Origin of the sequence: Janibacter limosus NBRC 16128 (assembly GCF_001570985.1) — a bacterium.
Classification (GTDB): Bacteria; Actinomycetota; Actinomycetes; order Actinomycetales; family Dermatophilaceae; genus Janibacter; species Janibacter limosus.
In genome coordinates, this window is sequence record NZ_BCSS01000004.1 from 1 (window position 1) to 56,563 (window position 56,563).

The 56,563-nt window shown below is 69.5% G+C and carries 54 protein-coding genes and 2 tRNA genes (1 of these 56 cut by a window edge); 25 read left to right on the forward strand and 31 right to left on the reverse strand.

Features of this window, described 5'->3' with window-relative positions:
* Positions 1-88: 88 nt before the first annotated feature.
* From dnaJ to JLI01S_RS02145, 9 genes are all read left to right on the forward strand, one after another.
* Positions 89-1,213: a molecular chaperone DnaJ gene (dnaJ, locus tag JLI01S_RS02105; RefSeq protein WP_068259197.1), complete on the forward strand. Its 1,125-nt coding sequence runs from the start codon at positions 89-91 to the stop codon at positions 1,211-1,213.
* A gap of 14 nt (positions 1,214-1,227) precedes the next feature.
* Positions 1,228-1,971, forward strand: coding sequence for a 16S rRNA (uracil(1498)-N(3))-methyltransferase (locus tag JLI01S_RS02110; protein ID WP_068259200.1), 744 nt, complete (start codon positions 1,228-1,230; stop codon positions 1,969-1,971).
* Complete coding sequence (locus tag JLI01S_RS02115; protein ID WP_068259202.1) at positions 1,968-2,165, forward strand: hypothetical protein; 198 nt, start codon at positions 1,968-1,970, stop codon at positions 2,163-2,165. Before JLI01S_RS02110 ends, JLI01S_RS02115 begins: the two co-directional genes overlap by 4 nt.
* 60 nt (positions 2,166-2,225) lie before the next feature.
* Positions 2,226-3,278 (forward strand): PhoH family protein, encoded by a 1,053-nt coding sequence (locus tag JLI01S_RS02120; RefSeq protein WP_068259204.1) that lies wholly within the window; start codon positions 2,226-2,228, stop codon positions 3,276-3,278.
* Positions 3,275-3,745, forward strand: coding sequence for an rRNA maturation RNase YbeY (gene ybeY, locus JLI01S_RS02125; protein ID WP_068259206.1), 471 nt, complete (start codon positions 3,275-3,277; stop codon positions 3,743-3,745). Before JLI01S_RS02120 ends, ybeY begins: the two co-directional genes overlap by 4 nt.
* Complete coding sequence (locus JLI01S_RS02130; protein ID WP_068259209.1) at positions 3,742-5,037, forward strand: hemolysin family protein; 1,296 nt, start codon at positions 3,742-3,744, stop codon at positions 5,035-5,037. Before ybeY ends, JLI01S_RS02130 begins: the two co-directional genes overlap by 4 nt.
* Complete coding sequence (era, locus tag JLI01S_RS02135) at positions 5,034-5,969, forward strand: GTPase Era (RefSeq protein ID WP_068259216.1); 936 nt, start codon at positions 5,034-5,036, stop codon at positions 5,967-5,969. The genes JLI01S_RS02130 and era overlap by 4 nt, the downstream gene beginning before the upstream one ends.
* 216 nt (positions 5,970-6,185) lie before the next feature.
* On the forward strand, positions 6,186-7,961 hold the full coding sequence (locus JLI01S_RS02140; RefSeq protein WP_174521300.1) for a BCCT family transporter: 1,776 nt from the start codon (positions 6,186-6,188) through the stop codon (positions 7,959-7,961).
* A gap of 72 nt (positions 7,962-8,033) precedes the next feature.
* Complete coding sequence (locus JLI01S_RS02145) at positions 8,034-9,071, forward strand: aspartate-semialdehyde dehydrogenase (RefSeq protein WP_068259219.1); 1,038 nt, start codon at positions 8,034-8,036, stop codon at positions 9,069-9,071.
* Positions 9,072-9,190: 119 nt separating this feature from the next.
* On the opposite strand, the gene JLI01S_RS02150 is transcribed toward JLI01S_RS02145, so the two are convergent.
* The 5 genes from JLI01S_RS02150 to JLI01S_RS02170 all read right to left on the reverse strand — a co-directional run bounded on the left by JLI01S_RS02150 (position 9,191) and on the right by JLI01S_RS02170 (position 13,299).
* Entirely contained in the window at positions 9,191-9,766 is a 576-nt protein-coding gene (locus JLI01S_RS02150; RefSeq protein ID WP_068259225.1) for a DoxX family protein, read from the reverse strand.
* A 113-nt stretch (positions 9,767-9,879) separates the two neighbouring features.
* Positions 9,880-10,272 (reverse strand): universal stress protein, encoded by a 393-nt coding sequence (locus tag JLI01S_RS02155; RefSeq protein WP_068259228.1) that lies wholly within the window; start codon positions 10,270-10,272, stop codon positions 9,880-9,882.
* Positions 10,269-11,780 (reverse strand): tripartite tricarboxylate transporter permease, encoded by a 1,512-nt coding sequence (locus JLI01S_RS02160; protein ID WP_068259232.1) that lies wholly within the window; start codon positions 11,778-11,780, stop codon positions 10,269-10,271. Before JLI01S_RS02160 ends, JLI01S_RS02155 begins: the two co-directional genes overlap by 4 nt.
* On the reverse strand, positions 11,780-12,313 hold the full coding sequence (locus JLI01S_RS02165; RefSeq protein WP_245634495.1) for a tripartite tricarboxylate transporter TctB family protein: 534 nt from the start codon (positions 12,311-12,313) through the stop codon (positions 11,780-11,782). Before JLI01S_RS02165 ends, JLI01S_RS02160 begins: the two co-directional genes overlap by 1 nt.
* Positions 12,310-13,299, reverse strand: a complete 990-nt coding sequence (locus JLI01S_RS02170) for a Bug family tripartite tricarboxylate transporter substrate binding protein (RefSeq protein WP_068259523.1) — start codon at positions 13,297-13,299, stop codon at positions 12,310-12,312. Before JLI01S_RS02170 ends, JLI01S_RS02165 begins: the two co-directional genes overlap by 4 nt.
* A gap of 113 nt (positions 13,300-13,412) precedes the next feature.
* Here JLI01S_RS02170 and JLI01S_RS02175 point away from each other — a divergent pair, with 113 nt between their 5' ends.
* The 3 genes from JLI01S_RS02175 (at position 13,413) to leuA (ending at position 17,622) form a co-directional block, all read left to right on the forward strand.
* Positions 13,413-15,020: a sensor histidine kinase gene (locus JLI01S_RS02175; protein ID WP_068259235.1), complete on the forward strand. Its 1,608-nt coding sequence runs from the start codon at positions 13,413-13,415 to the stop codon at positions 15,018-15,020.
* Positions 15,021-15,033: 13 nt separating this feature from the next.
* Positions 15,034-15,732, forward strand: a complete 699-nt coding sequence (locus JLI01S_RS02180; protein ID WP_245634496.1) for a response regulator — start codon at positions 15,034-15,036, stop codon at positions 15,730-15,732.
* 153 nt (positions 15,733-15,885) lie between these two features.
* Entirely contained in the window at positions 15,886-17,622 is a 1,737-nt protein-coding gene (gene leuA / locus JLI01S_RS02185) for a 2-isopropylmalate synthase (RefSeq protein WP_068259237.1), read from the forward strand.
* Between the two features lie 124 nt (positions 17,623-17,746).
* Here the strand turns inward: leuA and JLI01S_RS02190 are convergent, their stop codons facing one another.
* Complete coding sequence (locus JLI01S_RS02190) at positions 17,747-18,751, reverse strand: DUF2157 domain-containing protein (RefSeq protein ID WP_068259239.1); 1,005 nt, start codon at positions 18,749-18,751, stop codon at positions 17,747-17,749.
* Between the two features lie 95 nt (positions 18,752-18,846).
* Positions 18,847-19,470 (reverse strand): alpha-ketoglutarate-dependent dioxygenase AlkB, encoded by a 624-nt coding sequence (locus JLI01S_RS02195; RefSeq protein ID WP_068259241.1) that lies wholly within the window; start codon positions 19,468-19,470, stop codon positions 18,847-18,849.
* Positions 19,471-19,565: 95 nt separating this feature from the next.
* Here JLI01S_RS02195 and recO point away from each other — a divergent pair, with 95 nt between their 5' ends.
* From recO to JLI01S_RS02210, 3 genes are all read left to right on the forward strand, one after another.
* Positions 19,566-20,342, forward strand: coding sequence for a DNA repair protein RecO (gene recO, locus JLI01S_RS02200; RefSeq protein WP_068259244.1), 777 nt, complete (start codon positions 19,566-19,568; stop codon positions 20,340-20,342).
* Complete coding sequence (locus tag JLI01S_RS02205; RefSeq protein WP_068259247.1) at positions 20,339-21,121, forward strand: isoprenyl transferase; 783 nt, start codon at positions 20,339-20,341, stop codon at positions 21,119-21,121. Before recO ends, JLI01S_RS02205 begins: the two co-directional genes overlap by 4 nt.
* Positions 21,122-21,206: 85 nt before the next feature.
* Positions 21,207-22,157, forward strand: a complete 951-nt coding sequence (locus JLI01S_RS02210) for a class II glutamine amidotransferase (protein ID WP_068259250.1) — start codon at positions 21,207-21,209, stop codon at positions 22,155-22,157.
* Here the strand turns inward: JLI01S_RS02210 and JLI01S_RS02215 are convergent.
* Genes JLI01S_RS02215 through JLI01S_RS02235 form a run of 5 tightly spaced genes read right to left on the reverse strand, consistent with a single transcriptional unit; the run spans position 22,154 to position 25,640 of the window.
* A complete protein-coding gene (locus JLI01S_RS02215) occupies positions 22,154-22,561 on the reverse strand; it encodes a Fur family transcriptional regulator (protein WP_068259253.1) in 408 nt (135 codons plus the stop codon). The genes JLI01S_RS02210 and JLI01S_RS02215 overlap by 4 nt on opposite strands.
* A complete protein-coding gene (locus tag JLI01S_RS02220; RefSeq protein ID WP_068259256.1) occupies positions 22,558-23,565 on the reverse strand; it encodes a metal ABC transporter permease in 1,008 nt (335 codons plus the stop codon). The genes JLI01S_RS02215 and JLI01S_RS02220 overlap by 4 nt, the downstream gene beginning before the upstream one ends.
* A complete protein-coding gene (locus tag JLI01S_RS02225) occupies positions 23,562-24,362 on the reverse strand; it encodes a metal ABC transporter ATP-binding protein (protein ID WP_068259259.1) in 801 nt (266 codons plus the stop codon). The genes JLI01S_RS02220 and JLI01S_RS02225 overlap by 4 nt, the downstream gene beginning before the upstream one ends.
* Entirely contained in the window at positions 24,353-25,288 is a 936-nt protein-coding gene (locus JLI01S_RS02230; protein ID WP_068259262.1) for a metal ABC transporter substrate-binding protein, read from the reverse strand. The genes JLI01S_RS02225 and JLI01S_RS02230 overlap by 10 nt, the downstream gene beginning before the upstream one ends.
* 43 nt (positions 25,289-25,331) lie before the next feature.
* Positions 25,332-25,640, reverse strand: a complete 309-nt coding sequence (locus tag JLI01S_RS02235) for a DUF6703 family protein (protein WP_068259265.1) — start codon at positions 25,638-25,640, stop codon at positions 25,332-25,334.
* Between the two features lie 60 nt (positions 25,641-25,700).
* Here JLI01S_RS02235 and JLI01S_RS02240 point away from each other — a divergent pair, with 60 nt between their 5' ends.
* Positions 25,701-27,107 (forward strand): glycine--tRNA ligase, encoded by a 1,407-nt coding sequence (locus JLI01S_RS02240; RefSeq protein WP_068259268.1) that lies wholly within the window; start codon positions 25,701-25,703, stop codon positions 27,105-27,107.
* A 4-nt stretch (positions 27,108-27,111) separates the two neighbouring features.
* On the forward strand, positions 27,112-27,858 hold the full coding sequence (locus JLI01S_RS02245; RefSeq protein WP_068259270.1) for an alpha/beta fold hydrolase: 747 nt from the start codon (positions 27,112-27,114) through the stop codon (positions 27,856-27,858).
* A gap of 38 nt (positions 27,859-27,896) precedes the next feature.
* Here the strand turns inward: JLI01S_RS02245 and JLI01S_RS02250 are convergent, their stop codons facing one another.
* The 4 genes from JLI01S_RS02250 to JLI01S_RS02265 are packed head-to-tail and all read right to left on the reverse strand — an operon-like array spanning position 27,897 to position 31,019.
* Positions 27,897-28,580, reverse strand: coding sequence for a dienelactone hydrolase family protein (locus JLI01S_RS02250; protein ID WP_157074785.1), 684 nt, complete (start codon positions 28,578-28,580; stop codon positions 27,897-27,899).
* 23 nt (positions 28,581-28,603) lie between these two features.
* Positions 28,604-29,428 (reverse strand): sulfurtransferase, encoded by an 825-nt coding sequence (locus tag JLI01S_RS02255; RefSeq protein ID WP_068259279.1) that lies wholly within the window; start codon positions 29,426-29,428, stop codon positions 28,604-28,606.
* A complete protein-coding gene (locus JLI01S_RS02260) occupies positions 29,425-30,375 on the reverse strand; it encodes a cation diffusion facilitator family transporter (RefSeq protein ID WP_068259283.1) in 951 nt (316 codons plus the stop codon). Before JLI01S_RS02260 ends, JLI01S_RS02255 begins: the two co-directional genes overlap by 4 nt.
* The gene (locus JLI01S_RS02265) at positions 30,372-31,019 is read right to left on the reverse strand and encodes a DUF1648 domain-containing protein (protein WP_068259286.1); all 648 of its coding nucleotides are present in this window, start codon (positions 31,017-31,019) and stop codon (positions 30,372-30,374) included. Before JLI01S_RS02265 ends, JLI01S_RS02260 begins: the two co-directional genes overlap by 4 nt.
* A gap of 49 nt (positions 31,020-31,068) precedes the next feature.
* On the opposite strand from JLI01S_RS02265, the gene dusB reads away from it, so the two are divergent.
* Complete coding sequence (gene dusB, locus JLI01S_RS02270) at positions 31,069-32,304, forward strand: tRNA dihydrouridine synthase DusB (protein WP_068259290.1); 1,236 nt, start codon at positions 31,069-31,071, stop codon at positions 32,302-32,304.
* Positions 32,305-32,307: 3 nt separating this feature from the next.
* Here dusB and JLI01S_RS02275 read toward each other — a convergent pair whose 3' ends face one another.
* Positions 32,308-35,682 (reverse strand): pyruvate carboxylase, encoded by a 3,375-nt coding sequence (locus JLI01S_RS02275; protein ID WP_068259293.1) that lies wholly within the window; start codon positions 35,680-35,682, stop codon positions 32,308-32,310.
* Between the two features lie 104 nt (positions 35,683-35,786).
* On the opposite strand from JLI01S_RS02275, the gene JLI01S_RS02280 reads away from it, so the two are divergent.
* The 6 genes from JLI01S_RS02280 (at position 35,787) to JLI01S_RS02305 (ending at position 42,580) form a co-directional block, all read left to right on the forward strand.
* Entirely contained in the window at positions 35,787-37,019 is a 1,233-nt protein-coding gene (locus tag JLI01S_RS02280) for a deoxyguanosinetriphosphate triphosphohydrolase (protein WP_068259296.1), read from the forward strand.
* A gap of 83 nt (positions 37,020-37,102) precedes the next feature.
* Entirely contained in the window at positions 37,103-38,887 is a 1,785-nt protein-coding gene (locus JLI01S_RS02285; protein WP_157074787.1) for a hypothetical protein, read from the forward strand.
* Between the two features lie 63 nt (positions 38,888-38,950).
* Positions 38,951-40,873 carry a DNA primase gene (gene dnaG / locus JLI01S_RS02290; protein WP_068259303.1) on the forward strand — a complete coding sequence of 641 codons (1,923 nt, stop codon included), beginning with the start codon at positions 38,951-38,953 and terminating at the stop codon, positions 40,871-40,873.
* Positions 40,870-41,385: a hypothetical protein gene (locus JLI01S_RS02295; protein ID WP_157074788.1), complete on the forward strand. Its 516-nt coding sequence runs from the start codon at positions 40,870-40,872 to the stop codon at positions 41,383-41,385. Before dnaG ends, JLI01S_RS02295 begins: the two co-directional genes overlap by 4 nt.
* A gap of 56 nt (positions 41,386-41,441) precedes the next feature.
* Positions 41,442-42,440: an isopenicillin N synthase family dioxygenase gene (locus JLI01S_RS02300; RefSeq protein ID WP_068259309.1), complete on the forward strand. Its 999-nt coding sequence runs from the start codon at positions 41,442-41,444 to the stop codon at positions 42,438-42,440.
* A gap of 64 nt (positions 42,441-42,504) precedes the next feature.
* A tRNA-Asn gene (locus JLI01S_RS02305) sits at positions 42,505-42,580 on the forward strand.
* 67 nt (positions 42,581-42,647) lie between these two features.
* Here the strand turns inward: JLI01S_RS02305 and JLI01S_RS02310 are convergent.
* From JLI01S_RS02310 to JLI01S_RS02320, 3 genes are all read right to left on the reverse strand, one after another.
* Positions 42,648-43,622, reverse strand: a complete 975-nt coding sequence (locus tag JLI01S_RS02310; protein WP_157074789.1) for a glutamate ABC transporter substrate-binding protein — start codon at positions 43,620-43,622, stop codon at positions 42,648-42,650.
* A 75-nt stretch (positions 43,623-43,697) separates the two neighbouring features.
* Complete coding sequence (locus JLI01S_RS02315) at positions 43,698-44,366, reverse strand: hypothetical protein (RefSeq protein ID WP_068259315.1); 669 nt, start codon at positions 44,364-44,366, stop codon at positions 43,698-43,700.
* A gap of 422 nt (positions 44,367-44,788) precedes the next feature.
* A tRNA-Ile gene (locus tag JLI01S_RS02320) sits at positions 44,789-44,865 on the reverse strand.
* Positions 44,866-45,090: 225 nt separating this feature from the next.
* Between JLI01S_RS02320 and JLI01S_RS02325 the strand changes: the two genes are divergently transcribed.
* Complete coding sequence (locus JLI01S_RS02325) at positions 45,091-45,603, forward strand: DUF3145 domain-containing protein (protein WP_068259318.1); 513 nt, start codon at positions 45,091-45,093, stop codon at positions 45,601-45,603.
* Positions 45,604-45,691: 88 nt separating this feature from the next.
* Here JLI01S_RS02325 and JLI01S_RS02330 read toward each other — a convergent pair whose 3' ends face one another.
* The 11 genes from JLI01S_RS02330 to argG form a co-directional block, all read right to left on the reverse strand.
* A complete protein-coding gene (locus tag JLI01S_RS02330) occupies positions 45,692-46,558 on the reverse strand; it encodes an amino acid ABC transporter permease (RefSeq protein WP_068259321.1) in 867 nt (288 codons plus the stop codon).
* Positions 46,555-47,235 carry an amino acid ABC transporter permease gene (locus tag JLI01S_RS02335; RefSeq protein WP_068259326.1) on the reverse strand — a complete coding sequence of 227 codons (681 nt, stop codon included), beginning with the start codon at positions 47,233-47,235 and terminating at the stop codon, positions 46,555-46,557. The genes JLI01S_RS02330 and JLI01S_RS02335 overlap by 4 nt, the downstream gene beginning before the upstream one ends.
* Positions 47,236-47,322: 87 nt before the next feature.
* Positions 47,323-48,153 (reverse strand): glutamate ABC transporter substrate-binding protein, encoded by an 831-nt coding sequence (locus tag JLI01S_RS02340; RefSeq protein WP_068259329.1) that lies wholly within the window; start codon positions 48,151-48,153, stop codon positions 47,323-47,325.
* A gap of 80 nt (positions 48,154-48,233) precedes the next feature.
* Positions 48,234-48,992 (reverse strand): amino acid ABC transporter ATP-binding protein, encoded by a 759-nt coding sequence (locus tag JLI01S_RS02345; protein WP_068259332.1) that lies wholly within the window; start codon positions 48,990-48,992, stop codon positions 48,234-48,236.
* 103 nt (positions 48,993-49,095) lie between these two features.
* Positions 49,096-50,535 carry an acyl-CoA carboxylase subunit beta gene (locus JLI01S_RS02350; protein WP_068259335.1) on the reverse strand — a complete coding sequence of 480 codons (1,440 nt, stop codon included), beginning with the start codon at positions 50,533-50,535 and terminating at the stop codon, positions 49,096-49,098.
* Positions 50,532-51,782, reverse strand: coding sequence for a beta-ketoacyl-ACP synthase II (gene fabF, locus JLI01S_RS02355; RefSeq protein WP_068259338.1), 1,251 nt, complete (start codon positions 51,780-51,782; stop codon positions 50,532-50,534). Before fabF ends, JLI01S_RS02350 begins: the two co-directional genes overlap by 4 nt.
* Positions 51,783-51,863: 81 nt before the next feature.
* On the reverse strand, positions 51,864-52,115 hold the full coding sequence (locus JLI01S_RS02360; protein WP_068259341.1) for an acyl carrier protein: 252 nt from the start codon (positions 52,113-52,115) through the stop codon (positions 51,864-51,866).
* Between the two features lie 58 nt (positions 52,116-52,173).
* On the reverse strand, positions 52,174-53,169 hold the full coding sequence (locus JLI01S_RS02365; RefSeq protein ID WP_068259344.1) for a beta-ketoacyl-ACP synthase III: 996 nt from the start codon (positions 53,167-53,169) through the stop codon (positions 52,174-52,176).
* The gene (locus JLI01S_RS02370) at positions 53,166-54,347 is read right to left on the reverse strand and encodes an acyltransferase domain-containing protein (protein ID WP_068259347.1); all 1,182 of its coding nucleotides are present in this window, start codon (positions 54,345-54,347) and stop codon (positions 53,166-53,168) included. The genes JLI01S_RS02365 and JLI01S_RS02370 overlap by 4 nt, the downstream gene beginning before the upstream one ends.
* Before the next feature lie 55 nt (positions 54,348-54,402).
* Positions 54,403-55,584 (reverse strand): PucR family transcriptional regulator, encoded by a 1,182-nt coding sequence (locus JLI01S_RS02375; protein WP_068259350.1) that lies wholly within the window; start codon positions 55,582-55,584, stop codon positions 54,403-54,405.
* A gap of 117 nt (positions 55,585-55,701) precedes the next feature.
* Positions 55,702-56,563: the 3' portion of an argininosuccinate synthase gene (gene argG, locus JLI01S_RS02380; protein ID WP_068259356.1), read on the reverse strand. 566 nt of this gene lie beyond the right edge of the window; only the last 862 of its 1,428 coding nucleotides appear in the window; its start codon lies beyond the right edge, outside the window; its stop codon occupies positions 55,702-55,704.

Here is a 56,563-nt window from a genome sequence, read left to right on the forward strand (position 1 = left end):
CCGCCTATCTCTCGCGGATCGTGGACGCCTGACCGGCGTCCGCACCGCACACCAGCAATCCGAACCACGACCTACGAGGACGTCACGCGTGAACGACTACTACGAGGACCTCGGCGTCAGCCGCGAGGCCACGCCCGAGGAGATCAAGCGGGCCTACCGCAAGCTCGCCCGCACCCTGCACCCGGACGTCAACCCGGGCGCGGAGGCCGAGGAGAAGTTCAAGAAGGTCTCGCAGGCCTATGACGTGCTCTCCGACGAGACCAAGCGGCGCCAGTACGACATGGGCGGGGACCCCTACGGCGGCTCCCACGACGGCTTCGGCGCCGGCTTCACCTTCAGCGACATCATGGAGCAGTTCTTCGGCCAGGGCGCCGGCGGTGGGGGCCGCGGCCCGCGCTCGCGCTCCTCGCGTGGTCAGGACGGGCTCGTCGGGCTCGAGATCGACCTCGCGACAGCGGTCTTCGGGGGCCAGGAGGACCTGACGATCGACACTGCGGTGGTCTGCACCGGCTGCTCCGGTGACGGTGCCCAGCCCGGTACCGGCCGTCGACGGTGTGACACCTGTGGTGGTCGCGGTGAGGTGCAGCAGGTCCAGCGCTCCTTCCTCGGCCAGGTCATGACGAGTCGTCCGTGCCCGACCTGCCAGGGCTTCGGCGAGGTCATCCCCAACCCCTGCCACGAGTGCTCCGGGCAGGGACGCGTGCGCAGCCGCCGGACGATGAAGGTGCGCATCCCCGCCGGGGTCGACTCCGGCACCCGGATCCACCTCGCCGGCGAAGGGGAGGTCGGTCCCGGTGGCGGTGGCGCCGGCGACCTCTACGTCGAGCTGCGTGTGGCCGAGCACGAGACCTTCACCCGCCGCGGTGACGACCTCCACGCGTCCGTCGCGGTGCCGATGACGGCGGCGGCGCTCGGCGTGACGATGAGCTTTGCCACCCTCGACGGTGAGCAGGAGATCACCATCAAGCGCGGCACCCAGCCCGGTGACACGATCGTCCTGGACGGGCTCGGCGTCACGCACCTGCGTCACGAGGGCCGTGGTGACCTGGTCATCCACGTCGACGTGCGTACCCCCACCAAGCTCGACGCCGAGCAGGAGCAGCTGCTGCGCGACCTCGCGCGGGTCCGTGACGAGGAGCAGCCCGACGGCGAGCTCGACGACGTCGACTCCGGCTTCGTCGGCCGTCTGCGGCACGCCTTCAAGGGCCGCTGACCGGGCCACGTGCGATGACCGCACCGCTCTTCCTCGTCGACCCCGGCACCCTGGACGGCCTCGGGGTCGACGATGTCGTCGACCTGACCGGACCCGAGGCGCATCATGCGGCGACGGTCGTGCGCCTCGCCGTGGGGGAGGAGGTGCTCGTCGCAGACCGTGAGGGCTCTCGCGTGCTCACCACGGCCCAAGCAGTCTCCGGCGACCTCGTGCGGCTGCAGGTCGCAGCCCGGGTCGATGAGCCGGCCCCCGCCCTTCGCCTCACGCTGGTGCAGGCCCTGGCCAAGGACGGCCGTGACGAGGATGCCGTCGAGGCCGCGACCGAGCTCGGTGTGGACGGCATCGTGCCGTGGCAGGCGGACCGCTCGATCGTGCGGTGGAAGGGACCCAAGGCCGACAAGGGCCTGCGCAAGTGGACCAATGTCATCGAGCGGGCGGCCAAGCAGTCGCGGCGCGGCCGGTGGCCGCGACTCGGTGAGCTCGTCACCACATCGGGTCTGGTGGACCTGTGCGCGCCGGGGGTCACCCCCTTCGTCCTGCACGAGGACGCGACCATCCCGCTGGCCACCGTCGACCTGCCCACGGACGGAGAGGTCCTCCTGGTCGTCGGTCCCGAAGGGGGGATCTCGCCACAGGAGATCGAGCGCCTCGTCGCGGCTGGGGCAACCCCCGTGCGGCTGGGCTCGCAGGTCCTGCGGGCCTCCACCGCGGGGCCGGCAGCGATCGCCGTGATCAGCGCGAGGGGCCGCTGGCGGTGAGCCGAGCGTTCTACCGGTGGGGCGGAGGCACCGAGCAGGATCACGCCGCCCTGGCGTGGTTCTCCGGATCCGGGCCCGCTCGGATGGGAGCGCTGCGGGTCTCCGTGCGTGGCGGGATCGCGCCGATCGCGTGGGCCAAGGCGCTGGTGCTGATGGTCGCGGTCTGCGTGCTCATCGGGCTGCCGACCCGGTGACCCACAGGGGGGTCAAAGGGGTCGTCGAGTGGCGCACGCCCCCCGTAGACTGGGAGCACGATGCCTCAATCAGACCAACCTGACCTGCGCGCCCTCGACGCGATCTCCGACGACCCGCGTGCCGCCTCGCCCGGCAGTCCGGCCAGCATCCAGCAGACCATCGTCCTCCCGGACAATGTGGCGATGGTCAGCGTGCTCGGCCCGACCGACGAGCTGCTGCGCACGATGGAGCGGGCCTTCCCCAAGACCGAGATCCTCGTGCGGGGCAACGAGTTCCGCCTCGTCGGTCCGAGCGGTGACCTCGAGGTCATCGACCGTCTCCTCGACGAGCTGATGGAGATCGTCGAAGCGGGACAACCCCTCAACAAGGACGCGGTCGAGCGCTCGATCACCATGTTGCGCGGGCAGACGCGCGAGCGCCCGGCCGATGTGCTGACGACCAACATCGTCTCCAACCGTGGGCGCACCATCCGGCCCAAGACGCTGGGGCAGAAGCACTACGTCGACGCGATCGGCGACAACACGGTGATCTTCGGCATCGGACCCGCGGGCACGGGCAAGACCTACCTCGCGATGGCCAAGGCGGTTGCCGCGCTGCAGGCCAAGCAGGTCAACCGGATCATCCTCACCCGCCCGGCCGTCGAGGCCGGCGAAAAGCTGGGCTTCCTGCCGGGCACGCTCAACGACAAGATCGACCCGTACCTGCGCCCGCTCTACGACGCGCTGCACGACATGATCGACCCGGAGACGATCCCGCGACTCATGGCGGCCGGGACGATCGAGGTCGCGCCGCTGGCCTTCATGCGTGGCCGCACGCTCAACGACTCCTTCATCATCCTCGACGAGGCACAGAACACCTCGCCCGAGCAGATGAAGATGTTCCTCACCCGCCTCGGCTTCGGCTCCAAGATGGTGATCACCGGCGACACCAGCCAGGTCGACCTGCCCGGGGGGATGGAGTCCGGCCTCAAGGTCGTCCAGCGGATCCTCACCGATGTCGACGACGTGCACTTCGCCCATCTCGATGCGTCCGATGTCGTGCGGCACCGCCTGGTGGCGCAGATCGTCGGCGCCTACGACCGATACGACGCGACCAAGGGAGAGCGCCGATGAGCATCGACGTGCTCAACGAGACCGACCACGACGTCGACGAGGTCGAGTTCGTCGATCTGAGCCGCTACGTGCTCGAGCAGATGCGGGTCCACCCGCAGGCCGAGCTGTGCATCCGCTTCGTCGACGAGCCCACGATGACCGTCCTGCACGAGCAGTGGATGGACCTGGCCGGGCCGACCGATGTCATGAGCTTCCCCATGGACGAGCTGCGCCCCGGGCGGGAGGGCGAGACCTCCCTCGAAGGCGTCCTCGGCGACATCGTCGTCTGCCCCTCCGTCGCCGAGCAGCAGGCCGTGACCGCGGGCCACGCCGCCATCGAGGAGATGCTCTTGCTCACGACCCACGGGATCCTCCACCTGCTCGGCTATGACCACGCGGAGCCGGAGGAGGAGAAGGAGATGTTCGAGCTGCAGCGCCAGCTCCTGCTCACCTTCCTCGCCCGCCGCGGCCGGGAGGCCGACGGGTGACGACCCTGATCATCGGCGCGATCGCCTCGATCGTCGTCGCCTTCGTCCTCACCCTCGTCGATGCCGCCATCGGGTCGGCATCGCGAGTGGCCGCCGAGCAGGCGGACAGCGAGGGACGAAGGGGGGCCCCCGCCCTGCGCGAGATCCTCGCCGACAGCGCCGGTCCGATCTCCGTCATCGCCTTCCTGCGGGCCATCGCCGAGGCGAGCGCGGCGGTGCTCATCACCCTCGTCGTCGTCGAGGAGGTCGAGCGCACCTGGCTGGCGCTGCTCGTCTCCGCCGCGATCATGGTCGTCGTGACCTTCGTGCTCGTCGGGGTCTCGCCGCGGACCTTGGGCCAGCAGCACAGCACCGCGATCGCGCTGGCCGGAGCCCCCTTCGTCATCGTGGTGCGCCGGGTGCTCGGCCCGGTCGCCCGCCTGCTCGTGACCTTCGGCAATGCCGTGACGCCGGGTGGGGGCTATCGCGACGGGCCCTTCCGCTCGGAGGCGGAGCTGCGCGACCTGCTCGACCTGGCCGGGGAGTCCTCGCTCATCGAGGACGAGGAGCGGGACATGCTCCACTCCGTCTTCGAGCTCGGCGACACGATGGCCAGCGAGGTCATGGTCCCGCGGACCGACATGATCACCATCGAGTCGGACAAGCCGGCGCGCAAGGGCCTCAACCTCTTCATCCGCTCGGGGTTCTCCCGGGTCCCGGTCGTGGGGGAGTCCAGCGACGACATCGTCGGGCTGCTCTACCTCAAGGATGTCGTGCGCCGGATCCTCGCCGACGAGGAGGCCCGGGACATGCCCGTCGAGCAGTTCATGCGGCCGGCCCCCTTCGTGCCGGAGAGCAAGCCGGTCGACGCCCTGCTGCGGGAGATGCAGCGCGACCAGATCCACGCCGCGATCGTCGTCGACGAGTACGGCGGTACGGCGGGCCTGGTGACCATCGAGGACATCCTCGAGGAGATCGTCGGCGAGATCACCGACGAGTACGACCGTGAGGGGCCGGGGGTGCAGGACCTCGGGGACGGTCGCTACCGCGTGCCCGCCGGACTGCACATCGATGACCTCGGTGAGCTGTACGGCGTGGAGCTCGACGACGAGGAGGTCGACACCGTCGGCGGACTCATCGGCAAGATCACCGGACGCGTGCCCATCGTCGGCGCCCAGTGCGTGGTGGGCGACCTGACCCTCACGGCTGAGAAGATGTCCGGACGACAACACCGCATCGCCACCGTCATCGTCGAGCAGCTCGCGACGCAGGCCGCTCAGGACGGGCGCGAGCACGAGGAGATCGGGGCATGACCGTGGACCAGCCGGACGAGACCCAGTGGCACGCAGGTTTTGCCTGCCTCGTCGGACGTCCCAACGCGGGCAAGTCGACACTGACCAATGCCCTCGTCGGTGACAAGGTGGCGATCACCTCGAGCAAGCCGCAGACGACACGGCACGCGATCCGAGGCATCGTGACCCGGGAGCACCAGCAGCTGATCCTCGTCGACACCCCCGGGTTGCACCGGCCGCGCACGCTGCTCGGTGAGCGTCTCAACGACCTGGTGCGCGAGACCCTGCTCGAGGTCGACGTCATCGGCTTCTGCCTGCCTGCGGACCAAAAGGTCGGCCCCGGCGATGCCTACATCGCCAAGGACCTGGCCGAGCTGCAGCGGGCCAAGCGGGTGCCGGTGGTGGCCATCGCCACCAAGAGCGACAAGGTCGACCGTGAGCGGCTGGCCGAGCACCTCATCGCCATCGACCAGCTGGGGGACTGGGCCGCGATCATCCCCTGCTCCGCGGTGCGCGGGGACCAGGTCGAGGAGCTCTTCGGTGTGCTCGTCGAGCACCTGCCGACCTCGCCGGCGGCGCTGTACCCCGAGGGACAGCTCAGCGACGAGGACGACGACAAGATGATCGCCGAGCTCGTCCGCGAGGCGGCACTCGAGGGCGTGCGGGATGAGTTGCCTCACAGCCTCGCCGTGGTCGTCGAGGAGATCGTGCCGCGCGAGGGTCGACCTGAGGATGACCCGATGCTCGACGTGCGGGTCAATGTCTTCGTCGAGCGCGACAGCCAGAAGGCCATCATCATCGGACGGGGCGGATCACGCCTGCGTGAGGTGGGCACAACGGCCCGGGTCGGGATCGAGAAGCTGCTCGGGACCAAGGTCTTCCTCGACCTCCACGTCAAGGTGGCCAAGGACTGGCAGCGCGACCCGAAACAGCTGCAGCGACTGGGCTTTTGAGGTCACGAGTCGGTCACGAGCATTTGGGCGGGACCCGTCCAGTGGGTCAAAGTGGATGGTTGGGCAGCATGCTGCCTGTACCGCCATCTAGTGATGCTCAACAGCTGATACTCGTAACGACTGAAACTTGGGAGGAGCGGCCCGGACGAGTTCCTCGACCGGGCGTGACCCGACGTGACTGAATCTACGCAACCACCGACCCCTGGGGGCCGGCACGTGCCGCCCCGCGAGACGCGACGCGTCGACCACCCGGCCCTCGAGCCGCGGCTCGTGGCCAAGACCGACAAGCTCGGCCTCGACTACATCGTCTTCGGGGTGACCGCGGTGCTGGCCATCGCCTTCGTCCTCTGGGGCGTGCTGAGCACCGCCTCCCTCGCCAGTGCGTCGGCCTCCGGGCTCGACTGGGTCGTGACCAACACGGGCTGGCTCTTCGCGCTGGCCTCGACCGGCTTCGTCTTCTTCGTCATCTGGCTGGCCGCCAGCAAGTACGGCAACATCCCGCTCGGCGCCGACGGGGAGCAGCCGGAGTTCAAGACCATCTCGTGGATCGCGATGATGTTCTCCGCGGGCATGGGCATCGGCCTGATGTTCTGGGGTGCGGCCGAGCCGCTCGCGCACTTCCTCACCCCACCCCCCGGGACGGGCGCGGCAGGCAATGACCACGCCACGCGTACGGCGATGGCCACCACGCTCTTCCACTGGACCCTGCACCCGTGGGCGATCTACACCGTCGCCGGGCTCGCGATCGGCTACGGGGTCTTCCGCAAGGGCCGCGGCCTGACGATCAGCGCGGTCTTCGAGCCGCTCATCGGCAAGCGTCAGGTCGAGGGACCCGCGGGCAAGATCATCGACATCTTCGCCATCTTCGCCACGCTCTTCGGCTCCGCGACCTCGCTGGGCCTGGGGGCCCTGCAGATCGCCTCGGGAGTCAAGATCGTCGGCTGGGCCAACGAGGTCACCAACACGGTCCTCGTGCTCATCATCGTCGTGCTGACGATCTGCTTCATCTTCTCCGCCGTCTCCGGTGTCGAGAAGGGGATCCAGTGGCTGTCCAACACCAACATGGTGCTGGCCTTCGTCCTGGCCGCCTTCGTCTTCGTCGCCGGGCCGACGATCTTCATCCTCAACCTCGTCCCGACCTCGCTCGGTACCTACATGCAGCACCTCATGGAGTACTCGGCGCGCACCAACGCGCAGGGTGAGCCGGGCATGAAGGACTGGCTCTCGGGCTGGACGATCTTCTACTGGGCCTGGTGGGTCAGCTGGACCCCCTTCGTCGGCATGTTCATCGCCCGCATCTCCCGGGGCCGCACCATCCGCGAGTTCGTCACCGGCGTGCTGCTCGTGCCGAGCACCGTGAGCCTCGTCTGGTTCGCCATCTTCGGTGGCGCGGCCATCAAGGCCCAGGACATGGGCGTGCCGCTCGACAAGTTCGACGGGGGCGAGGAGAGCACGCTCTTCGCGCTGCTCGACTCGATGCCGTGGGCCGGCGTCACCTCGGTGCTGGTCATGGTGCTCGTCGCGATCTTCTTCGTCTCCGGTGCCGACGCGGCCTCGATCGTCATGGGCTCGCTCAGCGAGCACGGCACGCTCGAGCCCAACAAGCTCACGGTGATCTTCTGGGGGGTCGCGACCGGCGCTGCTGCAGCGATCATGCTCATCATCGGCGGCGAGGACTCGCTGACCGGTCTGCAGCAGGTGACCATCGTGGCGGCCCTGCCCTTCGTGCTGATCATGATCGGCATGGCGGTCTCGCTGATGAAGGATCTGAAGACCGACCCGATGGCGGTGCGCGGCGCGTACGCCCGCGCGGCGCTCTCGCAGGCGGTCGTCGCGGGTGTGACCGAGCACGGTGACGACTTCGTCCTGTCGATCGACCAGACCGCTCCCGGTGAGGGCATCGACCGGGACAAGGTCGCGCCGCTGACCACCGAGGAGGACGTCCCGGAGACCACCGAGGAGGACGTCTCGGTGACCGACACGCAGGCCTGATCCGGCCTGACCCGTGTCCGGGGCCTGAACACCGATGTGGGTGTTCAGGCCCCGACGCCTATCCTTGGGTGCATGCACATCGGAGTCTTTGGAGCCACCGGCCAGGTCGGAAATGTCATGCGCGCGTTGCTCGAGGAGCGGAACTTCCCCGTCACCTCGATCCGCTACTTCGCGTCGGCACGGTCCGCCGGGTCGACCCTGCCGTGGAAGGACCAGGAGGTGACGGTCGAGGACACCGAGACCGCCGACTTCTCCGGTCTGGACCTCGCGCTGTTTTCCAACGGAGGGACCGCGAGCAAGGAGTGGGCGCCCAAGGTCGCCGCTGCGGGCGCCATCGTCGTCGACAACTCGAGCGCATGGCGCAAGGACCCGCAGGTCCCGCTCGTCGTCTCCGAGGTCAACCCGGACGACACGGCTGATCTGCCCAAGGGCATCATCGCCAACCCCAACTGCACGACCATGGCCGCCATGCCTGTGCTCAAGCCGCTGCACGACGAGGCGGGCCTGGTCGCCCTGCGCATCGCGACCTACCAGGCCGTCTCCGGCTCCGGTGGCGCCGGTCTGACCGAGCTCGACAGCCAGCTGCGCGCCGGCTATGCGTCAGGCGACCCCAAGGACCTCGCCCTCGACGGGGCCGCGCTGACGCTGCCGGCGCCCCAGGTCTATGAGGTGCCGGTCGGCTTCAACGTCGTCCCGGTCGCCGGATCCGTCCAGGACGACGGCACCCTCGAGACCGACGAGGAGCAAAAGCTGCGCAACGAGTCGCGCAAGATCCTGCACCTGCCCGAGCTGCGCGTCTCCGGTACCTGCGTGCGTGTGCCGGTCTTCACCGGTCACGCCCTGGCCATCCACGCGGAGTTCGACCGCGAGATCACCCCGGAGCGGGCCAAGGAGATCCTCGAGGCCGCGGACGGCGTCGTCGTCACCGACGTGCCCAACCCGCTCGAGGCTGCCGGCAAGGACGATGTCTTCGTCGGCCGCATCCGCGCTGACCAGTCCGTCGTGGACGGCAAGGGCCTGACGCTCTTCGTCGTCGGTGACAACCTGCGCAAGGGTGCGGCGCTCAACGCCGTGCAGATCGCCGAGGCGATCGCTGCTCGCCAGGGCTGATCGTCCGCTGTTACTCGCTGCGCTGCGAGGGACGAGCCTCCAAGCGCAGCCTCGACACCGCACGAAGGGGGCCGGTCACCTTGATGGTGACCGGCCCCCTCGTCGTGCTCGGCGGGCGTTCAGCGCAGCCAGCCGTTGCCCACGATGCGGCCCCACCAGCGGCCCAGGCCCCACGTGTCGCCGGCGAGACCGTAGGCGCTGACCAGGAGGAGGACGGCCTCGATCCAGTGGCTGTCGGTCACGGGGTTGGTGAAGCCCATCCCGGCTTGGCCGATCGGCAGCTGGGCGAGGTACATGAAGGCGAGCAGCAGCGTGCCGCTCCATGCGGCGATCTTCAGCCCTGCCCCCGCGACCATCGCGACCCCGATGCCGAGCAGGCCGGCCATGAAGAGCCAATCCGCCCATGGTCCCGCGATGTTGGCGAAGAACGCGGCAGTCGGTCCCTCGAGGTTCTTCATGAACCCCTGGGCGGGGGCACCGCCGTTGATCCACGCGCGCTCGGACGGGGTGGTGAAGCCCAGCCCGAAGACCTTGTCGATGAAGGCCCACAGGAAGGTCCATCCGATGAGGATGCGTCCGCCTGCCAGGAGCCGCCGCAGGAGCGCGGAGGTGACGATGTCCTCCTGGTGACGGATGCCGCCGATCGCCTCGTGGTCCCTGTGGGCCGGACGGGTTTCGTTCAACAGTGATGCCATGCCACTCACAACATTCCCGGTTTGAGTCCAGCGGGCAATTCCTGCTGGTACTACCCAATGTAGTAGTGCGACTCCCATGGCGGTAGGGAGGGCACCCTCAGCGGCAGGGTGGATCAGCCGTGGGACTTGACCGCCAGCACCGGGCACGCCGCGTCGAGCAGGATCCGCTGGGCGGTCGAGCCGAGCAACAGCTTGCCGACGGGAGTGCGGTGGCGCAGGCCGATGACGATGAGCGAGGCGTCGACGCGCGAGGCCTCCGCGAGCACGAGGTCGGCGATGTCCGGGCCCATGGGCTGGGAGATCTCGAACTCGACGCCCGACTCCTCGAGGCGCTGCTGCAGCTCCTCGATCGCGGTGCCGGAGCCGTAGCGGGTGTCGACGAAGGCGTCGCCCTTGGTCGCGTTGACCAGGAGCACCGACTCGCCGCGCAGCCGGGCCTCGGCCAGTCCGCGATCGAACGCCTGGGTGCTGGCCGGATCCGGGGTGAATCCGATGACGATGGTCATGCTGATACCTCCGTGGTGGTGTCCTGGCGACGACCCCGGATGACTCCGGCGACCGTCATGCCGATGGCGCCGAGGGCGATGATGGCGTAGACGATGACCGCGGTGGGCTCGCTGACGAGGCCGCTCCAGTCGCCGCTCGACAGGAGCAGCGTCTTGCGCAGCCTTTCCTCGACGAGCGGACCGAGGATGACGCCGATGATCAGTGGCAGCACCGGGACGCCGAAGCGTCGCATGCCCAGACCGACGAGGCCGAAGAAGAGCAGCAGCGCCAGGTCGAACCACTGCAGGTTGACCGCGAGCGCACCCAGCGAGGCGAAGAAGAGGATGCCCGCATAGAGGTAGGGCCGCGGAGTCTGCAGGAGCTTGGCCCACAGCGGCGCCAGTGGCAGGTTGAGCACGAGCAGCAGGAAGTTGCCGATGAAGAGACTGGCGATGAGTGTCCACACGAGCGTGCTCTCCGACTCGAAGAGTGCCGGGCCGGGCTGGATGCCGTAGCCCATCATGGCCGCGAGCATGATCGCCGCCGTCGCATTGGTGGGGAGCCCAAGGGCCAGCATGGGCACGAGCGTGCCTGCGGCAGAGGCGTTGTTGGCGGCCTCCGGACCGGCGACGCCTTCGATGGCGCCGTGGCCGAACTCCTCCGGGTGCTTGGACAGCTTGCGCTCGGTGACATATGACAAGAAGGTCGGCAGCTCGGCGCCGCCGGCGGGGACGGCGCCGAAGGGGAAACCGAAGGCGGTACCGCGCAGCCAGGGCTTCCACGAGCGCTTGAAGTCGTCCTTGCCCATCCACGGCCGACCGACGGGGATGATCTCCTGCGGTCGACGCCGCAGGAAGGCCGCGACCCACAGCGCCTCGCCGATGGCGAAGATCGCCACGGCCACGACGACGATGTCGATGCCGTCACCAAGGAGCGGGATGCCGAAAATCATCCGGCTTTGTCCCGTGAGGCTGTCGATGCCGACGACGCCGATCGCGAGTCCGAGGAAGAGCCCGATGAAGCCACGCAGCTTGGAGCTCCCGAGGACTGCGGTGACGGCGATGAGCGCCAGCACCATGATCGCGAGGTAGGACGGGTCGCCGAGCTTGACCGCCTGGACGGCGATCCAGGGGGCGAAGAAGGTGAGCAGCGTGGTGCCGATGGCACCGGCGATGAATGAGCCGAACGCCGCCGTGGCCAGCGCCTGTGCGGCTCTGCCCGCCTTGGCCATCTTGTTGCCCTCGATGGCCGTGATGACCGATGAGGACTCGCCGGGGGTGTTGAGGAGGATCGAGGTCGTGGAGCCGCCGTACATGCCGCCGTAGTAGATGCCGGCGAACATGATGAAGGCGCTGGCGGGCTCGACGTTGTAGGTGATCGGCAGGAGCAAAGCCACGGTCATGGCCGGACCGATGCCGGGCAGGACGCCGACGGCGGTGCCGAGCAGGACGCCGACGCAGGCGAAGAGCAGGTTGGTGGGGGTGATGGCGGCACCGAAGCCGTCCATCAGGTTGTTGAGGTTGTCCATCAGAGGATCCCGTCCAGGATGCCCGCGGGGAGCGGGACGCCGAGGCCGACGTAGAAGGCGTAGAAGCTGCCGACGGACAGCGCGGTGCCGATGGCCAGGTCACGTAGCCAGGTTCGACTGCCGAGGGTCAGGGAGCAGCCGGCGAAGAAGAGCGCGCCGGCGATCGCCCAGCCGAGCAGGTCGACGGTGGCGATGAGGAAGACGAAGACGCCGACGAGTTTGGCCACGGTGAGCCACTCGGCCTTCTGGTCGAGGTCGACGTCCTCACCCCCTTCCTCCTCGGGGATGGAGCCGCGCAGGATCGCGATGCTCAGCAGGGCGGCGGTGAGGTAGAGCATTGCCGCGATGAACCAGGGGAAGATCTTCGGCCCGACCGGGTCGGTCTCGGCGAAGTCGTTGCGCAAGCCGGCCGCGTCGACGACGAGGATCGTCGCGACGATGACGAGGAAGGCCACGACGATGAACTGGGCCAGATCGCGCCGTCGCTCAGGGGTTGCAGTGGGTGGCATGGTGGTCTGGATCGTCTCGCTCACAGCAGGCCCAGCTCCTTCAGGGTCGTCTCCACGCGCTCGTCCTGCGAGCTGAGGAAGTCACCGAACTCGTCGCCGGTCATCCAGGCATCGGTCCAGTTGTTCTTCTTCAGCGCGTCCTTCCACTCAGCACTGTCGTGCATCTGCTGGAGCAGCTCGATGAGCTGCTCACGTCGCGCGGTGGGGATGCCGGGTGGCGCGAGGACGCCCCGCCAGTTGATGAAGGTCAGGTCGACGTCCGACTCCTTGAGCGTCGGCGCGTCGATGCCGGGCACCCGCTCCTCCCCGGAGGTCGCGAGGACCTTGACCTGCCCTTTCTTGATCTGCTCGGCGTACTCGCCGAGTCCGCTCATGCCGGCCTTGATCTTCGAGCCGAGCAGGGCCGGGAGGAGGTCGCCGCCGCCGTCGTAGGTGATGTAGTTGACCTCGCGGGGGTCGATGTCGACCGCCTTGGCGAACTCCATCGGGAAGAGGTGGTCGGGTCCGCCGGGGGAGGAGCCACCACCGATGCTCACCGCCTTGGGGTTCTTCGTCCAGGCGTCGATGAGGTCCTTGATGGTCTTGTACGGCGAGTCGGCCGGCACGATGACGCCTTCGGACTCCTGGATGAGTCGGGCGAGGGGCGTCATGCCCGAGACGCGAGCCTGCGACTTGTTGGTGAAGGTCGCACCGACGACGCCGAGCCCCATCGACATCATGAGGTCCTCGTTGCCGCGTTCGTTGGCCAACCGGGCCATGGCGACGGTGCCGCCGGCACCGATGACGTTGAAGACCTCGAAGCGGCTGGTGATCTCGGTGTCCTCCATGACCCGGACCGCAGCGCGACCGGTGAGGTCGTACCCGCCGCCGGGACTGTTGGGGATCATCATGCGCAGGCGCGCGGACCCGGAGTCATCGCCGCGGGTCACGCCGCACGCAGCGAGCGAAGGGAGGGCGAGGGCTCCGAGGGAGGCCATCAGCAGGGTGCGGCGTCGAGGGCCGGGTGACATGTCGGGCACGCCTTCGTGTGGATGGTGAAAGATGGGCACACCCCGATGGTGACCTCCTGCTGTGCCCCGCGTCACCATTGCGGTCACAAAGGAGGTTGTGGTCTTTGCGGTCCTTGACCCGACCCGTCCCGTCGTCCAGGCAGTGGAGCCTCGCGGCCCAGTTCCTCGTCTGGCAGCTGCTGGCGCTGCTGCTCGTGCTCAGCGTCGTCGCCGCCATCACCGTCCAGCAGTCCACCGAGGACTTCCGGTCCTCTCGCCAGACTCGGATGCTGGCTGTCGCCGAGTCGCTGGCGGCGACACCGGTGGTCCGCTCCGAGCTGGTCGACGGGGGCAACCGACGCGCCCTCGAGGGACAGATCGGGCGGGCCGCGAGCCTGTCCGGTGCGCGCCGGGTCCAGCTCGTGGGCCTCGACGGGCGGGTGGCAGCGTCCACGGATGCCTCGGAGACCGGGACGCCTGCGACCGTGGGAGCGCCGGTGGGCGAGGGGCGTTCCTGGTCAGGCGATCTGCGCATCGACGAAGAGGACACGGTCGGTGGGCAGGCCCCGGTGATCGGCGACGACGAGCGGGTCCTCGGGGCGGCTCTGGTCGTCGAGGACTACCCGTCGTGGTCGGAGAGGTTGCTCGACGCGGCTCCCGACCTGCTGCTCTTCCTCGGGGCGGCGGCGGCCCTGGGGGTGACCGGTGCCTTCGGCCTCTCCCGCCTGATCCGTCGACAGACTCGTGGGTTGGAGCCGGCAGCCATCGCTCGGCTCGCGGATCACCAGGAAGCCCTGCTCACCGGGATCCATGAGGGCGTCATCGGGGTCAACGGTGCGGGCATGATGACGCTGGTCAACACCTCCGCCCAGGACCTGCTCGGCCTGACGGAGCGCGACGTCGGCCGGTCGGTGACCGCCCTCGACCTGCACCACGGGGTGGCGGCCTTCCTCGCCGAGGGCGGGGACAGCGATCCCACGCTCATCGTCGTCGACGACCGCACCCTCGTGCTGACCCGTCGACGCACCTTCTTCGACGGCCGCGCGGTCGGCACGGTGACGACGGTGGTCGACCGGAGTGACCTGCTGGCGCTGCAGAGCCAGGTCTCGGCGCAGGCGAGCATCACCGACGCGCTGCGGGCGCAGACCCACGAGTTCGACAACCGCCTGCACACCATCTCGGGGTTGGTGCAGCTGGAGGAGTACGACGAGGTCGTCGCGCTCATCGCCGACGTCAACCGCAGACGCACGGAGATCAGCGACTCGGTGACCCGGTACGTGGAGGACCCGCGCGTCGCAGCGCTGCTCATCGCCAAGGTCACGGCTGCCTCGGAGGTCGGGATCGACCTGTCGATCGAGCCGGAGTCGAGCCTCCCACGGCTGGACCCCGCCACGGCGGCGGATGTCATCACCGTGATGGGCAACCTCATCGACAACGCGCTGGACGCCACGCGGGCCAATGGTGGTCATGAGTCATCGGTGCGCCTGACGGTGGAGCCGGGCGGAGGCCCTCGAGTGCGGGTCGCGGACACGGGCGCCGGGATCGCCCCGGAGGACGTCGAGCGGGTCTTCGAGCGCGGCTGGTCGACCAAGCCCACGGGCGCGGCCGGCCGCGGGATCGGGCTCGCCCTCGTCCAGGCCGTATGCTCCCGTGGCGGTGGCCGGGTGACGGTCATGCAGGGAGACCACGGCGCCGTCTTCACCGCATCCTTGGGTGGCGTCGGGCTCCGGGAGTCACGATGAGGGAGGTGCGCACGTGAGCGGCACCATTGACGTCCTCGTCGTCGACGACGACTTCCTCGTCGTCAAGGTGCACACCCGTTTCGTCGCCGGCGTGCCGGGCTTCCGGGTCGTCGCGACGGCCGCCTCCGGCCGAGCCGCACTGGATGCCGTACGCGATCACCGTCCCCACCTGGTGCTCCTGGATGTGCACCTGCCCGACATGACGGGCATCGAGGTGCTGCGTCGGCTGCGCGCCGAGGGCATCGAGGTCGGTGTGCTCATGGTGACCGCGGCTCGTGAGGTGGAGCAGGTCCGGGCAGCGCGCACCGGCGGAGCCTTCGGCTACCTGGTCAAGCCGTTCGGGCAGGCGGACCTCACCGCGCGTCTCGAGGACTTCCGGTCCGAGCTGCAGCGGCTGGAGCAGGTTGACGCGCAGGAGGCCGAGCAGGTGGACATCGACGCGATCTTCGGAGGTGCTCCGGGCCCGGGCGCACCACCGGCCCTCCTGCCCAAGGGGTTGAGCGCAGAGACGGGTGAGCTCGTCCTGGCCGCCGTTCGCGCGGCGGGGGACCTCTCTGCGAGCGAGTGTGCGGACATCGTGGGCCTGGCCCGGGTCACTGCCCGGAGGTACCTGGAGCACTTCGCCGTGACGGGCGTGCTCGAGGGGCGCCAGCAGTACGGCCGCGTGGGTCGACCCGAGCGGCGGTACCGCCCCCCTTCGTCCGCATCGTGACCCTCGTCATGCTGCGCGGATGCGAGGGGTATCGTGCTGGGTATGCGGACGGACCTCCTCCTTCTCTGCCGCGGCGAGGCCTGACACACGGCCACCTCGTCGCGGAGTTCGTGGTGCCGACCAGCACAGACCCCACGTGACGAAGGACGAACCATGATCCACTCCCAGCTGCCGACCTCGATGCCGGTGAGCAAGTACATCCCCTTCCAGGACCAGATCGCCGTCGAGCTGCCCGACCGCACCTGGCCCGATCAGGTGATGACCCAGGCGCCCCGCTGGTGCGCGGTCGACCTGCGCGACGGCAATCAGGCCCTCATCGACCCGATGGACGCCGAGCGCAAACTCACGATGTTCCAGCTGCTGGTCAGGATGGGCTACAAGGAGATCGAGGTCGGCTTCCCCAGCGCGAGCGAGACCGACTACAACTTCTGCCGCGAGCTCATCGACGGCGGGCACATCCCCGACGACGTGACGATCCAGGTGCTCACCCAGTGCCGCGACCACCTCATCGAGCGCACCTTCGACGCCATCGCCGGGAGCAAGCAGGCGATCGTGCACTTCTACAACTCGACCTCCGTGCTGCAGCGTCGCGTCGTCTTCAACTCCGACCAGGACGGCATCATCGACATCGCGCTGCAGGGCGCGCGGCTGTGCAAGAAGCTCGAGGAGACCATCCCCGACACGGACGTCTACTACCAGTACTCCCCGGAGTCCTACACCGGTACCGAGCTCGACTTCGCGGCGCGCATCTGCAACGAGGTCATCGACGTCATCGACCCGACACCCGACCACAAGATGATCATCAACCTGCCGGCGACGGTCGAGATGGCCAGCCCCAACGTCTACGCCGACTCGATCGAGTGGATGAGCCGCCACCTCGAGCGTCGCGAGTCGATCATGCTCTCCCTGCACCCGCACAACGACCGCGGCGAAGGGGTGGCTGCCGCCGAGCTCGGCTACCTCGCCGGTGCCGACCGGATCGAGGGCTGCCTCTTCGGCAACGGGGAGCGCACCGGCAATGTCGACCTGGTGACGCTGGGGATGAACCTCTTCAGCCAGGGCATCGACCCGCAGATCGACTTCTCCCAGATGGACGAGATCCGTCGCACGGTCGAGCACTGCACCCAGCTGCCCGTGCACCCGCGCCACCCGTGGGGCGGCGACCTCGTGTACACCGCCTTCTCCGGGTCGCACCAGGACGCGATCAAGAAGGGCTTCGAGGACATGGAGGTGCGCGCCAAGGAGGCCGGTACCGACATCAACGGCATCGACTGGGGTGTGCCCTATCTGCCGATCGACCCGCACGACATCGGCCGCTCGTACGAGGCGGTCGTGCGCGTCAACAGCCAGTCGGGCAAGGGCGGCGTCGCCTACCTGCTGAAGTCCGAGCACGGCCTGGACCTGCCGCGCCGTCTGCAGATGGAGTTCTCCTCCGTCGTGCAGCGCAAGACCGACGCCGACGGTGGCGAGATGAGCGGTCTGGCCCTGTGGGAGGTCTTCAACGACGAGTACCTGCACAGCGAGGACCGCGACGGCTGGGGCCGATTCCAGCCCGTGCGCACCACGCTGACCGGTGAGGACAGCGGCCTGGACCGGATCGAGGGACACATCCTCGACCATGGCAAGGAGATACAGATCGCGGGGAGCGGCAACGGCCCCATCGCTGCCTTCCTCGACGCACTTGCCCCGCTGGGGATCGACGTGCGGGTCCTCGACTACGCCGAGCACGCGCTGTCCGCCGGTGGCGACGCACGAGCAGCCGCCTATGTCGAGTGCGCGGTCGGCGAGCGGGTGCTGTGGGGTGTCGGCCTGCACGACTCGATCGTCAAGGCCTCGCTGCGCGCGATCCTCTCGGCGGTCAACCGCGCCGAGCGGGACGCCCAGGCCTGACCTGCGTCACCTGGGACCCAGGATTCTCGGGTGACCCGATAAACCTCGCCTTGGCAAGAGTTTGAAACTCTTGGCAAGGCGAGGTTTATCTTGTCGAGCGTGCTGGCGGTGATGCTCCGCCGGGTCAGGCGATCCGTCCGGGATCGCGTCGACGATGGATGGCGGCGCCCAGGAGACTGGTGAGCAGGAGCACCACGCCTGCCACGAGGAGCGCGCCGGCCGCGCCGAGCGACCCCTCGCCGAGGTCGAAGGCGGCCTGAGTGCTCGCTGCCGTCGCTGTCACGACGCCGACCGCCAGATGGGGCCAGGCCCGAGTCGCCGCGTATCCGGCGAGAGTCACGACGGCCAGCAGACCGAGGGCGATGTAGGCCGGCGTGAGGTTGTCCCAGACGCCGTACACCGCTTGGGCGGCACCTGCAGCGAGGGCTCCGGCGGTGAGGCGACCGGTCTGCCGCGTGTAGAGGTGACCCGACTCCGCGAGTGCGACGAGGGCCAATGCTGCGACCAGGAGCAGCCCGCTGAAGAGCGCGTAGCTGAAGGACCATTCCCGGCCGGTGGCCAGAGAGGTCCCGAGGCCGACCCATGCCCCGGCGCCGGCGAGCAGGCCCACGACAGTGGGGGAGAGCAGGTAGCCCAGCAGGAGGACGGTGAGGCCCACGCCGAAACCGAAGACCTCGATCCGCGGGCCTTCGTGGCCCAGCACCTGGGTGACGACGATGTGTGCGGCCCACCCTGCCAAGGTGCCGGCACCGACGAGCAGGGCGCCGGCCAACCGCCGACGCGCGTCGGCCCGGGACATGCGAATGCGCCTGGGGCCGTGGGCGAGCCCGACGACGGCCCCAGCCGCAGCCGCGAGGACCGCCGCCGCACCGGCCACGAGGCCGGCACGGGTGCCGGGGGACAGCCCAGACCACTGGGTGCCGACGAAGAGGGCTGCGGCGGTGAAGACGAGCACCCCACCGACATAGGCGCTGATCTCCCCGGCCAGACGGCCACGCCCGGTGCTGTCCTGATCGGTGCCGCTCATGACGGTGAGCGCACGGTCACGATCTGCAGGGTTGATGATGCCTGCGGCCACGAGCTCGTCGACGGCCGTCACCGTGTGGTCTGAGTGCGGATGAACGGACATGGGATCCTCCTGCCCTGATGGGGCTCGGACGAGCGCCATGACCCATCATCTCGGCACTGCGTCGCGAGCGGCATGGGTGGGATCACTCACCCGGTTCAGCGGACTCCGGCCACGCGGAACTGGATCGAGACGCGGGGTCCGACGGCGGCGCTCGTCTTGGGCACCGCGTGGTCCCAGGTGCGCTGGCAGGCGCCTCCCATGACGGCGAGGTCGCCGTGGCCCAGAGCGACCCGCTGCGAACGGCCACCGTCACGGGGGCGCAGGGACAGGTGGCGGGCCGAGCCCAAGGAGACGATCGCGACCATCGTGTCCTGATCGCGACTGCGCCCGATGCGGTCACCGTGCCAGGCGACGGAGTCCTCGCCGTGTCGGTACAGGCACAGCCCGGCGGTGACGAAGGGTTCGCCGAGCTCGGTGGCGTAGTGCTGCGAGAGCCGCTCGCGCATGTCGGTGAGCAGCGGGTGGGGGAGGCTCTCGCCTGCGGCGTAGAAGCAGGTCAGACGAGGGACGTCGACCACCGAGTCGTACATCTGACGGCGCTCGGCCCGCCACGGCACCTCGTGCAGGAGCGTCTCGAGCACCTGGTCGCTGCCGCAGGCCCACCCCGGCACCAGGTCGAGCCACGCCGTCTCGTCGAGGAAGCGTCGGTGACGCCGCTCGAGGTCGCCGAGGGTGGGGGACTCTGCCGTGTCGAAGAGCGAGGACTGGAGCGCCAGCATGCCTCGAGGCTAGCACCAGGTCGAACGCATGTTCGAGAGCGTGGCGTCGGCATGGGGGTGCGTGTCGTGTCGGTGCGAAGGGGGACAATGACCCAATGCCCCTCTACCGTGACTCCGGGGTCGTGCTGCGCACCCACAAGCTGGGTGAGGCCGACCGGATCATCACCGTGCTCACGCGCGGTCGCGGCAAGATCCGAGCGGTGGCCAAGGGGGTGCGCCGCACCAAGTCCAAGTTCGGCGCCCGCCTCGAGCCCGGGATGCATGTCGACCTGCAGTGCTACGAGGGCCGCAATCTCGACACCGTCACCCAGACCGAGTCGCTCGACGCCTGGGGTGACGCGCTCGCACGGGACTACTCGCGGTGGACCGCAGCGAGCGCGATCCTCGAGACCGCGGATCGGCTCACCGAGGAGCACGAGCCCTCCGTCCAGCAGTACCTGCTGCTCGCCGGGGCGCTGCGCACCCTGGCCAACGTCGACCACGCGTCCGAGCTGATCCTCGACGCCTACCTCCTGCGTGCCCTGGCCATCGCGGGATGGGCGCCGAGCTTCCACGACTGCGCCCAGTGCGGTGACGAGGGTCCGCACCGCGCCTTCCACGTCGCGTCCGGTGGGGTGCTCTGCCGGCTGTGCCGGGTGCCCGGATCGTCCTCGCCAGCACCCGAGACCCTCGAGCTGCTCGCTGCGCTGCTCGCCGGGGACTGGGTCGCGGCCGACGCGTCGCTGGACCGGCACCGCCGCGAAGGCTCTGGCCTGACCTCGGCCTTCCTCCAGTGGCACCTCGAGCGCGGGGTGCTCTCCCTTCGTCACGTCGATCGCACCCGCGTCGACCAGCCCCGACTGGACGACCACACACCGCAGAGGACCGGATGAGCCGCTACGAGACCCCCTTCGCCCACCCGAGCGGAGCCACGCCGCCGCCCGTGCCCGCGGACCTCGTCCCGGAGCACGTGGCGATCGTCATGGACGGCAACGGTCGCTGGGCCAACCAGCGGGGGCTGGCGCGGACCAAGGGGCACGAGGCAGGGGAGGGCGCGCTGCTGGACGTCGTCGCCGGTGCCCTCGACATCGGGGTGAAGCACCTGTCGACGTACGCCTTCTCGACGGAGAACTGGCGCCGTTCACCCGAGGAGGTGCGCTTCCTCATGGGTTTCAACCGCGATGTCATCCGTCGGCGTCGCGACCAGCTCAACGCGTGGGGCGTGCGCATGCGCTGGGTCGGGCGCCGCCCACGGCTGTGGAGCTCGGTCATCAAGGAGCTCGAGATCGCTCAGGAGATGACCAAGGACAACGACGCGATGACCTTGTACTTCTGCGTCAACTACGGCGGTCGCGCCGAGATCGTCGACGGGGTGCGCCGCATCGCCGATGACGTCAAGGCGGGTCGGCTCAAGGGCTCAGGCATCGACGAGCGGACCATCGCCCGCTACCTCACCGAGCCGTCGATGCCCGACGTCGACCTCTTCCTGCGCAGCTCGGGGGAGCAGCGCACGAGCAACTTCCTGCTGTGGCAGTCGGCCTACGCCGAGATGGTCTTCCAGGACACGCTGTGGCCCGACTACGACCGGCGCCACCTGTGGGAGGCCATCGAGACCTATGCGCAGCGCGAGCGGCGGTACGGCGGGGCGGTCGACGCCCCGACGACGGGCTGAGTGGCCTCGACGTCCCACCGGCCGTCGTCCCCTACGCTGGCGGCGCGCGACCTGCGTTTCATCGATCTGTGAGTGAGGGAGACGTATGTGCCGAGTTCTTGCCTACATCGGTCCGGAGATCTCGTTGGAGAACCTCCTGCTCAAGCCGGGGAACAGCCTGATCAACCAGGCCCTCGATCCTGAGCGTCACCCAGAGCTGCAGCTGGCGGGGTGGGGGTTCGGCGCGTGGAGCGAGCACCTGCTCAAGCCGGAGGAGCCCTTCATCTACCGCCGGCCGATGGCCGCCTTCTACGACGACAACGCCACTCGCATGCTCCCCAGCCTCCAGGCCAGCACCATGCTGGCGCACGTGCGAGCCGCCGCCTACGACGCCAAGGTCGTCATGGCCGACGAGAACTGCCACCCCTTCTGTTTCGAGGGGACTCCCTGGATCGTGGCGCAGAACGGCTACCTGCCAGGCTGGCAGGTCCTGCAGCGGGAGCTGTTGCAGCACTGCAAGGACGAGTACCTGACGCAGATGCTCGGCACGACCGACACGGAGTTCATCTACGCACTCCTGCTGTCCCTGCTCGAGGGTGACAGTGACGACGACGTCCAGCGTGCGGTCGAGGAGCTGCTGCGGCTCATCGCCAAGGCGATGAAGGATCTTGACCTACCGGGACTGACCAAGCTGAAGATGGCCTTGGTCTCGCAGGACCGGGTCGTCGGGATCAACTGGGGGCTCGGGCACCAGGGCGAGGTCGACCCGGCAGGGGACTGGCAGGAGCTGCGCACGGCCGGCCCGGGCACCGATGACTTCTCGCTCTCCATGCTCCTGGAGCCGATGTACCTGTTGTTGGGCCGCAACTTCCAGCACGACGAGGCGAACTACGGCTTCGAGGAGTGCACCGAGGAGGATGCCACGGCGGCCATCTTCGCGTCCGAGCCGCTCAGCGAGGAGGGCGACGGCTGGGTGCCCTTGGAGTACGGGTCGATCATGTTCCTCGCGAAGGACGGCGAGCGCATCACCAGGACCGTCAGGGAGCTCCAGCTCTAGGACGGCGGCCGGGAGGCACAGCCCGCGCACCGACCGAAGAGCTCGAGGGTGTGCGCGACATCGGTGAAGCCGTGCTCGGCGCTGACCCGCTCGGCCCAGCGCTCGACCGCCGGACCCTCGATCTCCTCGGTGCGTCCGCAGTCACGGCACACGAGGTGGTGGTGGTGCCCGGTGCTGCACCGGCGGTAGACCTGCTCGCCGTCGTCGGTGCGCAGGGCGTCCAGAGCGTCCTCGTCGACCATCGCCTGCAGGGTCCGGTAGACCGTCGCCAAGCCGATCTTGTCGCCGCCGGAGGCCAGGCTGGCGTGGATCTCCTGGGCCGAGCGGAACTCGTCGTAGCGGTCGACATCGGCCTCGATCGCGGTGCGCTGCCGCGTGGGCCGACGGGTGGGGGTGTTGGTCATCGGTGGCTCCCCTCGAGCTCGGTGTCGGTGTCGGTGTGGTCAGGGTCGTGCTCGTCCCAGTGGTCCCCGTGGCGGGCGTGGCGGTGACCGTCATGGAGGAAGTCGACGTGGTCACCGTGCAGGACCACCTCGTGCCCGCAGTCCTCCCAGTGCACGTGCTCGTGGACCTCTGCGGTGCGGTGGCGGCCCCGCCGCACCGCCGCCCCTGCGGTGACGAGCGTGGCGGAGAGGACGAAGACGGCGATGGCCAGCAGCACGATCGTCGCGCCGGACGGGGTGTCGGCGTAAAAGCTCGTGACGACTCCTCCGACGCTGGTCAGGGTGCCGACGAGCACCGCCCACAGCAGGCTCCCGCGGAAGGACCGGCCGAGGTACTGGCCGGTGGCATTGGGCAAGATCATCAGCGCGCTGATGAGCAGCAGACCGATGACCCGCATCGAGATGACGACCGTGACGCCGGTGAGCACGGCGAGCAGGATGTTGGTCGCGAGCACGGGCAGGCCCGAGGCGCGGGCGTACTCCTCGTCCTGGGCGACGGCGAAGAGGCGATCGCGCAGCACGAGGACGGTGACCAGGACGACGGCCGCGAGGACCGCGAACTGGACGAGGTCGCCGCGCGAGACCGTGGTGAGCGCGCCGAAGAGGTAGCCCTGCAGGTTGGTCGCCGACCCGGAGGGGGCCTTGGCGATGATCACGACGCCCGCGGCCAGGCCGCCGTAGAACATCACGGCGAGGGCGAGGTCGCCCCCGGTCCGCCCGAGGTGGCGCAGCAGCTCGATGGCGACGGCTGCGAGCACGACGACGACGAGGGCGGTCAGGACCGGGCTCGTGCTCGTCAGCAGGCCGATGCCGACACCGGCGAGCGCCACGTGCCCCATGCCGTCGCCGATGAGGGACATGCCGCGCTGGACGAGGAAGACGCCGACGAGGGGAGCCGATGCGCCGACGAGCAGTGCCGCGAGGAGGGCATTGCGCATGAACTCCAGGCTGAGGATGTCGATCACCGGAGTCCTCCCTTCGGCGTGAGGATCGTGGTCGGGACGGGCGAAGGGGGCGGGTCCTCCTCGTCGTCGTGGTGGGCGTGGGCATCGTCGCCGGGGGCGAGATGGGTTGGCGGTCCGTCATGGCTGATGCTGCCGGCGCGCACGACGATCGCCCGCGTGACGATCTCGGCCAGGGCGTCGAGCTCGTGCGTGACGACGACCAGGGTCGCGCCACGCTCGACGAGCCGGCGCATGACCGCGACGAGCACCTGCTGGTGACCACGGTCGACACCGGCGGTCGGCTCGTCCATGAGGAAGACATCGGGCCGGCTGGCCAGGGCGCGGGCGATGAGGACACGGCGCTGCTGCCCGCCGGACAGGGTCGCGACATCGTGTGACGACAGGTCGCCCAGCCCGACGACCGCGAGGGACTCCTGCACGAGCGCCCGGTCGGTGGCGGAGCGGACGCGCCACGGGGCCCACCACGGCGTGCGCACGGTGCGTCCCATCGTGACGATCTCGGCGGCGGTGGCGCGTACGGCCGAGGCGAGGGTGTGCCGTTGGGGGACATAGCCGATCCCGGTGCGTGCCTCTGCGCTGCCCACGTCATGCCCGAGCACGCGGGCGCTCCCGGCGTGCCGCTCGGCCAGGCCCAGCAGGCCCTTGACGAGGGTGGACTTGCCAGCGCCGTTGGGGCCGAGCACGGCGATGACCTCACCGCGGTGGACGGTGAGGTCGAGGCCGTGCACGATGGTGCGGTCGCCGTAGCCGAAGGCCGCGCCGGTCAGCTCGATGACGGGTTGGTCGCTCACGCGCATCCCTGTCCGGTGCGCACGGTCGCCAGGTTGCTGCGCATGACCTCGAGATAGTCCGACCCGGCGGATGCGTCGGTCAGGCCCTCGATGGGATCGAGGACGGCGACCTTGGCCCCGCCGTCACGCGCTATGGTCTCGGCGACGTCGGCGGGCACGAGCGTCTCGGCGTAGACGGTGGTGATCTTGTGCTCCTTGATGTGGGCGATCAGGTCCGCGAGTGCCGTCGGGCTCGGCTCGGCGCCGGGGGAGAGGCCGCTCACCGACTCCTGGTGGAAGCCGTATCGGTCGGCGAAGTAGCCGAAGGCGGTGTGCCCGGTGACCAGATCGGTGCTCGTGCAGTCGCGCAGGCCTGTCGTGAGGTCGCTGTCCAGGCTACCAAGGTCAGTCGTGAGTGCCTTGGCGTTGGACCGGTAGTCGCCAGCATTGCTCGGGTCGATCGTGGCGAGGTGGTCGGCGATGGCGTCGACGACATCGGCGTACCGCGTCGGGTCGAGCCAGAAGTGCGGGTCGACACTGCCGTGGTCGTGGCCCTCGTGGTCGCCCGCCTCGTCGCCGTGGTCGTGCTCGTCCTCGGCCGGCTCCAGGTCGAGACGGGCGAAGGGGGAGACGTCGAAGGCGGTGTCGTCGGCCTCCTTGGCAGCGTCATCGACGGAGGGCTGGAAGCCGCTGAGGTAGACGAGCGCGTCGGCCTTGGTGGTCTGGAGGACCTGCTTGGGGGTCAGTTCCAGATCATGCGGCTCGGCGCCCGGCTGAGTGAGGTTGCTGACGTCGACGTGGTCGCCGCCCACCTGCTGTGTCGCGTACTGGAGGGGGTAGAAGCTCGTCGCGATCGTCAGGCGTCCATCAGCGGCGCCCTCGTCGGCGGCGCCGCAGCCGGCGAGGGCGAGCGCGGCGGCCGAGGCGGCCAGGACGATGCGGGTGATCCTCATGAGAACGATTCTCACGTCTGATGAGAATCGTTGTCAACTCGAGTCAGCGCGGGAAGAGCCTGATCGCCGCCAGGCCCAGGACGAGCACGATCACGGCGGCGCGCATGAGCACCTCGCTCGTCGTCAGGCGCGGCCAGCTGAGGGCCAGCATCCACAGCAGGAAGAGGACGACCAGCCCGAGCGGGATCGCCCCCCAAGGGCCGAGGAAGGCGCCGATGACGACGAGCAGGAAGACGGTGACGATCGGCACGAGCGGCGGCAGCTGCGCGATGAACCGGGTCAGCGGCAGGCTGGCGCGCTCGAAGGCATTGGTCGCGACGGGCTCGGGACGGGGCGTGGGGCTGCTGGGCACCCCATCAGGGTAAGCGGCCCGATGCGGCCGTCTGACGCCGTCCCGGATAACCTCTCCCACATGGCCAAGCAGACCTCCACCGTGGACACCGTCGTCAACCTGTGCAAGCGCAGAGGCTTCGTCTTCCCCTGCGGCGAGATCTATGGCGGGACCAAGTCCGCCTGGGACTACGGACCGCTCGGCGTGGAGCTGAAGGAAAACATCAAGCGCCAGTGGTGGAAGTCGATGGTCACCGGCCGCGACGACGTCGTCGGTCTGGACTCCTCGATCATCCTGCCGCGCGAGACCTGGGTCGCCTCGGGGCACGTCGGGACCTTCACCGACCCGCTCACCGAGTGCCTCAACTGCCACAAGCGCCACCGTCAGGACCACCTGCAGGAGGCCGTGGCCGACAAGGCGGCGAAGAAGGGGCAGGAGATCGACCCCGACTCCGTCCCCCTCAGCGAGATCGTCTGCCCCGACTGCGGCACCCGCGGCCAGTGGACCGAGGCCCGCGAGTTCAACATGATGCTCAAGACCCACCTCGGGGTCATCGAGGACGAGTCCGGGCTGCACTACCTGCGCCCGGAGACCGCCCAGGGCATCTTCACCAACTTCAACAACGTGCTGCAGACCTCGCGCAAGAAGCCGCCCTTCGGCATCGCGCAGACCGGCAAGTCCTTCCGCAACGAGATCACGCCGGGCAACTTCATCTTCCGTACCCGCGAGTTCGAACAGATGGAGATGGAGTTCTTCGTCAAGCCGGGCGAGGACGAGGACTGGCACCAGTACTGGATCGACGAGCGCACCCGCTGGTACACCGACCTGGGCATCAACCCCGACAACCTGCGCCACTACGAGCACGCTCAGGACAAGCTGAGCCACTACTCCAAGCGCACCGTCGACATCGAGTACCGCTTCAACTTCGCCGGCAACGAGTGGGGCGAGCTCGAGGGCATCGCCAACCGCACCGACTTCGACCTTTTGAGCCACAGCAAGCACTCCGGCACCGACCTGGTGTTCTACGACCAGGCCAACGACGAGCGCTACACGCCCTATGTCATCGAGCCCGCAGCCGGGCTGTCCCGCTCGATCATGACCTTCCTCGTCGATGCCTACGCCGAGGACGAGGCCCCCAACGCCAAGGGTGGCGTGGACAAGCGCACCGTCCTGCGTCTGGACCACCGGCTGGCGCCCGTCAAGGCGGCCGTGCTGCCCCTGTCGCGCAATGCCGACCTCTCGCCCAAGGCCCGTGACCTGGCCGCCCAGCTGCGCAAGCACTGGAATGTCGACTTCGACGACGCCCAGGCGATCGGCAAGCGCTACCGCCGCCAGGACGAGATCGGCACCCCCTTCTGCATCACCGTCGACTTCGACACCCTCGAGGACAATGCGGTGACCATCCGCGAGCGTGACTCGATGGCGCAGGAGCGGATCTCGATCGACCAGGTCGAGGCGTACCTCGCGCCCAAGCTCCTCGGGTCCTGACCCGGTGAGCGGGTCGGGCCAGCCGATCCGGCTGCTGCTCGTCCACGGCAGCCGCCTCAACGCGGCCGCGTGGATCCCGCTCGAGGAGATCCTCCTCGGACGCATCGTCTGCGATCACGTCGACCTGCCCGGCCACGGGTTCGCCAGCGATGAGGGCTTCACGATGGCGCGGGCGCTCGAGGTGGTCGGCGACGCGGTCCAGGCGCTGCAGCCGGACCGGCACCGGGTGATCCTCGCCGGTCACAGTCTGGGCGGCTACGTCGCGATGGAGTGGGCCGCCGACCACCACGACGTCCTCGCCGGACTGGTGCTCATGGGCTCGACCGCCCAACCCTCCTCGCGGCTCGCGGGCGTCTACCGGGCCTTCGGCAGCGCCCTGCGCGCGGGGCTCGGGGACGAACGTCGAGCCTCCTCGCTGATGGAGACCGACGCCGCCTCGCTGCGCCGGATCATCGGAGCCCGCACGGCCGCCGCGGTGGTCGATCGGGGCCCGGGCCTGGCGGCCATCCCTGATGCGTGGGATGCCGTGATCGACGGCGTGGACCTGCGCTCGCTCACCCGGGTCGATGTCCCGATCCTGGCGATCAACGGCGAGTTCGACCAGTTCCGGGTGGGCGAAGGGAGGGCTCGTCGCCTGCGTCAGGACCTCGAGATCGTCCACGTGGCCGGGGCCACGCACTTCGCGCCGATGACGCACCCGGCCCCGGTGGCCCGGGCCATCGCCGAGTTCGCCTCCGCGCTGCCCGCCTGACCGGTCAGCACGGGCGCTCCCTCCGCCCAGGCGCTGGCTCAGACCAGGTGCTCGGCCAGCCACGTGGTCGTGCTCGCCCAGGCGTCCTGCGATGCCTGCGGGTGGTGGAAGGCCGGGCTCGGGTTGTCGAAGGCGTGGCCGGCGCCCTCGTGCCGCACGAAGGTCGTCTCGGGTCCAGCCGTGGCTGCCTCGACCGCAGCCACGCCCTGGGCCGGGATGAACTGGTCGGCGGTGCCCCAGTGGTGCAGCTGCGGCACCCGGACCCGGTCGGCGAGGTCGAGCAACGAGGGGATCTGCGAGCCGTAGTAGGCGACGAGGACGGCGGGTGGGTCACCGGCGTCGGTGAGGGCGGCCGCGGTCGCCCACGCCAGCCCGCCGCCGAAGCAGAAGCCCATGATCCCCGTGCCGCCGCGCACCTCGGGCCGCTCGCGCAGGGCGCGGGTCACGGCGACGGTGTCCGCGACCGTGGTCTCCCAGTCGAGCCGCGAGGAGGCGTCCATCGCCTCCTCGAGCCCGTCCATCCCCTCGCTGATGACCGGGCTGCCGAGGCGCCAGTACGACTCGGGCACGAGCACGACGTACCCGAGGTCGGCGAGCTCGCGAGCTCGGTCACGGATGTAGTCGGTGACCCCGAAGATCTCCTGGCACAGCACGAGGCCGGGCCCCTGCCCGCCGGGCGGCAGGAAGAGCTGGGTCGGGACGGCAGGCGCGGTGTCGGTCACGTCGCCCACCCTAGGCAGGAGCGTCAGCTTCCGGTGGCGATCGGCCGCGAGGAGTCGGTGATCCAGGCGCTCCAGCTGCCGACATAGAGGTCGGCCTCGACGCCGGCCTCGTGCAGCGCCAGCGCGGTGTGGGCCGCCGTGATGCCGGAGCCGCAGTAGGTCCCGACGACGGTCACCTCGTCGATGCCCAGCTGCCCGAAGCGTGTCCGCAGCTCCTTGGCCGGGCGCATCCGCCCGTCCTCGGTCACGAGGTCGGACATCGGCACGTTGACCGCGCCGGGGATGTGGCCGGCGACGGGGTCGATCGGCTCGCTCTGCCCGCGGAAGCGCTCGGGGGAGCGGGCGTCGACGAGCACGCCGAGCTTGGCGGTGGCCGCGGCGTCATCGGCATCCAGTGCGACGAGCTCGTCGGGGTCGAGGACGACATCGCCCGGCTCCGGCTCGACCGGCTCGGTGCTCACCTCGCCGCCGGCAGCCCGCCACGCAGCGAGCCCGCCGTCGAGCACGAGGACCTCCTCGATGCCCGCCCAGCGCAGCACCCACCAGGCGCGAGCGGCCCCGAGGGAGGGCTGCTGGTCGTAGACGACGACCACGGAGTCGGTCTGGACTCCGGCCGCGCGCAGTCCGTCCTGCAGCGTCTCCACATCGGGAAGGGGGTGTCGCCCCCCTTCGCCCGCGGGTCCGGCGAGCACAGCGTCGAGGTCGACGAAGGGAGCGCCCGGCACGTGACCGGCGGCGTACAGACCGGGGCCCTCGCCGGTGAGCGTGTACTGCACGTCGAGGACGACGAGCTTGGGGTTGGTGACGATCTCGTCCTGCAGGTCGGTGGGGGTGATCAGGGCACTCACGGGGTCTCCTCGTGGTCGTCGGTCAGGGGTCGGATCGGGACCTCGTAGTCGCCGAAGTCGTCGTATGAGCGCGGGTCCTCGCGCGGCTCGATGTGGGTGGTGATCTCCAGGTCCTCGAACTCCTGCTGCAGCGAGCGCTCGACGTCTTCGACGACGTCGTGCGCACGACGCACGGACCATGAGCCGGGGACGAGGACGTGCATCTCGGCGAAGGACAGGTGCCCGGCCCCGCGGGTGCGCAGGCCGTGGAAGTCGATGTCGGCGGTGCGGCGCGCGTCGAGGGCGGCCGCGATCGCCGCGTTGACCTCCGGCTCGAGGGCCTCGTCCATGAGGCCGCGGCCGGACTCGCTGATGAGCTTCCAGCCGGTCCAGATGATGTTGAGGCCGACGAGCATGGCGACGATCGGGTCGAGCCGGTCGATGCCGGTGACGACGACGAGGAGCACGCCGACGAGGACGCCCACGGAGGTCCACACGTCGGTGAGCAGGTGGTGGCCGTCGGCGCGCAGGGTGATCGACCGGTGCCTGCGGCCGGCGCGCAGAAGGACGAAGGCCACGGCGCCGTTGATGATCGAGGCCACGACCGAGATCGCCAGTCCGATGCCGGCCTGCTCGATCGGCTGGGGGTCCAGCAGCCGGGTGATCGACTGCCAGATGATGAAGCTCGCGGCGACGAAGATCATGCCGCCCTCGACGGCGGCTGAGAAGAACTCCGCCTTGGAGTGGCCGTAGTGGTGGTTGTCGTCGGCCGCGCGGGCCGCGACGCGCAGCGCGATGAGCATGGCGACGGCAGCGACGAGGTTGACGATCGACTCGGCGGCGTCGGCGAGCAGCCCGACGGAGTCGGTGACGTACCAGGCGCCGGTCTTCAGCGCGATGGTCGCCAGGGCAGCGGCGATCGAGAGCCAGGCAAATTTTTCGAGGGTGGTCCGGGAGGAGTCGCTCATGTGGTCAGCACGACCATCACCACGACGACGATCGCGGGCACGAGGATCAGCGCGAGCACCGCCCACCCGAGCGGCCGCCCGAGGTTGATCGTGGTCCCCATCCCCAGGCGCTTGCTGACGAGGACATCCGGGTCGTCCGGGTTGACGTAGACGAGGCCGCCGAGCCGCCAGTGCTCCCGGTCCGGGTCGCCCTCGAGGTCCCGACGGCTCATCCTGACCGAGACCATCACGCACCACACCGTCGCGGCGAGGGTGACGACGAGGAAGGCCCACAGGACCCACGGAGCGGGCACTGCATCGTCGACGAGGTACCCGCTCAGGCACATCAGGCTCACCCCGCCACCGATGGCACAGCCGAGGGCCGCGATCGGGGCACGCATGCCGGCGCCCTTGCCGGGGATGGCGAGGGCCAGCACGAAGAGGACCACAGCGGACAGCTGCCCGATGACGAGCGGCCCGAGGACCGTGCCCCAGGACTTGGTCCCGAAGGCATCGGGTTCACCGGAGAAGCCGAAGTGCGTCGGGTAGCGCTCGGGCAGCGCGTCGTAGCGCAGTCCACCGGTGACGATCGCTGCGACGCTGAGCGCGAGGCACAGCAGTGCCCACAGCAGGACGGGGCGCGCGCGAGGAGATGGTGAGTCCACGTGTGCGATTGTCCCTGCTCCCGCTCGCGGTGCGACACTGGGAGGCGCGATGACGACCCAGACCCTTGCCCCCACCACCCCGGCGACCACGGGGGAGCGCGTGCTGCCTCCCCTGCGCATCGGCCCGCACGTCATCGACTCACCGGTCGTCCTCGCACCCATGGCAGGGATCACCAACCGGGCCTTCCGCCGCCTGTGCCGCGAGGCGGGCGATGCGGGGCTGGCGGCGAGCGGCCTGACCGGCGCCCACAGCCTCTACGTCAACGAGATGGTGACCTCCCGCGCGCTGGTGGAGCGGACGCCGGAGTCGATGCGGCTGATCGCCCACGACGAGGACGAGAGCCCGCGCAGCGTGCAGCTCTACAGCGTCGACCCGGCGACGACCGCCGCGGCCGTGCGCATGCTCGTCACCGAGGAGCGGGCCGACCACATCGACCTGAACTTCGGTTGCCCGGTCCCCAAGGTCACCCGCAAGGGTGGCGGCGCGGCACTGCCGTGGAAGAGGGACCTCTTCCGCGCGATCGTCTCCGCGGCGGTCACCGAGGGGGCGAAGGGGGACATCCCCGTCACCATCAAGATGCGCGTGGGCATCGACGCGGAGCACCACACCTATCTCGAGGCTGCGACCTCGGCCGTCGAGGAGGGCGTCGCGGCCGTCGCGCTGCATGCGCGCACCGCGAGCCAGGCCTACTCCGGCACGGCTGACTGGTCACACATCACGCTGCTCAAGGAGACCATCACCTCCGTGCCGGTCCTGGGCAACGGCGACATCTGGTCGGCCGAGGCGGCTCTGGCCATGGTCGAGCAGACCGGCTGCGACGGTGTCGTCGTCGGGCGTGGGTGCCTGGGGCGTCCGTGGCTCTTCGCCGACCTCGCCGCCGCATTCGCCGGCACCGAGGTGCGAGTGCGCCCGAGCCTGGGCGAGGTGACGGACACCCTGCGACGCCACGCCGAGCTGCTCACCGACTTCTACGACGGCGACGAGCTGCGCGCGTGCCGCGACATCCGCAAGCACATCGCCTGGTACCTCAAGGGATTCCCGGCCGGCTCGACCGTGCGCAACCAGCTCGCGCTCGTCGACTCGCTCGCCGCCCTCGACCGGCTCATCGACACCATGGACCTGAGCAGCCCCTGGCCGGGCGATGCCGCCGAGGGGCAGCGCGGCCGCGCCGGGTCGTCGCGCGTCGTGGCTCTGCCGGAGAACTGGCTGGCCTCGCAGGACCTCGACGAGGCGCAGCTGGCGACGATCGCCGCCGCCGAGCAGTCCGTCGCCGACGGCGGCTGACGCTCACCCCACGACGACGAGCAGGTCGCCCCCTTCGACCTGCTGGCGAGCACCGATCGCGAGCCGCGTGACGGTGCCGGCCTGCGGGGTGGTGATGGAGGCCTCCATCTTCATCGCCTCGATGGTCGCGACGGTGTCCCCGGCCTCGACCTCGGTGCCTTCCTCGACCTGCAGCGTGACGACCCCGGCGAAGGGCGCAGCGACCTGACCGGCAGCGTTGGGGTCAGCCTTCTCCGCGGCGACGACCTCGCCGTCGACCGTGCGGTCACGCACCTGCACCGGGCGCAGCTGGCCGTTGACGGTGCCCATGACAGTGCGCATGCCCAGCTCGTCGGGCTCGCTCACCGAGCTCAGCCCGATCGTGAGGGTCTTGCCCGGCTCGATCTCGACCTCGTGGTCCTCGGCCTGCTCGAGCCCGTGGAGGAAGAGCCCGGTGTCGAGCACCGAGGTGTCGCCGAAGGACGCGCGAGCCGTGCGCATCTCCTGTGTCGGTCCGGGGAAGAGCAGCTCGTTGAGCGTCTCGCGCGGTGACTCCCGCAACGCCTGCTCCTGCTCGGGCGTGAGGTCGGCCGTCGGGGGCTGCTCGCGCCGACCCTCGAGGGCCTTGGTGCGGAAGGGTTCCGGCCAGCCACCGGGCGGGTCGCCGAGGTCGCCGCGCAGGAAGCCGATCACCGAGTCCGGGATGTCGAAGCGGGCCGGGTCGGACTCGAACTCCGCCGGGTCTGCCCCCAGGCCCACGAGGGACAGCGCGAGATCGCCGACGACCTTGCTGCTCGGTGTGACCTTGACGATGTTGCCGAGCATCGAGTTGGCCGCGGCGTACATGTCCTCGACCTCCTCGAAACGCTCGCCGAGACCGAGTGCGATCGCTTGCTGGCGCAGGTTGGACAGCTGCCCGCCGGGGATCTCGTGCCGGTAGACGCGGCCGGTGGGGGAGGCCAACCCGGACTCGAAGGGAGCGTAGAGCCGGCGCACACCCTCCCAGTAGGGCTCGAGGGCGAAGACCCGCTCGATGTCCAGGCCGGTCGGTCGCTCGGTGCCGTCGGTGGCGGCGACGAGCGCGGACAGCGACGGCTGCGAGGTCGTCCCGGCCATCGTCGCGCTCGCGGCATCGACAGCGTCGACCCCGGCCTCGATGGCGGCGATCAGCGTCCCGATCTGCCCGCCGGCCGTGTCGTGCGTGTGCAGGTGGACGGGCAGATCAAATCGATCCCGTAGCGCTCGCACCAGTTGTGTCGCGGCAGGTGCACGCAGCAGCCCCGCCATGTCCTTGATGGCCAGGACGTGGGCGCCGGTCTCGACGATCTGCTCCGCGAGACGCAGGTAGTAGTCGAGGGTGTAGAGCTTCTCCGCCGGATCGAGCAGGTTGCCGGTGTAGCAGAGCGCCACCTCGGCGACAGCGGTGTCGGTCGCGAGCACCGACTCGACGGCCGGGCGCATCTGGCTCACGTCGTTGAGCGAGTCGAAGATGCGGAAGATCGACAGGCCGCTGCGGGCGGCCTCGGCGACGAAGGCGTCGGTGACGGTCGTCGGGTAGGGGGTGTACCCGACGGTGTTGCGTCCGCGCAGCAGCATCTGCAGGGCGACATTGGGCATCGCCTCGTGGAGCGCTGCGAGGCGCTCCCACGGGTCCTCGTGGAGGAAGCGCAGGGCGACGTCATAGGTCGCGCCGCCCCAGGCCTCGACGGAGAGCAGCTGCGGGGTGAGCCGCGAGACGTGCTCGGCCACGTGGAGCAGGTCCCGGGTGCGCACCCGGGTGGCGAGCAGGGACTGGTGCGCGTCGCGGAAGGTCGTGTCCGTGACGGGGACATCCGTGCGCTGACGCAGGTCGGTGGCAAAGCCCGTCGGGCCGAGCCTCAGGAGCCGGTCGCGACTCCCTTCGGGCCGGTCGCCCTCGGGCAGCTGCGGCAGCTTGGTGCGCGGCCGCACGTCGCTCGTGCGCGGGCCGTGCGGCTGGTTGACGGTGACGTCCGCGAGGTAGGCGAGCAGCTTGGTGGCCCGGTCCTTGCCCGTCGGTGCATCGAGCAGCTGGGGGCGCTCGTCGATGAAGCTCGTGGTGACCTCGCCGGCCTGGAATGCAGGATCGCTGAGGACGCCCTCGAGGAAGGGGAGGTTGGTCGCCACCCCACGGACGCGGAACTCGGCGAGGGCCCGGCGGGCGCGGCGCACGGCCAGGGGGAAGGTCGCGGCACGGCAGGTGAGCTTGACGAGCATCGAGTCGAAGTGGGCGCTCACCTCCGCCCCGACGAAGGTGGTGCCGCCGTCGAGGCGCACGCCGGAGCCACCCGCGGAGCGGTAGGCCGAGATCGTCCCGGAGTCGGGGCGGAAGCCGTTGGCCGGGTCCTCGGTGGTGATGCGGCACTGCAGCGCGAAGCCGTGGGTGCTGATGTCCTCCTGCCGGTGGCCGAGCTCGGCGAGCGTGGACCCGGAGGCGATCTGCATCTGCATGACGACGAGGTCGAGCTCGGTGACCTCCTCGGTCACGGTGTGCTCCACCTGGATGCGCGGGTTCATCTCGATGAAGACATAGCGGCCGTCCTCGCCGAGGAGGAACTCGACGGTGCCGGCGTTGACGTAGTTGATCGACTGCGCGAACTTCACCGCGTCGGCGCACATGCGCTCGCGCAGGTCGGGGTCGAGATTGGGCGCGGGCGCGATCTCGACGACCTTCTGGTGGCGGCGCTGCACGGAGCAGTCGCGTTCGAAGAGGTGCAGGACCTCACCGCTGGAGTCGCCGATGATCTGGACCTCGATGTGCCGCGGGTTGATGACGGCCTCCTCGAGGTACATGGTCGGGTCGCCGAAGGCCGACTCGGCCTCGCGTTGGGCGGCCTCGAGGGCCTCGCGCAGGTCCTCGCGCCGCGCCACCCGACGCATGCCACGCCCGCCACCGCCGCTCACGGCCTTGACGAAGATCGGGAAGCCCGCCTCGTCGGCGGCCTTCTCCAGGACGTCCAGGTCGGTGCTCGCCTCCGAACCACCGAGGGTGGGCAGGCCGGCCGCCTTGGCCGCAGCGATGGCCCGTGCCTTGTTGCCGGTGAGCTCAAGGACCTCGGCCGGCGGGCCGATGAAGGTGATGCCGTGGGCAGCGCACTCCTCGGCCAGCTGCGGATTTTCCGACAGGAAGCCGTAGCCGGGGTAGATCGCATCGACCTCGGCCTCGAGGGCCACGCGCACGATGTCCTCGTGATTGAGGTAGGCGCGGACCGGGTGTCCCTCGTCGCCGATGAGATAGGCCTCGTCGGCCTTCATCCGGTGCTCCGACAGCCGGTCCTCCACCGGGTAGACGGCGACGGTGGTGGCGTCGAGCTCGGTGGCCGCGCGGAAGGCGCGGATGGCGATCTCGCCTCGGTTGGCGACGAGGATCTTGCGGAACATGGTGCCTCCGGGGCGTGAGGTCGGTCTCGCGCCCGAACGTATCGGTCAGCACCGACGAAGCGGAGTCCGGTTCCGTTCGTGAGAACGGGCATAGGCTCCCGAGCGTGAGCAACCAGAGCGATCGTGAGCGGTGGGTCTCCGAGGACCCGGTGCACAAGCGTGCCGACCGGGACGACTTCGCACGAGACCGCGGGCGCCTCATCCACTCGGCGGCCCTGCGGCGGTTGTCGGCCAAGACGCAGGTGCTCGGGCCGGGCAGCGACGACTTCGTGCGCAACCGGTTGACCCACAGCCTCGAGGTCGCCCAGATCGGCCGCGAGTTCGGTGGGGCGCTGGGCTGTCGGGCCGACGTCGTCGAGGTCGCCTGCCTCGCGCACGACCTGGGGCATCCCCCCTTCGGCCACAACGGGGAGACCGCGCTCAACGAGATCGCGGACGCCATCGGTGGCTTCGAGGGCAACGCGCAGACGCTGCGCATCCTCACCCGGCTGGAGCCCAAGCGGGTGCACCCCGACGGGCGGCCGGCGGGGCTCAACCTCACTCGCGCCAGCCTCGACGCGGCGACCAAGTACCCGTGGCGGCGCGGGCAAGGCCCTTCTCCGACACCGAAGTTCGGCGCCTACGAGGATGACCTTCCGGTCTTCGACTGGATGCGCGAAGGGGGACCGGGCGGCTTCGTCCGCTGCCTCGAGGCCGATGTCATGGACTGGTCCGACGACGTGGCCTACTCCGTGCACGACGTCGAGGACGCGATCGCGTCCGGGCGGCTGGACCTGCGACAGCTGCGCGATGCCCACGACACCGACGCGGTCCTCGACATGGCCGTGCGCTTCTTCGCCGCGGACCTCGGGCGTGACGCCGTGGGCGAGGGGTTGGAGCGGATCCTCGCGACGGGCGCGGTGCCCGATGCCTATGACGGCTCCCGGGCGGCGCTCGCGGGCCTGAAGGACATGACCTCGCGGATCATCGGACGCTTCGTCCACGCTGCCGAGGAGGCGACGCGGGCTGTCCACGGCACGGGCGACCTCGGCCGCTACGAGGCCCGTCTCGTCGTGCCGGACGACTCGCTCGCAGAGGTGGCCGTGCTCAAGGCGGTGGCTGCCCACTTCGTCATGTTCTCCGGTGAGCGCGACGACGAGTACCTCCACCAGCGACAGGTCGTCGCGGACCTCGCCGGGTGGTTCGCGGCGGACCCCGAGGGCCGGCTCGACGCCGACCTCAGGTACGACCTCGCGGCGGCGAGCGACGACGCCGCCCGGCTGCGGGTCGTCGTCGATCAGGTCGCGGGGCTGACCGACGTGCGCGCGCTGGCGCTGCACGCTGCTCACTGCGCCTGAGCGCAGGGGGAGCCCTCCCCATGGCCCTTCCCGGGGGCCCCGCCTAGGCTCGCGACAAGCGCAGGTGCCAGGGAAGGGCAGCAGTGGGACTGACACATGGGATGGACTCCCAGCGGATCGTGGGCATCGCCACGCAGGTGCGGGCGCAGGCCCGCCGGCTCCACGAGGTCGAGCAGTCCGGCTCCTCGGGTGCGCGTCTGCTCGCCCAGGCATGGGAGGGATCAGACGTCCAGGCGCTGCTGGCCCGGTGGGAGGGCGTGCGTGGTGACCTCGTGGGCGCCGCAGAGTCCTTGGCGGCTGTCGCTGAGGAGATGGTGCGCCAGAGCGAGTCCCAGGACGAGGCATCCGGTGGATCCGGCGGGGCCGGAGGTGGAGGTGCGGCAGGCGCACGAGGACGCGATGGCGGCCGGGGCAGCGGCCGCTCAGCCCTGTGGACGGGAGCACCTCACGGAATGACCTTCGTGCCGGCCGGGCAGGGCACGACCGGCCCCATCGATCTCGGGCCGGGCGTCAGCCGGTGGATGCAGGACGGGATGACCGGGCGACGGGTCGAGGTCGAGGCCGCGGATCCGCCCACTGCTGCGGAGCGGCGCTCGCGAGAGGCGGCCAATGCCCCACGAGGCTCCGCGGGGGTGGGGATGGGCGGACTGTCGTACCGCGATGGGCAGTGGACCCTGGAGGGCAAGGTCCCGATCGATGTCGATCCACGGGTCAAGGGCACCTACGAGGTCGAGGTGGGCAAGGAGGAGTGGAAGGCGCGCGCCGGGGTCGAGGTCGGTGGCGGCGTCGACACCGGCCTGAAGATGCCCAAGAGCGGCCCCTTCTTCGAGTTCGATGCCGAGGGCAAGGTGACGACCACGGTGGGGGTCTCCGTGCCGGCCGGCACCGTGGACCCCAATGCCCTGAACCCCCTGGCCCCCGAGGATGCTCCCGTCGGCACGGTCTGGGACGTCGAGGCCACGGCAGAGGCTCGGGCCGAGGGAGCGCTGGGGCGCCGCAATGTCGGCATGTCCGGCTCGTACGAGAACGTGGTCTACGACAAGACGTCCATCGAGGTCCTCGAGGACGACAAGGTCCTCATCACCCGGGGCGATGGCCAGACGGTCGACAACGAGGCCGGTCTGCGGGTCCAAAAGGGGGTCAAGCTCGACCTCGGCGCGGGCTCGCAGAGCGAGGCCGGAGCGATGGAGTCGGTGGTCGTCGACGTATCCACCCCGGAGGGCAAGGCGGCGTACGACCGCTTCCTCACGACGGGTGAGTGGCCGCAGGAGAGCGGCGACGGCGCGGTGAGCGGGACGACGGTCCTGGAGACGGCGGACTGGGAGGAGACGCGCAACGCTGGTGTCGGGCTCGGTGGGGCGTCGGCGGACTCCGAGAGCGTGGTCTTCCGGCACAACCAGACGACCGAGACCCTCCCCGACGGTTCGTCGCAGGTCGTGCGCATCGCGTCGGCGAGCGACGGCAGCCAGGTCGAGCACAACCAGCATCTGGACCCGCAGGGCAACCCCACGCCGGGTGGCACCTACACCTACACGCTCGACATCACGGACCCGGTCTACGCGGAGCGGGTCGAGCAGAACTGGGGGATCACCGTGGAGCCCGGTGAGACCGTCGAGATCACGGTCACCGAGGCCGAGATGAAGGCCATGCACGAGGCCAACACGGGTGCGGGGCCCGTCGAGGGGGCCCCGGCCGATCCCAACCCCGCGACTGCCGGCGACGAAGGCACCTACAGCATCGACCTGGTCCAGACGCAGGGCGACGGGACCGTCGACGAGCTGCAGCGGGCCTGGGCCGAGGTCGAGCCCGGTCCCGGGGACGGGACGACCTCGGCCCCGGGATCGGCGCGCGTGGTGACCGAGGGCTAGGACGACGCGGTCGGTGGCGCGACCTAGACTCAGGTCACGGTCGATGTGGGAGCGAGGTGACCAGTGGCGGGACGGATCCGCGCGGAGGACGTGCAGGCGGTCAAGGAGCGCTCCTCGATCACGGACGTCGTCCGTGAGCACGTGAGCCTGCGCACCGCTGGTGTGGGCTCGATGAAGGGGCTGTGCCCCTTCCACGACGAAAAGACGCCGAGCTTCACCGTGCGCGAGACCGTGGGCGCCTACCACTGCTTCGGTTGTGGTGAGGGCGGCGACGTCATCTCCTTCGTCCAAAAGCTGGACCACCTGACCTTCGCCGAGTCCGTGGAGCGGCTCGCGGGCAAGCTCGGGATGGAGCTGCGCTATGACGAAGGGGGTGGCCCCCGTGACGGGGTCGGCCTCGGCAAGCGATCGCGCCTCATCGAGGCCCACCGCGCGGCGGCTGAGTTCTACCACTCGCGACTGCTCGAGACTCCCGAGGCACGGATCGGACGAGACTTCCTGCGGGAGAGGGGATTCGCCTCTCCCGAGGCGAAGCTCTTCGGCATCGGCTACGCGCCCCGGTCGGGGGAGGAGCTGGCCCGGCACCTGCGAGGCAAGGGTTTCACCGACGAGGAGCTGGTGATCGGTGGTCTCTGCGGTCGTGGTTCCCGAGGCCTGTACGACCGCTTCCGCGGGCGCCTGATCTGGCCGATCCGCGACATCACCGGCGACACCATCGGCTTCGGTGCGCGGCGGTTGTACGACAACGACCGGATCGGTGCCAAGTACCTCAACACCACCGAGACGCCGATCTACAAGAAGTCGACGGTCCTCTACGGGCTCGACCTGGCCAAGAAGTCCATCCGTGACGACCGTCGGGTCGTCGTCGTCGAGGGCTACTCCGATGTCATGGCCGCCCACCTGTCCGGGGTGGGAGGTGCCGTCGCGACCTGCGGCACCTCCTTCGGCGAGGACCACATCAAGGTCATCCGCCGCATCGTGCGCGACGAGGCCGACCTGGCTCCGGCCAAGGTCGTCTTCACCTTCGACGGGGACAAGGCCGGTCAGGGCGCGGCGATGAAGGCGTACGCCCAGGACGACAAGTGGGCCAGCCAGAGCTTCGTCGCGGTGGCCAAGGACGGCATGGACCCGTGCGACCTACGGCTGCGCGAGGGGGACGCCGCCGTCCGTGACCTCGTCGACGACGCGGTGCCGATGTTCGAGTTCGCGGTGCGCACGACGCTGGCCCGCTTCGACCTGCACACTGCCGAGGGGCGGGTGCGGGGGATGGGCGCGGTCGCGCCGATCATCAACAGCATCCGCGACTCCTCCCTGCGTCCCGAGTACGTGCGCACGGTCGCTGGTTGGGTCGGCGTCGAGGTCGAGCAGATGCGCGACGCGGTGACCCGAGCCGGGCGGATCCAGGCCCGCGCAGAGGCTCAGGGCGACTCCCGCGCCAACCCCGAGACACCCGAGCCGACCGCCGGTGAGGCCGCCGCCGGTGTGCCCGCCCCCGACCTGCGCGACCCGATCGTGCAGGCCGAGCGGCAGCTGCTGCAGTCGATGCTGCAGCACCCCTCGATGTTTTCCCCGGAGGACCTCGATGCGGTGGAGCCGGAGGGTTTCGCCGCACCGGCCCACCGCGCCGTCTTCGACGCCGTCCGGGAGGTCGGACCCATCGACCAGGGGGTCAGCCTGACCGCCTGGCACGCGCGGATCGACGAGGCGACACCACTGGCGGTCGCGCCCCTCGTCGCCGAGCTGTCGGTCGCCCCCCTTCCCGTCGTCCACGACCAGTCGACCGGCGCGCCGCCCCCGCACTACACCCGCTCCTTGCTGGTGCGGGTGCGCGAGGTGGCCGTCGGGCGGCGCATCTCCGATGCGATGTCGCAGATGCGCCGGCTCGCGGCCGACCCGTCCTCGGACCCGAGCGCGCTGCGCGAGCTGTCCCTGACCCTGCAGGGCCTCGAGCGTGAGCGCGCTGCCCTGAGAGCGGAGTTGCAATGAGTCCGGTGTGGAGTCGGTGGCAGCGCGCCCGCGCGGTGCCCGTGCCCGAGGGCGTCGAGATCGAGCCGGGGGAGCGGGTGCTGGCCACCGCGGCGACCTCCGGCGCAGAGGTCGTCGTCATCACGACCCATCGGCTCGTCGTGCCCGGAGGGGCGCTGGCGCAGGGACGACCTTGGCACCTCGTCGATCGTGGTCGGTGGGACCCCGAGACGGACGAGCTGTCGGTGACCTGGGTCGACCACGGGCCGGCGGGGCGCTGGACGCTCACCGAGCCGGGCGCCGTGCCCGATCACTTCCAGGAGCGTGTGCAGTCCACGATCGTCCTCGTCGAAGAGGTCTCGATCGACCGACAGCGACGTGCCCGCGTCGTCCTGCGCAAGGACCTGGCCACCGAGCGGGTGCTGGCGCAGACCATCGTCGCTCGCGGCTGCGACCCCGATGACCCCGAGCTGGTCGCCGAGACCGAGGCCGTCGCCGATCGGCTCGCGGAGCAGATCGGGCGCGAGGGCTGACGTCCGCACGGTGACCGGCCCTCGGCCTCGAGGTCTCTCTTTCCTATGGTGAGGTCATGACCCGCGACGCGCTGCCCGTACTCGACCTGGCCGACCTCGATGCCGGCCCGGAGGCCGCCGAGCGGTTTCGAGAGGCGCTGCGAACGGCCACCCACGAGGTGGGCTTCTTCCACCTGCGCCACCACATCGACCTCGCGGTCATCGAGGAGCTCTTCGACGTCGCGCGCCGCTTCTTCGTCCTGCCCGAGGAGGACAAGCGGGCGATCGAGATGACCCGCAGCCCGCACTTCCGCGGCTGGACCCGCCTCGACGGCGAGCTGACCCAGGGGCAGGTCGACCATCGTGAGCAGATCGACGTCGGCACCGAGCGCGAGGAGAGCGGCATCGTCGACCCGCCCTACATGCGCCTCGACGGCCCCAACCAGTGGCCGCAGGCCCTGCCCGAGCTGCGCACCGTCGTGCAGGCCTGGATCGACCGGCTCGAGGTGCTCGGTCACCGGCTGCTGGCGCAGTGGGCTCTCGCCCTCGGGGCGCCGGCCGACCACTTCGTCCCCACCTTCGCCCCGGCCTCGATCCTGCTCAAGCTCGTCCGCTACCCCGGGACGGCAGACCGGTCCCAAGGCGTCGGTGCGCACAGCGACCCGGGCATCCTCACGCTGCTGCTGATCGAGCCGGGCAAGGCCGGGTTGCAGGTCCAGGCCGACGACGGCTGGATCGACGTGCCGCCGACGGACGACTGCTTCGTGGTCAACATCGGCGAGCTGATGGAGGTCGCGACCGACGGTTATCTGAGGGCCACCCAGCACCGCGTCACTGCTCCGCCGGAAGGCAGCCAGCGGCTGTCCATCCCGTTTTTCTTCAACCCTGCGCTGGACGCCCCGGTGCCGTCCGTCGACCTGCCGCCGGAGCTTGCCGCACGCACCCGCGGGGTCACCCAGGACGCCGCAAATGTCATCGGCAGCCGCTACGGCGAAAACCTGCTGAAGGCTCGGCTCCGCGCGCATCCGGACGTCGCAGCGCTGCATCATGCTGACCTGGTCGGTCGCGAGCACTGAGTCCCGGCCCCGTTTTCGTGTCCCGGCCACCTTCTTGCTATGGTGGCGCAGCGCTACGGCGCGATCCCCTGTAGCTCAATTGGCAGAGCATTCGGCTGTTAACCGGAGGGTTGTTGGTTCGAGTCCAACCGGGGGAGCCAGCAGAGCCCCTCATCCGCATCGCGGGTGAGGGGCTCTCGTCGTTTGGGGCTCGTCAGCTCGGGCTCGTCAGCTGGAGCTCGGTGAGGGCCCGTCGGTGCCTGAGGTGCTCGGGGTCCGCGGCTCAGGGCACGGCGCCAGCTTGGGCGGCGTGGCGGTGCGCTTGCCGATCTGCTTGCGGGTGCCGAGGTTGTCGCGGACGGAGCGCTTCCACTCGCCGGTCTCGACCATGTCGGCCAAGGCATCGTGCACGTCCTCGCACAGGGCCGTGTCCTCGCGGCGCATGGCGACGCCCCAGCGCTCGGTGGTGAAGGGTCGGCCACTCGTGCGCCACTTGTCGGGCGAAGCCGACGTGCGCGCGAAGCTCCGCAGGATGGCCGCATCGGAGGTGACGGCGTCGACCTGGCGCTGCTCGAGGAGGTCGACGCACTCGGAGATGCGCGGACGCATCGTCAGGTGCAGTCCCGGATAGTTGGCGACGAGCTCGGTGGTCGACTGAGAGCCCTGGACGCTGCAGACGGTGGATCCGGACAGTTGTGCCGGTTTGCGGATCGTGCTGGTGGTCCGCACGAGCAGGTCCTGCCCGGTGCTCAGGTAGGGCCCTGCAAAGGTCACGTCCTCCGCGCGCTCAGGCGTCATCGAGTAGGCAGCGAGGACGAGGTCGACCTGGCCCGTGGCCAGCAGGGTCTCGCGCTGGTCCGTCAGGGCCTCGACAAAGGTGATCCGGGGGACGCCCAGATATCGCGCGATGTACCGCGCGACGTCCGCATCCAGCCCCGTGTACGTGTCGTCCTCGCGCAAACCGACACCAGGCTGGTCGAAGGAGATCGCCACGCGCAGGGTGCCGGGCACATCGGTCTCGTGCAGCGAGGGACTCGACGTGGTACTCGATGACGGGATCGTCTCGGGGCTGGAGGTCGACGTCGACGTGCTGGTGGATGTCGGGGTCGGGGAGCCCGTGGGGTCCACCTCGACCGATCGCACGCAGCCGGTCAGGAGGGTAGCGGTGAGCGCGGCTGTGGCCAGCACGCGGACTCGGCGCACGTCATCCCCCTTCGTCGGACGGGTCCATCCTTGCAGGCGACGACCGAGGACGAAGGGGGAGACCACCGCTATGCGTCAGCGGCGGGAGGTCGCTGACGTCCGGCCGAAGGTGTTGGAGTTGTCGACCGTCTTCAGGCGCCAGTAGCGCGCGGAGGACGAGGTGCGCTTGAAGGTGACCTTGCCGTACCTGTTGGTCGTAGTAGAGGTGACGGGCTTCCAGGCGCAGGTGGAGCAGGCCTGCGACTGCAGGTACACCCGGTAGCCCGACAGGGCGGCGTACTTCCCGGCCCGGGGGGAGTAGCGGGTCGTCGTGCCCGCGATGGTGACGGTCGAGCCGCTGCGGCTGGTGCTGATGTACTGCCGCGAGCCGTACTTGACGGTCATCGTGCGGGTGTTCTGGGCCATCCGGTCGTAGTCGAAGTCGTAGGCACCCTCCGGGCGGACCGTGTAGACGCCCACGGGGTTCCAGTCGTACCAGTCGAGGACCTCGGAGGTCATCCCCGGGTCGAACCAGAACGCGTCAAAGCTGCCCTGCGTGGGGTGGACGACGCTCCAGAACGCGTACTCGGCGTAGGCACGGCAGCCGGAGCTGTAGATGCCCGTCACGGTGCGGTACGGCGAGACGATCGCCACCTTGCTCGGGGTGCTGATGTTGCAGGACGGCGCCGCCTGCGCGGACGGGGCGGCGAGCAGGGTGAGGGGGAGCAGGGAGGCGGTGGCCACCGCCAGAGCGCGCTTGAACATGGGTGTCCTCGGAGGAAAGTGAAGAGTGGCGTACCGGGTGATGCCCGGACAGGGAGAACAGTAGAGCCAGCCACCGACAATGACCAGAGTCGTCCGTGTCGTCCATCAGGTGTGCAGTTATCGGTCCGGTGACCCCGGCACATCGTTGGGCTGACTCTCGCCGAGCCAACGATGGCCGACTCGTATGCACCAGATGAGAGCGCCGAGGGCGGCGATGCACAGTGCCAGGAGGCCGAGCAGGAATCCCGGAACACCTGCTTCGTCCCGAGAGGGGATGCTGAGCATGCCGATCGCGGCCAGGCAGAGACCCCAGAACAACTGCTTCTGCGCCTGTGCCCATCGCCCGTGTCTCATCTGGGGACTGTAGCGAGGTGCTGCTGCCTCTGCTGACGTCGAGACATCCATGGCGCGCGTTGTGCGCATGGTGGGGCGACTGGGGCTTGAACCCAGGACCGACGGATTATGAGTCCGGTGCTCTGACCGACTGAGCTACCGCCCCGCGCGCCCGAGGGCGTCGGCGTGAGAGTACCTCTTTGTGAGTGAAACGCCTGAGGCGGTCGGGGTCACCGTGAGGGCTGGTGCTCTTGTGGTAGATGGGGCACAATGGCCGCACAACCGAAAATTTTTCGAGCAGCACACCACGAGTCTCATGCGTGCAGCAGCTTGATCCGCAGACAGTGCCTGGCGTTGGGGAAGACGTCCATCGCACTCAAGGAGGATCGAGATGTCTGCAGGAAAGCGCGTCAGCACGCGAGGTGTGGTGTTCATCCACAGCACCCCGACGGCACTGTGCCCCCACATCACGTGGGCGCTCGAGTCCGTACTGGGTCAGGCTGTGTCCCTTGACTGGACTGAGCAGCAGCTCGGCCGGTCGCTCAAGCGTGCCGAGTTTTCTTGGACCGGCGAGCCCGGTACCGGCGCGAAGCTGGCCTCCGCATTGCGAGGCTGGGACAACGTGCGCTACGAGGTCACCGAGGAGCCCACCCCGGGCCTCGACGGTTCTCGCTGGAGCCACACGCCCACGCTGGGCATCCACCACGCCACCATCTCCGCGTCTGGTGATGTCGTCCTGCACGAAAACCGCCTGCGCGAGGTCATGACCCTCGCCCAGGGTGCTGGCGAGGCTGTCGAAGACATGCTCGGCGAGCTGCTGGGCGAAGCCTGGGACGCCGAGCTGGAGCCCTTCCGCTACGCCGGTGACGGCGCCCCCGTGCGGTGGCTGCACAAGGTCGGCTGACCGAGCTCCACAGGACCCGATGACGAAGGGCGCCGCGCACCCTCCTTGGCGCGGCGCCCTTCGTCATGCGCTGATGACTGGCGCGGTGCTAGTCCTCAGCACCAGCCGCGACAGGGGCCGTCGGGATGGCCTCGCCGGAGGTGCGCCCGCGATGGTTGATCCGGCGCTCGAGCAGCCCGGCCAACGAGGTCAGTCCCCAGTTGACGGTGATGTAGATCAACGCGACGACGACCAGCGCAGCGAAGACGTTGGAGTGCAGGGAGGAGAGGTTCTGCCCCTGCTGGAGCAGATCCGGGTAGGTGATGACGGTGCCGAGGGCAGTGTCCTTGAGGATGACGACGAGCTGGCTGACCAGCGCCGGGAGCATCGCGGTCACGGCCTGGGGGAGCTGGATCGAGCGCAGCACCTGGCGGGGTGACAGCCCGACCGACAAACCAGCCTCGCGCTGCCCGGAGGGCAACGAGTGCACACCCGAGCGCAGCAGCTCGGCCATGACGGAGCCGTTGTAGAGGGTCAGTGCCGTGACGACGGCGGCGAGCGGGTTGATGTCGGCGGAGAAGACGCCGTTGTAGGCGTAGATGCCGAAGAAGAAGATCATCATGATCAGCACGGGGATCGCGCGGAAGAACTCCACGACAGCGCCGCTGACGATGCGCACCAGGCGGTTCTGCGAGAGCCGTCCGGTGCCGAAGACGAAGCCGAAGATGCTCGCTCCGAGGACCGACAGACCAGCGGCCTTGATGGTGTTCCACAGACCGATGAGCAGGTAGTAGCGCCAGGTCGACCACGTGGCCATCGGCGACCACTTGGCTCCGGAGAACTCCTGGTACTCATTGAGCTTGCCGACGACGAGCCACGCGATGATCAGCGCCACCACGATGCCGAGGCCGGCGACGATCCGATAGCGCACCCGTGCCTTGGGACCGGGATTGTCGAAGAGGACGCTCGTGCTCATCGCTTGACCGCCATCCGACGAGAGAGGCTCGTCAGGCCGATACCGATCGGCAGGGTGACGAGGAGGAAGAAGCCGGCCACGAGGGCGAAGGTCAGGTAGTTCAGGTCCGCACGCAGCTCGAGCGCCGAGTTCATCAGGGCCGCGGTCTCGGCCACGCCGATGGCGGCGGCGACCGTGGTGTTCTTGATGAGCGCGATGATCACCGAGGCCAAGGGCGCGATCGCTCCCCGCAGAGCCTGGGGGAGGACGACGTGCGTGAGGTTCTGGGTGAAGCCCAACCCCAGGGACCGTGCTGCCTCGGCCTGCCCCGGTGGCACGGTGTTGATGCCGCTGCGGATGGCCTCGCAGACGAAGGCCGCGTGATAGACCGCCAGCCCCACGATGGCCCAGCGCACACCGTTGTCGGCGATGGAGGTCGGGCTGGTCTCGTCGGCCAGGTTGATCCCGAGGTCGTAGAGCATGACGAAGATCGTGAAGGTGAGGATCAGGGTCAGCGGGGTGTTGCGGATGATGTTGACGTAGGCGGCACCGACGAAGCGGAACATCGCGACCGGCGAGACCCGCATGATCGCCACGATCGTCCCGATCACCATGGCTCCGACGAGGGAGAAGGCCGCCAGCTTGATGGTGAGCCAGAAGGCCCCCCACACGTCGAACTGCTGGAAGAGCTCGTTCATCCACTACTCCTTGTGCGTGCGCATCGTCCTGAGGTGCTGCGGTCGGTGGGGTGGGTCAAGGTGCTGTGACCCACCCCACCGGTCACATCAGGAGCAGGCGTCGAGCTTCGGCGGGTTGGTCTTGGCGTCGACCTTGAATCCGGCAGGACCGAAGTTGTCCTCGACCGCCTTGTCCCACGCGCCGTCCTCGACCATCTTGGTCAGCGCCTTGTTGACGTCCTCGCACAGCGCGGTGTCGCCCTTCTTCAGGCCGATGCCGTACCGCTCCTCGGAGAAGGGAGCGCCAACGACCTTGAGCTTGCCCTTGTACTGCTCCTGGGCGGCGTAGCCGGCGAGGATCGTGTCGTCGGTCGTCAGGGCGTCGAGCTGGCCCTTGGAGACGGCCTCGGCGCACTTGGAGTAGGTGTCGAACTCCTGCAGGTTGACGCCGGGGACCTCCTTCTTGACGTTGTCGGCGGACGTGGAGCCGGTGACCGAGCACAGCTTCTTGCCATCGAGGTCCTTGGGGCCCTTGATCGTGGAGTCGGCTGCGACGAGCAGGTCCTGACCGGCGATGAAGTACGGGCCGGCGAAGGAGACCTTCTCCTTGCGTTCGTCGGTGATGGAGTAGGTCGCGACGACGAGGTCGACCTGACCCGTCGCGATGAGGTCCTCACGCTGCTTGCTCGGTGCCTGGATGAACTCGACCTTGGTCTTGCCCATCTCCTTGGCCACGTAGTTGGCCACGTCGACGTCGAAGCCGGTGTAGGTGTTGCCCTCCTTGAGGCCCAGTCCCGGCTGGTCGAACTTGATGCCGACCTTGATGCTGTCGTCGCCACCGCTGGCGCCGTCACCGCCGCCGTCATCGCTGCCACAGGCTGCGAGACCGGCCGCGAGGGCGAGGGTGAAGGCAGCGGCGCTGATTCGTCGCATGATCATGGTGCTCCTCCTGGGTTGTTCGCGGCTCACTCGCTGTGCTCCGCGGTCGTGCTGACTGACGTGTGGTGTGTGGTGCCGCCTCAGTGGCTGAGGATCTTGCCGAGGAAGTCCTTGGCCCGATCGCTTTGCGGATTGGTGAAGAACTCCTCAGGGGTGGCCGCCTCGACGATCTGTCCGTCGGCCATGAAGACCACGCGGTCGGCGGCCCGACGGGCGAAGCCCATCTCGTGGGTGACGACGACCATGGTCATGCCCGTCTGCGCGAGCTGGGCCATGACGTCGAGGACCTCGTTGATCATCTCGGGGTCGAGAGCCGAGGTGGGCTCGTCGAAGAGCATCACCTTGGGGTCCATGGCCAAGGAGCGGGCGATGGCCACGCGCTGCTGCTGTCCGCCCGAGAGCTGCGCGGGGAACTTCGAGGACTGCGCCTCGACGCCCACCCGGGTCAACAGCTCGTGGGCGCGCTTGTTGGCCTCTGCCTTGGACTTCTTGCGCACCTTCATCGGCCCCAAGGTGACATTGTCGAGGATCGACTTGTGCGCAAAGAGGTTGAAGGACTGGAAGACCATGCCGACGTCGGCGCGCAGCCGCGCCAGCGCCTTGCCTTCCTCGGGCAGGGGCTCGCCGTCGATGGTGATGCTGCCGGACTCGAAGGTCTCGAGACGGTTGATCGTGCGACACAGGGTCGACTTGCCCGACCCGGAGGGGCCGATGACGACGACGACCTCACCCTTGCCGACCGTCAGGTTGATGTCCTTGAGGACGTGCAGCTGGCCGAAGTGCTTGTTGACATCGGTGAGGACGACGAGGGGTTCATGGGTGGCGCTGTCGGTCGACATGCGCACGAACCTAGTGGTAACCGAGTGTCCGGGGTCACACCAACAGGCCGGCGTGACCTGAGTGAGACACTCGGTCGCGCCGACCTGTCGGGCGGGGCTCGGGTCAGAGCGGGATGTTGCCGTGGTCCCCACGTCGAGCCGGGGCCTCGGCCAGCGCCCGTGCGAGGGCCGATCGGGTGTGGGTCGGCTCGACGATCTCGTCGACCACGCCGATCTCGACAGCTCGCTCGAGACCGCCGGAGAGACGGTCGTGCTCGTCGGCGAGCTGCTGCTCGACCTCTGCCAGCTCGGACTCCTCGACCTCGGCGAGGCGGCGTCGGTGCAGGATCCGGATCGCGGCGACCGAGCCCATGACGGCGACATGCGCATCAGGCCAGGCGAAGACCTTGGTCGCGCCCAGCGAGCGCGAGTTCATCGCGATGTAGGCGCCCCCGTAGGTCTTGCGGGTCACGACCGTCACCCGGGGCACCACGGCCTCGGCGAAGGCGTGCAGGAGCTTGGCGCCGCGACGCACCACGCCGTCCCACTCCTGGCCGACACCGGGGAGGTACCCGGGGACGTCGACGAGCACGACGAGGGGGACACCGAAGGCATCACACATGCGCACGAACCGTGACGCCTTCTCCGCGGAGGAGGAGTCGAGGCAGCCTCCGAGGCGCATCGGGTTGTTGGCGACGACGCCGACGGTGCGTCCACCCATGCGTCCGAGGGTCGTGACGATGTTGGGCGCCCAGCGGCCGTGGAGCTCCTGCACCTCACCGGCATCGAGGATCTGCTCCACGAGCGGGTGGACGTCATAGGCGCGCTTGGCCGACTCCGGCAGCTGCTCGGCGAGGTCCACGTCGTTGACGGCCGAGAGATCGAAGTCGCCCTGGTCGCCGAGCAGGCGGCACAGCGTGCCGGCCCGGACGAAGGCGTCGTCGATCGACTCCGCGAGCACGTGCACGACGCCGGAGCGACGTCCGTGCGGCTCGGGACCACCCAGACGAAGGGCGTCGACGTCCTCTCCGGTGACCGACCGGACGACATCGGGTCCGGTGACGAAGATCCGCCCCTCCGGGGCCAGGATCACGATGTCGGTCAGCGCCGGACCGTAGGCGGCTCCACCAGCAGCGGCACCGATGACGACCGAGATCTGGGGGATCTTGCCCGAGGCCCGGGTCATGATCGCGAAGACCTCGCCCACGGCGTGCAGGGACACGACACCCTCGGGCAGTCGGGCGCCACCCGAGTGCCACAGACCCACGACCGGCAGCCCGTCGGCGAGCGCACGCTCGTAGGCGGCAACGACGACCTTGCACCCGGCGACGCCCATGGCGCCGCCCATGATCGTCGCGTCGGAGGCGAAGACGACGACCGGCTGGCCGCCGACGGTGCCCGTCGCGGCGAGCATCCCCGAGTCACCATCGGGAGTGATCAGCTCGAGCGAGCCGTCGTCGAGGAAGGCGGCGAGGCGATGGTTGGGGTTGCGCGGGTCCTCCTCGCGGGGGACCTTGACGCGCTTGCCGGCGGCAGCGGAGGCGGCATTGGGTTGGCGGGTCATGCGAAGGTCCTGAAGGCCAGAGCCACGTTGTGCCCACCGAATCCGAAGGAGTTGTCGAGCACGAGCAGGTCGCCCTCGCCGAGGGGGCGTGGGGTGTCTCGCACGATGTCCAGCGTCACCGCCGGATCGAGGTTGTCGATGTTGATCGTGGGGGGAGCGACCCGGTCTCGCACTGCCTGCACGGCGAAAATGGCCTCGAGTGCGCCGGCGGCGCCCAGGAGGTGGCCCGTCATGGACTTGGTGCCGCTGACCGCCATGTGGTCGGCGTCGGCGCCGAAGGCGCGGCGGATGGCGGCGACCTCGGCGACATCGCCCACCGGGGTGGAGGTCGCGTGGGCATTGATGTGACAGACATCGGCTGGGGTCGCCCCCGCGTCGCGGACCGCGTCGGCCATGGCCCGGGAGGCTCCGGCGCCCTCGGGCTCGGGCGCTGCGATGTGGTGGCTGTCGGCGCTGACGCCGAATCCGGCGAGCTCGCAGATGATGTTGGCGCCGCGGGCCCGCGCGTGCTCCTCGGACTCGAGGATCAGGATCGCGCCGCCCTCGCCGAGGAGGAAGCCGTCACGGTCGGTGTCGTACGGACGCGAGGCGGTCTGGGGGGAGTCGTTGCGGGTCGACAGCGCCTGCATCGCGGCGAAGCCGGCGATGGGCAGCGGGTGGATCGAGGCCTCTGACCCGCCGGCGATGACGACATCGGCCAGGCCTTCGCGGATGAGGTGCGCGCCGTAACCGATCGACTCAGCGCCTGAGGAGCAGGCGGAGACGAGCGTGTGGGCGCCCGCGCGGGCACCGAACTCCAGCGAGACGGTCCCCGCGGCAGAGTTGGGCATGAGCATCGGGATCGAGAGGGGGTAGACCCGGCGAGGACCCTTGGTGCGCAAGGCCTCCCACGCGGTGAGCAGGGTCTGGACGCCGCCGATGCCGGTGCCGACCGCGCTGGCCAGCCGCTCGGGCTCGACCTCGGGGGAGCCGGCGTTGGCCCAGGCCTCACGCGCGGCGACGAGTGCGTACTGCGCGAAGGGGTCCAGGCGCTTGGTCTCGACCTTCTTCAGCACCTCAGCGGCGGGGACTGCCAGATGCGCGGCGAAGGTGACGGGCAGCTCGAACTCCTCGACCCACGAGGCATCGAGGGGGCCGGCGCCGGAGCGTCCGGCGAGCACTGCCTGCCAGGTCTCCTCGGCGGTGCCGCCGAGCGGGGTCGTGGCGCCGAGGCCGGTGACGACGACGGTGGGCCGGGGAGAGGTCATGCGGGGCTCCTGAGGGTGAGGGATACGGAGGTCGGGCGGTTCCTCCCTTCGCCATGGACGAAGGGAGGAACGTCACCGGACTCAGGCGGCCTGGTTGGCCTTGATGAAGGTGACGGCGTCGCCGACGGTCTTGAGGTTCTTGACCTGCTCGTCGGGGATCTTGGCCCCGAACTTCTCCTCGGCGGTGACGGCGATCGTCATCATCGACAGCGAGTCGACGTCGAGGTCTTCGGTGAAGGTCTTGTCGGCGGTCACCTCGGACGCGTCGACACCGGTCTCCTCGGACACGATCTCTGCGAGGCCGTCGAGGATCTCCTGGTCGCTGAATGCCATGGGATTGCTCCTTGTTGTGCGGTGGGTGGTCCGAGAACCGTCGGACCGACGGGTGAACTTAGGGGAGGGTCACGACCTGCGCGGCCCAGGTGAGGCCCGCGCCGAAGCCGATCTGCAGGGCCAACCCGCCGGGCTGGACCTCGCCCTCACGGAGCATGCGCTCCATGGCGAGGGGGACGGATGCCGCGGAGGTGTTGGCCGTGGTGACGATGTCGCGGGCGACGGGCAGGTCCTGGTGCAGGCCGAGCGCCTTGACCATCTGGTTGATGATCCGCAGATTGGCCTGGTGGGGGATGAAGGCAGCCAGGTCCTGGGCCGTGATGCCCGCGGCGTCGAGCGCGCGCTGGGCCTCCTTGGCCATCGACCACACGGCCCAACGGAAGACGCTCGGGCCCTCCATGACGATCGCTGGCCACGGCAGGGCACGGTCGCCCGCGAGGGTCATCCAGGAGTCACGCTGGGCGATCAGGTGCTTCTGCTCGCCGTCGCTGCCCCACACGGTCGGTCCGATGCCCGGGGTCTCGCTGCGGGAGACGATCGCGGCACCGGCGCCGTCACCGAAGATGAAGGCTGAGCCGCGGTCCGTCGGGTCGGTGAAGTCGAGCATCTTTTCGACACCGACGACGAGCACGTGCTCGGCCGTGCCGACCCGGACCATGTCATTGGCCACGGAGATGCCGTGGCAGTACCCGGCGCAGGCGGCGGAGATGTCGAAGGCTGGTGCACGAGAGTCCAACCGGGCAGCGAGCTCGGGAGCCGCCGCCGGCGTCTGGTACGGGTGGGACACCGTCGCGACGATGACTGCGCCGACCTGGTCAGCGGAGAGCCCGGCGTACTGGAGCGCGCCCCGCGAGGCGTGCTCGGCCATGTCGACGACGCTCTCGTCGGGAGCCGCCTTGTGGCGCGAGGCGATGCCGGAGCGATCCTGGATCCACTCGTCGGACGAGTCGATCGCGTCGACGATCTCGCTGTTGGGCACGACGCGTTCGGGGCGGTAGCCACCGATACCGGTGAGCCGGGCGTGGTGCAGGACGTCGGGGACACTGATGCTCACGCGAGGCCACCCTGAGGGTGCATCCGCAGCAGCGGTTGGCCGGGGGAGACGGGGTCGCCGTCCTCGACGAGCCACTCGACGACCGTGCCGGCGTGGCCCGAGCGCACCTCGAGCGAGTCGCGGAGGGAGGACACCTCGGCGACGACGTCGCCGGCAGCGACCTCGGAGCCGGGCTGCACGGCAGAGACCTTGACCATGCCCTTGACGGGCGAGGTCACCAGCCGCCAGGTGGGCTGGCTGGCCTGACGGCTGGAGCCGTGCTCGCGGACCATCCGGTGGGCGGCCTCGAGGTCGTCGGGGGTCTTGAGTGCGAGCACCTCGATGCCCTTGAGACCACGCTTGGCGAGACCGGTGAGGGCCCCGGCCGGGGGGATCTCGATGATGCCGGTGACACCCAGGTCCTTGAGCGTCTCCATGCACAGGTCCCAGCGCACCGGGTTGCTCACCTGGTTGACGATGCGCCGCAGGACCTCGGGCCCCGAGTGGACGACGCTGCCGTCGACATTGGAGACGAGCGGCACGCGGGCATCGTGGGTCGAGACCGCGCGCGACAGGCGAGCGAGGTCGGCGACAGCGGGCTGCATGTGCTCGGTGTGGAAGGCACCGGCGACCTTGAGCGGCATGACGCGCGCCTTGGCGGGCGGGGCCTCGGCGAAGGCCGCGAGCTGCTCGAGCGTGCCGGCGGCGACCACCTGGCCGGCGCCGTTGACATTGGCCGCCGTCAGGCCGTGCGACTCGATGCTCGCCAGCACCTCCTGCGCGTCGCCGCCGAGGACGGCGCTCATGCCGGTCGCGGTGACGGTGGCGGCCTGCGCCATGGACCGGCCGCGCTCGCGGACGAGGACCATGGCCTGCTCGGCGCTGATGACGCCGGCGGCCGTGGCCGCGGTGATCTCGCCGACGCTGTGCCCGGCGCCGGCACCGACGACACGGAAGCCGTCGGCCGGGTGCTCGAAGAGGGTGAGGAGGGAGAGCAGGCCGGCGGCGACGATGAGTGGCTGCGCCACCGCGGTGTCCTTGATCGTCTCCTCGTCGGAGGTCGTGCCGTGCGCGGCCAGATCGATGCCGGCGACCGTCGAGAGCCAGTGGAGTCGGTCTGCCACACCGGGCAGCTCGAGCCATGGGGAGAGGAAACCGGGCGTCTGGGACCCCTGACCGGGGCAGGTGATGGCGAGCACGTCTCAAGACTCCCGTGCGGAGGGTGGTGTGGTCGACATCGACCTCACCAGAGAATCACCCAAGGCTCTTGGAGGGATCCTCCAAGATTGCGCCAAGTGTGAGCGCGATCCGCACGGTGAAGGCCTCGTGCGGGTCGGACAGGTCGTACCCGATGACATCGGTGATCCGACCGAGCCGATAACGCACGGTGTTGACGTGGACGATCAGGGTCCTCGCCGTGGCCTCGAGCCCGGAGGACTCCAGGTGGGTGCGCGCGGTCTCGAGCAGGCTCGGGTGCTCCTCGAGCGGGACCTGGACCATCTCCACGAGGGTGGCTCGGGCCAGGTCGTCACCGGCGACCGCACGCTCGGCGAGCAGGTCGTCGGCTGCGACCGGGCGCGGACGCCCGGGCCACCCCGGTGCGGCGACATGGCCGGCCACGGCAGCGTGCGCGGAGAGCGCGCCGTCGGAGAGGCCGTGGACGAGCGGGCCGTGGACGAGGTCCCCCTCGGCGAAGCAGTGGGCGAAGGCACGGGCGGCCGCGGCCGGATCCTGCACTCCTCCCACCACGGCAACCAGCCGGGTGCCCTGGACACCGGCGAGGACCGGCAGGTCCAGACGCCGCGCCGTCGAGTGCACCTGACCGACGGCCGTCGCCGGATTGCGCTCATCGTCGCCAGATGTGGGCGAACTGCCCACCAGGACAACGACATCCGTGACATCGCCCCACCCGAGTGCCGCAGCCCGGGAGCGGATCGACTCGTCCACCTCGGCCCGCATGACGGCGTCGATGACGAGTGACTCCAGACGGGCATCCCACGCCCCACGCTGCTCCGCCGCATTGGCGTAGACCTGGGCCGCACCGAAGGCGATCTCCTGTGAGTAGCGCAGGACCGCGATGCGCAGATCGGTGTCGTCACCAGGCCGGGCGAGCTCTTCGACGCGCTCATCGACCACGTCCACGACGGAGCGGGCCAGCTCGAGCGTCTGGGACAGGCTGATGGTGCGCGTCAGCTCGCGCGGGGCCGCACCAAAGGTCGTGCGGGTGTCGGCGGGAGCCACTCCGTCGAGCCACTCGATGAAGTTGGCGATGCCAGCCTGAGCGACCAGAGCCACCCAAGAGCGTTCCTCGGCGCCGAGCCGGGCGTACCAGTCATGCGTTGCCTCGAGCCGTTGCGTGGCCGCGCGAGCCAGCTCGCCGCCACTGCGGCGCACCTGCCGGCGGGTCGTGAGGGAGACGAGGCCACGGCGCGACATGGATCCGAGTCTATGTGCGACCCACACAAGCGCGCACCAAACGGTGACCTGGGCTCGGACGCAGGAAACCCCGCAGGTCCGAAGACACTGCGGGGTTGCCTGCTGGAGTCGTGGAGATCAGTCGGTGCCGAACTCCATGGCGGCGCGGTCGAGGGCGTCGTCCATGTCGTCGACGTCCTTGGCCGACGGGTTGGAGGCGATCAGGTCGCCGCCGCCGGCCTCGAGCTCGCCCATGATCTCGAGGTAGCCACCGCTCAGCTGGTCCTGCGCGGCGTAGACCTCGAGCTTGCTGCGGCTGTCGGCGATGTCGAGGTTGCGCATCGTGAGCTGGCCGATGCGGTCGACAGGACCGAAGGCAGCGTTGTCCGTGCGCTCCATCGACAGCTTGTCCGGGTGGTAGCTGAAGTGCTCGCCGACGGTGTTGAGGATCGTCCAGTCCTCGCCGCGGCGCAGGCGCACGGTCACCTCACCGGTGACGACCGAGGCGACCCAGCGCTGCAGCGACTCGCGCAGCATGAGCGCCTGCGGGTCGAACCAGCGGCCTTCGTACAGCAGGCGGCCGAGACGGCGACCCTCTGCGTGATAGGCAGCGATCGTGTCCTCGTTGTGGATCGCGTTGAGGAGGCGCTCGTAGGTCATGTGCAGCAGGGCCATGGCTGGGGCCTCGTAGATCCCACGGGACTTGGCCTCGATGATCCGGTTCTCGATCTGGTCGGACATGCCCAGACCGTGGCGGCCACCGATGGTGTTGGCGGCCATGACCAGGGCCACGGCGTCACCGCCGAAGTCGTCGCCGTTGATCGCGACGGGGCGACCCCGATCGAAGCGCACGGTGACGTCCTCGGTCTCGATGGCGACCTCGGGGTCCCAGAAGCGCACGCCCATGATCGGCTGGACGATCTCGAGGGACTCGTCGAGGTGCTCGAGGGTCTTGGCCTCGTGGGTGGCGCCCCAGATGTTGGCGTCGGTGGAGTAGGCC

Coding starts and splice junctions, on each gene's coding strand:
- JLI01S_RS02110 (WP_068259200.1), top strand. CDS start 1,228: ATGACCGCACCGCTCTTCCTCGTCGACCCCGGCACCCTGGACGGCCTC.
- JLI01S_RS02120 (WP_068259204.1), top strand. CDS start 2,226: ATGCCTCAATCAGACCAACCTGACCTGCGCGCCCTCGACGCGATCTCC.
- ybeY (WP_068259206.1), top strand. CDS start 3,275: ATGAGCATCGACGTGCTCAACGAGACCGACCACGACGTCGACGAGGTC.
- era (WP_068259216.1), top strand. CDS start 5,034: ATGACCGTGGACCAGCCGGACGAGACCCAGTGGCACGCAGGTTTTGCC.
- JLI01S_RS02145 (WP_068259219.1), top strand. CDS start 8,034: ATGCACATCGGAGTCTTTGGAGCCACCGGCCAGGTCGGAAATGTCATG.
- JLI01S_RS02150 (WP_068259225.1), bottom strand. CDS start 9,766: ATGGCATCACTGTTGAACGAAACCCGTCCGGCCCACAGGGACCACGAG.
- JLI01S_RS02155 (WP_068259228.1), bottom strand. CDS start 10,272: ATGACCATCGTCATCGGATTCACCCCGGATCCGGCCAGCACCCAGGCG.
- JLI01S_RS02160 (WP_068259232.1), bottom strand. CDS start 11,780: ATGGACAACCTCAACAACCTGATGGACGGCTTCGGTGCCGCCATCACC.
- JLI01S_RS02170 (WP_068259523.1), bottom strand. CDS start 13,299: ATGTCACCCGGCCCTCGACGCCGCACCCTGCTGATGGCCTCCCTCGGA.
- leuA (WP_068259237.1), top strand. CDS start 15,886: ATGATCCACTCCCAGCTGCCGACCTCGATGCCGGTGAGCAAGTACATC.
- JLI01S_RS02190 (WP_068259239.1), bottom strand. CDS start 18,751: ATGTCCGTTCATCCGCACTCAGACCACACGGTGACGGCCGTCGACGAG.
- JLI01S_RS02195 (WP_068259241.1), bottom strand. CDS start 19,470: ATGCTGGCGCTCCAGTCCTCGCTCTTCGACACGGCAGAGTCCCCCACC.
- recO (WP_068259244.1), top strand. CDS start 19,566: ATGCCCCTCTACCGTGACTCCGGGGTCGTGCTGCGCACCCACAAGCTG.
- JLI01S_RS02205 (WP_068259247.1), top strand. CDS start 20,339: ATGAGCCGCTACGAGACCCCCTTCGCCCACCCGAGCGGAGCCACGCCG.
- JLI01S_RS02210 (WP_068259250.1), top strand. CDS start 21,207: ATGTGCCGAGTTCTTGCCTACATCGGTCCGGAGATCTCGTTGGAGAAC.
- JLI01S_RS02215 (WP_068259253.1), bottom strand. CDS start 22,561: ATGACCAACACCCCCACCCGTCGGCCCACGCGGCAGCGCACCGCGATC.
- JLI01S_RS02225 (WP_068259259.1), bottom strand. CDS start 24,362: ATGCGCGTGAGCGACCAACCCGTCATCGAGCTGACCGGCGCGGCCTTC.
- JLI01S_RS02230 (WP_068259262.1), bottom strand. CDS start 25,288: ATGAGGATCACCCGCATCGTCCTGGCCGCCTCGGCCGCCGCGCTCGCC.
- JLI01S_RS02240 (WP_068259268.1), top strand. CDS start 25,701: ATGGCCAAGCAGACCTCCACCGTGGACACCGTCGTCAACCTGTGCAAG.
- JLI01S_RS02260 (WP_068259283.1), bottom strand. CDS start 30,375: ATGAGCGACTCCTCCCGGACCACCCTCGAAAAATTTGCCTGGCTCTCG.
- dusB (WP_068259290.1), top strand. CDS start 31,069: ATGACGACCCAGACCCTTGCCCCCACCACCCCGGCGACCACGGGGGAG.
- JLI01S_RS02275 (WP_068259293.1), bottom strand. CDS start 35,682: ATGTTCCGCAAGATCCTCGTCGCCAACCGAGGCGAGATCGCCATCCGC.
- JLI01S_RS02295 (WP_157074788.1), top strand. CDS start 40,870: ATGAGTCCGGTGTGGAGTCGGTGGCAGCGCGCCCGCGCGGTGCCCGTG.
- JLI01S_RS02300 (WP_068259309.1), top strand. CDS start 41,442: ATGACCCGCGACGCGCTGCCCGTACTCGACCTGGCCGACCTCGATGCC.
- JLI01S_RS02315 (WP_068259315.1), bottom strand. CDS start 44,366: ATGTTCAAGCGCGCTCTGGCGGTGGCCACCGCCTCCCTGCTCCCCCTC.
- JLI01S_RS02325 (WP_068259318.1), top strand. CDS start 45,091: ATGTCTGCAGGAAAGCGCGTCAGCACGCGAGGTGTGGTGTTCATCCAC.
- JLI01S_RS02330 (WP_068259321.1), bottom strand. CDS start 46,558: ATGAGCACGAGCGTCCTCTTCGACAATCCCGGTCCCAAGGCACGGGTG.
- JLI01S_RS02335 (WP_068259326.1), bottom strand. CDS start 47,235: ATGAACGAGCTCTTCCAGCAGTTCGACGTGTGGGGGGCCTTCTGGCTC.
- JLI01S_RS02340 (WP_068259329.1), bottom strand. CDS start 48,153: ATGATCATGCGACGAATCAGCGCCGCTGCCTTCACCCTCGCCCTCGCG.
- JLI01S_RS02345 (WP_068259332.1), bottom strand. CDS start 48,992: ATGTCGACCGACAGCGCCACCCATGAACCCCTCGTCGTCCTCACCGAT.
- JLI01S_RS02350 (WP_068259335.1), bottom strand. CDS start 50,535: ATGACCCGCCAACCCAATGCCGCCTCCGCTGCCGCCGGCAAGCGCGTC.
- fabF (WP_068259338.1), bottom strand. CDS start 51,782: ATGACCTCTCCCCGGCCCACCGTCGTCGTCACCGGCCTCGGCGCCACG.
- JLI01S_RS02360 (WP_068259341.1), bottom strand. CDS start 52,115: ATGGCATTCAGCGACCAGGAGATCCTCGACGGCCTCGCAGAGATCGTG.
- JLI01S_RS02375 (WP_068259350.1), bottom strand. CDS start 55,584: ATGTCGCGCCGTGGCCTCGTCTCCCTCACGACCCGCCGGCAGGTGCGC.